Raw genomic sequence first — 57344 nt, 5'->3', positions numbered from 1 at the left:
GGGTGGCCACTGGCGTGCCGTCGTCGAGTGCGTGAGCACTTCCCAGAACGTCCGCGGCGAACACGGACAGCGGCCGTGCCGGTTCGACAGGAAGTTCCCGCAGTACGCGGACGGTCTGCTCCACCAGCTGACGCGCTGCGGCAGGCGTTCGGGCAAAACGGCGCACGAGGCCGTCATCACGAACACGCACAGCCCAAGCGGCATGATGCGGAAGGTCTTCGGCCAGCAGGGTGATAGGTGCACAGGCCTCCCTCCAGGCGTGATCCTCGCTCCGGCGGGCCTCTTCGAGGGGGACGACCCGCCCGGTGAGCGACGTCACGGCCGCCGCCAGGCCTTCGGGGCTGATACCCGATCTGACCAACACGGCCTCCACGGCGTCGAGCCGGACCGTCAGCGCCCTGCCCGCGCTTGGTGCCCGGCCGAGCAGCCGCTCGGCCGCTGCCCGCTCGGCCGGGGCCGGCATGGCCAGCGAGACCGCTCCGGTCAGTGGCTGCCCGCGCTCCAGCCGTCGGCGTACCCGCTCCACCAGCCACGCCAGGTCCGCGCCGCCGAGGAGTCGGCGCAGACGCGCCTCGTCCACCGGCGGTCCGCTCAGGCCCACAGCGGCTCCGGGTCTGCCGGATGCACCGGGTCCTCGCGGCGGGTGCGCGCCGTACCGTCCCATTCCCAGCGGGTGACCAGAACCGCTGCCACCTCGTCGACCCGGGAGAGCTGGGCGATGGCGATGCCCGGCACCTGCGGATAGCAGGCCCACTCCCGCTCGCTGGTCATGACCACATCCAGGTCGAAGGCGTGCAGGAGTCCGAGGCACTTGGCACGCGAGTCGTCGTCGACACCCGCGAAGGCCTCGTCCAGGGTCACCAGGCGTGGCGCGTACGGGCTGCCCGCGCTCGCGTAGTGCGAGGAGGCAGCCGCGAACAGGGGGACGGACACCGCCAGGACGCGTTCACCTCCGGAGGCGGGGCCTGTAGCGGGTACCCAGCGACCGTGCTGCTGGCGCTCCACGGCGAACTCGTGCCAGGAACGGTAGTCGAGAGCGGCAGTGAGGTGCTCCAGCCAGCTGCCCGCCGCGTCCTCGGTCTGCTGGCGGGCGATCTGCGTCTGCAGGAACTCGCCGACAGCGGCCCGGTCTTCGGCCGTCCAGGCATCCGCGGTCTGGAGCAGACGGCCACGGGCCTGGGCAAGGCCGACCGGGGCCTTGCGAGAAGGCCGCCACACCAGGCGCAGCCTCATGCCGGTGGAGGTGGGCCGTTCCTCGAGTTCGGCGTTCATGGCCAGCACCTGCCGTTCGGCGGCCGCGATCAACTCCTGCAGGGTGCCGGCCACCTCGGTGATGAGGTGGGTTTCGAGGATCTCACGCTCGTGTGCGGAGAGGATGCGGGTGAGTTCGCCCACCTCGACCGCAAGCGCCTCGGCGAGTTCGGGCACGGCTCGCTCACGGCCCTGGTAGACGACGTCGACGATCATGCCGTCCTCGACCATGCGGGCCGAGGCGGTGTTGCCGTGCCGCGACAGCGCGTCCTGGAGGGTCTTGAACTCCTCGCTCACGCGCCGCTGTACGCGTTCCCAGGCACCGTCCGAATCGTCCGTCGTCGACAGCTCCGATTCGAGGGCGCGGGCCAGGGCGATGGCCGGGGTGGCCGCCCACGGGCCGTCGTCCGCGGCCGGTACGGCAAGATCGGGAAGTGCGACGGCGATCAGCCCGCTGTCGGTGAAGCGCTGGAGCGCGGCGATGGCCTCGGAGCGGGCCGCAGCCGCTTCGGTGACGGCCTTCTCCAGCTGTTCGATGCGGCCCTCGGCCCGGCTGGCCCGCCGGTCGGCCCGCATGTGCTGTTCCTGGGAGCGCCGCTGGTCGGCAGCGCAGCCGCGCAGGGCTTCCGCGGTCTCCGCGAGCAGCCGCTCCAGCTCTGCCACGGCGGCACCGACGGTCGAACGCAGCGTGGCCAGCCGCTCGTCCGCGGCTGCCTCCTCGCGGGCGGCCTCCCCCGCCCGTGCGGCGAGTTCGGCGGTCCGCTCCCCCGCCCTGAGCACCTCTTCGCGTTCGTCTTCCGCCTGCCGGGACGCCTCGCTCCGCTCACGGAGTGCGGGCCAGAGTCCGGCCAGGACGACTTCGAGTGCGGCGAGGGCCCGCCGTACGACGGCCAGCTCCGGCCGGTCCGGTGGCAGCCCCAGATCGGCTGCGCTCGCTTGGAGTTCGGCGATGGCCGACTCGGTCCGCTCGGCGGCGGCCATCACCTCGGATGCCCGCTCGTCGCGCCGGGTCCGAGTCCGGCGCGTGGTGTCGGCAGCGGCCGCGGTGTCGGCGTGGGCCCGGATCAGGGGCGCGTCGTCGGGCACCGCGGCCAGCTCGGTGTCGAGCGTACGACGACGGGTCGCCAGAATCTGCGCCTGTGCGGCGACGGCGGCAGACTCCCGCTGAAGGAGTGAGAGTTCATCCCGCAGGGAGGCGATCCTCCCCCGCCGCGCGGCTTCCCGGGCGCCCTCTCCGATGTACTCGGCGGCGGGTTTGGCCCAACGGCCGGTGAGGATCCCGACACGGTGGCGTCCGTCCAGCGTGACCCGGGTGCCGTCCGCGGGCAGCATCTCCCCCCGGCCGATGCCCGGCACACCACCGGCCGGTGATGCGTCCCCCGAAGCCTCGCCGAGGCCGATCGCGTTCAGCAGCCGGGCCACCGCCTCCGCACCCACCTGGGCAGCCTGCGCGTCGCCGTGGTCCACGGCCGGGCGCAGTACGCCGGCGAGTGACGCGCCCGCGACCGGTCCGGCGTTCGGGGCCAGCAGTACGTCATGACCGTCTGCGGCGAAGGCCGCGCCGTCGGGGCGCACCCATGCGTCCAGCAGCCCGGACGCCTCCAGGGCGGCCTCCAGCCCGGCGCGGTCGTGTTCCGTGACCTCTTCCCGGAAGTCGATCAGCCGCCACAAAGGGGCACCGGGCGCCTGGTCTCGCACGCCGGGGGTCCGGGTGTACGGGGCCTGCGGCCCGCGCCGGCCGCCGGACTCCAGCCCGGCGAGTTCTTGTTCGGCGGCGCGGGCACGGGCGGCCAGGCCTGCCCGGCGTTGCGCTGATTCCGCCGCCTGGTCGGCGAGTACCGCTGCTGTGGCGCTGTGTGCCTCCGAGGCACGGCGGCGTGCGGGGTAAGGGCCGTCCTGGTGCCGGGTCCACTCCTGGAGCTCGTCCAGCAGCCCGAACGGGTCGTCGTACGCCAGCTCCTCGCACCGGCCCGCATGTTCGCGTACGGCATCGACCAGGGCCTGTCCGGCGGCCTGTGCCGTGTCCTCCGCCCGGTCCAGCGCCTGCGCGGCGTGCGCCAGCTCGGATTCCGTCTCGTCGAGCCGGAGTACGGCGGCCCGGCGTCCGGCCGCCGCCGCTTCGGCCTCGTCGGCGAGCGCCTCCACATGCGTGACGGTGCGTCGCCTGCGGTCGGTGGCTTCGGTCACCGCCGCTCGTAGGTCGGCAACCGTCTGTCCCTCGTCTCCGGGAAGGTCCATCCGCGCTGCCGCAGCCGTCTCCCGGGCCCGGAGCAGCGTGTCCCCGGACAGCTCCCGGGCGGCACGGAGCCGGTTCTCCGCGGCACCGAAGCGGCCGAGCGCCTTGGTGTGCTGGATCGAAGCCCTCTCCCGGTCGTCACGCGCGCGGAGGCAGTCGCTCTCCGCCCGGTTCAACGCCTGTGCAGCGCGCTCCAGTTCACGGGCGCTGCGCATCTCCGGGCCCTCGCGCAGCGCCGCGTCGGCGGCCTCCAGCCTCGTCCGGGTCTCGGTGAGTACGGCGACGTGTTCCTCTGCGGCCGCCCGGTCCTCCTCCGCCCCGGTCTTCTCGGCCTGAGCCTCGGCAAGGTCTCGCAGCAGGTGCTCGTACTTCGAGTGTTCGCTGCGCGGGAGGCGGGCGCGACGACGGGAGGCCGCGCGGGCATAGCGCCGGTAGTGGTCGAGAAACACGGAGGCCGCGCGTTCTGCGGCCCCGGCTGCCCGCAGCTCCTCCTTCTCCTCGTCCAAGGAGCGGAAGGCTTCTGCCACATCCGCGATGACGGCCTGATCCATCGGCGGAAGTGCCTCGGTGAGGGCGCGGGAGAGAGCGACCTCGTTGGGACGCTTGGACAGCTGGGGCTGGCGCAGCTGGATGAGCAGGTCCACGAGGGCCGCGTAGCGCTGCTCCCCGAGGCCGAACAGCGCCTCGTCGACAGCCCGGCGGTAGGCCTTGGCCTGGTCGTAGACCATCCCCCGTCCGGCGACCGCCTCGATGAGCCGGTCCCGGGACAGGACGGTGCCGGTGGCATCGAGCAGGCTCAGTGACCCGTCCGCGCGTACGCCGGCCGGTCCGTGGTCGATCCGCTGCCCGGTCACCGCCCACCAGTGCCGGGCGATGCCGCGCCCGCTGACGGCCTTGAGCCCGCACAGGAGCGTACGGAACTGCTCCTCACCGCTCACCTCGTCGCGGCGGCCGAACTCCACCCAGGTGTAGCCGAGACGTTCGGAGTGCGGGTGCTCACCGCCGAGCAGGAGGTTCCACTCCATCCGTTTGCCGGCGTCCCCGTCCGGTTCCACTCGGCGCGCGCTGAGGTCCCCGTCGAGGAGGAAGGGCAGGGTCAGGGCCAGCACCTTGGACTTGCCGGTGCCGTTGTTCCCCCGGAGCAGGAGTCGGCCGTCGCGGAAGTGGAACTCCTCCACGTCGTAGTGGAAGAGGTCCACGAGGCCGATCCGCAGGGGCTGCCAGCGGGGGCGCGCAGGGGCGGGGGATGCGGGGCGGGGGGTCAAGGCCGGTGCGCCTTTCGCTGTGCGGGCACCTGCGCGGTGCCGGCTGTACGGGGTTCGCGTACGACGGTCTCGCCGACCGCGTAGCGGGCGAGCGCCGGACGCGGCACGATACCGTCGGCGGTGCGGGAGACCAGGCCGAGGGCGGCGAGCCGGGCGACGGCCTGCTCGACCAGTCCCCCCTCGGCTCCCGGCTCACGGGCCGATTTGGACCAGAATCCGCTGTGCTCGGCTGCCAGTTCGACAACTCGGCGCTCAAGGACTGCCGTGGGGACGGCCAGGCCTCCGACCTCCGTCAGGTACTCGGCGAGCAGGAGGGTGACGTGGCCGCGGGTTCCTGATTCCGGCATGCGGGCGTCGGTGAGGTCGTCCTCGGGGTCGACCATGGCGATGCCTTCGGCGCGCACTTCGGCGACCAGTCCGGTCAGTTCATTGATGCGTGCGGTGAGGAAGCCGCGCTGGCGCGTGAGGTAGCCGAGTTCGGTGTCGGTCAGCTCGTCGTAGTAGAGGACGGGGTCGTCGAGCAGCCGCCGGGTCAGCGAGCGGCGCATGGCGCGGAAACGCAGTTCGTCGCTGTCGAGGGCCGTTTCCGCGGTGAGCTCGGTGAGCCGGTCCTCCAGCGTTTCGGCCCGGACGGTGGAGGGTCCCCGGCGGGTGGCGAGCAGACCTGCGAGTACCCGCCGTTCGACGTCGTAGAGGACATCGCCTGATCCACTGACGTACGCGTCCTCGTCGCCGGCGACGCGCCGCAGGACTCCGAGGTGGAGCAGGAGCCGTACGACGGCGGCCAGGTCGAGTCGCTCGTCACGGCGGTCCAGCGTGAACTGGATGCCCGCCTCGGCCAGATGAGGGTCCTTGGCGTCCAGGACGATCTGGTCGGCGAGGCGGCCCAGCGCGATCTGCGCCTCGCCGCGTTCGAGGGCGGCGAGGGCGAGGCAGAGCAGGACGTACCGGCGGCGGCTGAAGGGGGCGGCGCTACGGGTGACCTCGCGCGCTGGGTGGGTGGCGTCGGCCGGCACACCGGGGACCTTGCCCAGGCGCGCGGTCTCGGCGTCGACCTGGAGGGACCAGCCGGTGTTGCGGTCGAACCACTCGCGCAGCTCAGAGGCATGGCGCCGGACGAGGCGGAACTCGTCTGCGTACGCGCCGTGTGCGAGCAACAGGGGCTGCTTCAACAGGGCACGGGCGGCCTTACGCCGCTCGGCGGCGTGCTGCCCGTCCAGTACTTCGGCGAGCGGGGTCGTCATCGTGTTCCGTCCCCTCCTGCTTCTTCGGTGAGGTCGACGATCTCGATCGTGTGGTCGGGGCCGCGGAAGATCCCGTCGGGTGTGCGGACCTCGGCCGTGGCCCCGTCTGCCGGTGCCGTGAGCCGGATCTCCATGGAACCGTCGCCGCTGGTGGCCACGGCGTGCGTCATCCCGGGCCGCCACGTGGCCAGTGCGTCGCCGAGGAGCTGGAGGAAGAGCCGGAAGCTGAGGGGGTCGAGCTCACCGAGCCCGGACAGCCTGGTGATGCCGTGGGTGACGAGCCGGGCCCGGGCGGCGGCAGTCTCGGCGGCCTGCTTGGCGGCCGTCTCGGCGAGCAGTCGGCGTGCTTCCTGCCTGTCCTCGACCTTCCGGGGTTTGCCGCGCCGCTCGTAGCTGCCCGTGCGGCGCAGCTGTGGGCTGATCCGCAGCGGCTCGGCATCGGCCCACGCGGTGGCCGCAGGCTCGGGCCGGGCGTGGCGGGCTGCCAGCGTCTCGGCGTCCACGGTGAGGTGCCGGGCCGGATAGAGCCCGAAGGCGGTGCGCCACAGCTGGTGCCGGGCGTCGTCGTCGGGCGCTTCGGCGAACCAGCGCGCAAGGGTACGGAAGTCGGCGGAGCGGTCCGAACGTCCGGCCCGCCGCTCGTTCAGCGACCGTACGACGGCCAGCAGCTGAGGGATCGCGCCGAGCGCCCGGCCCCGCAGCAGCCGGGCCTGCGACTCCCGGCCGTCCCGGCTGAGGAACCAGGCCGCGAGGCCCGCCCAGCGGCCGGCCCACCGCTCGTACGCTGACTGCCCCGCGTACGCCGCCTCCTGCGGGGTGGCGTCGGCGGCCTCACGGGCGGCCGCGGCCCGCAACAGTATCTCGATACTCCCGCCCTCCTCCAGCTCCAGGATCAGCCGGGCGATGCGACCGCCGAGGGTGATCAGGTCCTGGATGAACCGCTCCAGGTACTGAATGAGCTGATCCTTGTAGGCGAGGAAGACCTCCTCCCCCACGTCGTGGAGGTCGATGGTCCGCTGGAGCGAGCTCATGAAGGCCCGCGCGTTGTCGGCAAGCGCGCCGAAACGACTCGCGAGCCCGTCAAGCGCCAGATGCGTCTTGGCCGGATCGGGCTCCTCCTCTGCCGCCAGCACGAGCAGAGCCCGCAGCTGCGTCACAATGTCGTGCAGCGCGACGGCCTGCAGCGCGCCCCGCCGCCCGAGCGCCTCGTCGTACGCGGACAGGGCCTCCTCCGCCGCCTCGCCCTCCCGCGTGAGCTGGTAGATGAACCGCTTGCGGTAGAAGTCCTCGACGGCGGTGACCCGCCCGGTGTCCGGGTCGGCCCGCAGATTGCCCCACCCGACCAGCTTGTCCAGTGCGCCGACGACAGCCTCCACCTCGCCGGGCCGTACGGCGGCGGCCAGCCCCGCGTACACGTCTTCGGGCCGCAGGTGCACGGCGAACCGCTCCTTGGCGAGGAGGAAGGCCCGCATCACCGCCCTGTAGAGCAGCACGTTCGGAGCGGTGAGATGTGCGAAGGGCCCGTACCCGTCGGGCGGGCCCTCCACCTGCGGAGAATTCATGTCCATTGCAGGCCATCCTGCCCGAGCGACACCCATGAGCGGCAGGAACGTGGGTACATGACTGATTCGTAACGCTCTTGATCACGTCACGTCACACGTGACGGCTGGTTCAGCGTGCGTCTGACGTCCGGACCAGAGCCCGTCTGGGCAAGGTCCACCAGCACGCCGGTCATATCCGTGTGTCCGAGGTGCGGTTCGTGGCGCGCGCCCGAGGGGCGGGTACGCGCTCGCAGAGGTGCGGGCACGGCCGGTGCAGAGCAAGGGCTGGACGTCACGCGTCCGGTGCATTTCCATGAGGGTCATGAGGAGCACACTGGACTTCGACGAGGGCGACCTGCGTCGGTTGGCGGGATCACGGTCGTTCGAGCGCAGTCTGGACTACTTGTCCTCCGTCTCCGCACTGGAGATCTCGGAGAGGACGATCACCGCGACCGTCGACGGCAACGACGTCTACGAAGTGGAACTGACCGGGCATGCGAAGAGTCTCGCCGGAAAATGCTCCTGCCCGTACGGGCAGGAGGGCAACTTCTGCAAGCACTGTGTGGCCGCGGGCCTGACCGTACTACGGCAGGCGGATTCGGTTCCCGGGCAGCGCGCCGCCGCCGCGTCCCGCGGCCGACAGCTCGATGCCTGGCTCGAGTCCCGCGGCCGCGACGAACTCCTCTCCCTGGTCCGGGAACAGCTCGCGGGCGACCGTGCCCTGCGCCGCCGGCTGGAACTGCGTGCGGCGGCCGCGGGGGACGATCTCGACGCCTTCCGCGAACGCGTCCTGGGGCAGCTCGACACCCGGCCCTTCGCCAGGTACGGCTACGTCGAGTACGCGGAGGCCAACGCGTACGGCCTCCAGGCCACCGAGGCCGTTTCCGCTCTGCGCACCCTGACGGAGTCCGGCCGGGCGGCGGAGGCGATGGAGGTGGCCCGGGAGGCCATGTCGGTCCTGGGCCGGACATACGGCGAGATCGACGACTCGGACGGCGCCGTCGGCGACGTGGCGGGGGCGCTCGCCGAGGTGCATCTGGATGCCTGCCGGGCGGCCCGCCCCGACCCGGCGCTGACCGCCGACTGGCTGGTGGACCATCTCCTGAGCGATCTGAACGACGTCACCGACATCGCACTGTCCGACTACGAGGACGTGCTGGGCGCGGTGGGTCTGGCGCGGGCGCACGAACGGGTGGTGCCCGCCTGGCGTGCCCACCCGAAGGGATGGGCGGAGAAGCACCTCATGGAACAGCTGACGAAGCTGGAAGGCGGCGTGGACACGCTGATCGCCGTCCACGCGGCGGACCTCGCCCCGTCAGGCGCCACCCACCTGGTGATCGCCCGGGAACTCGAGCGGGCGGGGCGCCCGGCCGATGCCCTGGAATGGGCCGAGCGCGGCCTGCGCGGGGCCGATCCCGACCGCGGACCGGACGCCCACCTGGTGGATTTCACCTGTGAGCGCTATGTTCTGGCCGACCGCCGAGCAGACATGATCACGGTCCGCCGCGACGTCCTACGGCGCCGCCCCTCCCTGGCCGCGTACCAGGATCTGCGTGCGGCAGCCCGCGCGGCCGACTGCTGGGACGCGCCGGAACGCTCACGAGCACTGGACGTGTTGCGTGCCGACGCCCGGCCCCACCAGGGCCTCGGCCACTCGGGCTCGGCCCTGGTCGACGCCCTGCTGGACGACGGCGACCACGACGCCGCCTGGGAGGCAGCCGCCGAAGGTTACGCCGACGGCCGCCAGTGTCTCACTCTCGCCGACCGCATTCGGGACCGCCGCCCCGCCGACGCCCTGACCGTGTACCTGCGCCTGATCACCCCTCTCCTCGCCCTGACGGGCGACGCCACCTACCAGCAGCTGACCGAGCTGCTGCTCAGCGCCCGCGCCTGCCACATCGCCCTGGGCACGCGGGACAGGTTCACCGCCTGCACGACCACCCTGCGCGCCGACCAGAAACGCAAGCGCAAGCTGATGGCCCTGCTCGACCGGCGCGGGCTGTGACGTCCGGGCCTTCCTACGGGGCGCCGTCGGCCGGGACGCGGCCCGGGAACGGGCGGCCGGTGGCCGTCACTCCGGGTCCGCCTCCTCGCCGGTCCCCTCTTGCCCGGATCGCCGCGCCACCGCCTTGCGCAGCGCCACCAGCCCGTAGCGGCGCCCGATGTCCACGGTGTCGCCGTAGTGGTGCTCCTCCAGGAGCGGAAGGATCTTGGTCCGCCAGGTCCGTTCCAGGCCCCGTCCCGGAAGACTCCCGGCTTCATCAGGCAGGACGGTCCGATCCGGAAGTCGGCGTCACGAGGTCGGAAGCCTTCGAAGAAGTCCTCGTACGCGTACGAGGGGTGGAACTGCACCAGCTTCACCTGTTCACGTCCGCCGCCGAGGTACTCGGCGAGCTCCTGCGCGAGGAAGGTCTTCCCGGTGCCCGGAGGGCCGTAGAAGATCAGCTGTCTCTCGTCGGCGAGAAGACTCCTGATCTCCCGCAGCCACTCCACGTGGTGCACGTGGAGCTTTTCGCGCAGTTCCTCGGTGGGCTCGGGCAGCTCCACCTCGCGGCGGACCGTGACGGCCAGGGGCTCGGCTCCGGATTCTCCCGCGCTGTCCCGGGCCTCCTCCACCAGTTCCTCGTCCCTGACACCCAGACCGTCGATGATGGTCTTGGAGGTGGTCAGGTCGACCACGTCGTGTTTCAGCGACAGTCGCTGGCGGAGTTCCTCGGGCAGTTTCTCCAGCGGGAAGCCTTATCTGCCCCACTCCACGGGACGCCGCAGATTGCTGCTGCCGTCCTCGGCGACTCTCTGTACGACGCTTCCGGTGATCTCGCCGATGTGGAGTCGGCCGTCGGAGACGGTGCACAGTGTGTCCCCTGGTCGCATCCGGGACATGAAGGCGTGCAGTTCTTCGACGAGCCGCGCCTTCTCGTCGAAGGTCGCGGCCGACTCGTAGTCCTCCTCGACGAAGGTACGGAGTTGCTCCTTGCTGACTGGACGACGCCCGGCCTCAGTCGGAGACCGCCGAGGGTCACCCGGCCTTCGGGAAGCCATACCCGCTGGACGAGGTCGGGTCCGGCTGGGTGAGCTCCCCTGACGAACCACGTGCGGCTGGGGCCCGACCAGACCTCTTCGAGGAAGTCGGCGCCAAGGACGGGGCCGCGACCCCTGCTTTCCGGCCGTGGATTGCCCCGGCCTGCGACGACCGTCCACGATCTACGGGGAGAGCACCGTCACGGCGAGGGGGGAACGGTGGGAAGCAGAACACCCCATGGCACGACCGGAGCGCGGCACCCGGACGAGTTGGCCGCCGCGGTCACGATCACCACCTCGCAACTGGCACAGCCGGTTGGCCGGTTCCACGGCGACAAGGCGGCCATGGTGCTGGCGGCGGTACGCACGCCCGAGCGCGTGCTCTCGGAACTCGACACTTGTGACGACGTGATCGACGAGGCCTCGGACGCCGGCCGGAACATCGCTGACCGTCTGAGCGAACTGCTCGCGGCTGAGGCTCTCTCGGACATCCCGGCGCAGCTGGACGCTTTGGAGGCCACCTCCATGGCTGTCCGGGACACAGCGACGACACGCACTCTGTTGAACCGCCTCCTTGCGCTGGAGGAGGAAGTCGGACTCCGGTGTCCGGAGGAGCGTAAGCGCGACCTCGGCTGACACGACCGCCCCCCACCCGTGGTCGCTTCCTCCCGGCGGGTACGAAACCCCCCTCCGGGTGGATACCGTGACGGTGTCCCCCGAAGACATCCGTCCTGTGGGCGTCGTTCCCGCGTCCGAGTGGACGGCAGCTCGTACACATCGCACCACGCAGTCCGCACGATCCCACCGAGCTGGGCGGCTACGAGCTGCTCGGCCGTATCGGCCACGGCGGTATGGGACAGGTGTACCTGGGCGAGTCCCCGGGCGGTGAGCCCGCCGCGGTGAAGGTGATCAAGCCCTCCGTGGTGGATTCGGAGACGCGGCAGCGCTTCGCCCAGGAAGTGGAGATCCTCAAGAAGATCTGGGGCGCCCGGATCGCCGCTCTCCTGGACGCCGATCCGGACGCGGACCGGCCGTGGCTGGCCACCGAGTACATCGAGGGACTCGACCTGAGTCGGCAGGTGGCGAGCCACGGCCCGCTCCCCTCCCTGCTCACGGCCTCACTCGGAGCGACTCTCGCCGAGGGGCTGGCGCCGTCCACAAGCAGGGGCTGCTGCACCGCACTTTGGTGTAGGAGGGCGACCCGCGAGCCAGTACCGGGCCATGCCGCTGGCTCACCCTGAACTGGCAACTGCGCCCGTGCCACCTCCTCCTTCATCTCCGTCAGGACACCGCCCGCGTCCAGCAGCTCATCCGCCTGGTCGATGAACCGTGGGGGCGGGCCCCGCCACCCCTGTTCATACGCGGCGATCGTGGAGACGGAGTAGCCCAACCGTTCCCCGAAGTCCCGGCGTTCCAGGCCGGCCCGCAGCCGGAAGCGTTTGAGCTGGCGGCCGAAGACCCGGAGCATCCCTGACCCCGCCTCCGGCTCGGGGCCGTGGCCGGGGTCCTCTTCAGCCGACTGCGTCGTTTCGCTCATGCCCGGCGTCACCTCCACCGGCGAACGCCGCTCCGCGTCCGCCGTCACGCACCGCACCGCCTACACCCGCGCACCGGTCGCCTACCGCTACCGCCCGTAAGCGCTCTGTCTCTGTCAACGGTACGGGCACGGCGGAAGCGTGTACCCCGTGAACAGCGAAACCTCCCCCGCGCAAGCACCCGCCGAGACCTACGAGTTCTCAATGCGCTTCACCTCCTCGCCCCGGGGCGCCCGTCTCGCCCGGCGGCTCGTGTCCCACTGCTGCGCGTTTCGCGCCAATTGACCAGCAGGTTTCGGATAGTCCAGGGTCTACCGCCCCTCCTCCGCCGTAGCCTCGTCGGTCCGTGTGTACACCGCACGGGGAACCAAGGGGGAACGAGAACGTGAGCGCCATCCACGCGGGCCCGGCCGGCTACCGCATCTCCATCGTCGACGAGGACCCGCTGCGCGCCCGGCGCGAGGCACGCGAGCTGCTCGCCGCAATCGTCTGCACCGATCCGGAGGCCGCTCTCGACGTCCCCCGCGCGCGGGAAGCCCAGGACAGCACCGACAAGGGTGGGCCCGTCACCGACCTGATCGGGCTGGTGTTCAGCGGTGGTTCCCTGGTCGCGGCCGGTGTCCAGCTCTGGCTGGCGCGTGTCCCGCAGCGGACCGTCGTCGTCACCCGGCCCGACGGTGCGACTCTCCGTATCTCCGGCAAGGAGGCGCAGGCCGACGAGGAGCGGATCGAGCGGTTCCTCGCCGGTGGCACGGGGGACCGTCGTCCGGGGAACGGCGACGCGGAGGACGGCGACACGGACGGGCCGACCGACGCGTGAGTGACAACGACCGGTACGCCATGCTCATCGGCGTATCCACGTACGACAGCGAGGGCTACCACGACCTCCCCGCCGTCCGAGCCGACCTGCACTACATGCGCTCGGTGCTGGAGAGCACCGAGATCGGCATGTACAACGACTGCGCGATGGTCGCCGAGCCGACCCGCGCCGAGATGCTGCACGCGATCGAGACGTTCCTGGAGGAGCGGCAGTCCAACGAGACCGCGCTTCTCTACTTCAGCGGCCACGGCGAGTTCTGCGAGGCCGACAACCAGCTGTACTTCCTCACCCGGGACGCCGACCCGGACGACCTGCCCGGCACCGCGGTGCCCGCCGAGTTCCTGGAGCGGATGCTCCAGTCCTGCCGGGCGTCCTCGAAGGTCGTGCTGCTGGACTGCTGCTCCAGCGGTTCGGTCGTCCAGGGGTGGACCGCCAAGGGCGCGGCGGGCAGCGACACCCGGCCCGCGCCGAGCACCCTCCTGCGGCCGACCGGCGTGTACTTCATCACCGCCTCCGACGCCCTCCAGGCCGCCTCGGCGATGGCGCCGACCGGGTCCTCCCTCGGCACGTCCCGGTTCACCGGTGAGATCGTGGAAGGCCTGCGCGCCGGGCTGATCAAGGACAGCGGCTGGATCACTCCGGACGACCTGTTCGAGTACCTGACGACGCAGATGGTGCGCAACGGCGTGCCCGAGGAGCAGCGGCCGACCAAGTCCACCTTCCGGGCGACACACTCCCTGCCCCTGGCCCGTTCCGTGGCCCGGTCCGTGCACCTCCCCGCCCCGCCCAGCGACGCCGCCCAGGCGGCCCAGGCCTCCCCCGCGCTGCTCAAGGCCCGGGAACTCGCCGGGCTCGACGCCCGCGACGGCATCGACCGGCAGCAGCTGCTGCGCTACTACGCGCACTGCCTGGGCGCGCAGGAGGCGTCGGGCATGCTGCCCGACCGGGACAGCGGGCGGGGCTCCGCCTACTTCCTGCTGGGAAAGGGATCGGAGACGATCCAGTCCGGGCTCGGGCACGACCTCCCGGCCCCCTCGCAGTTGCCGAAGCCGAAGAACACGCGTGCCCAGTCCGACAACGCCGGGCTGCAGGAGTACTGGTACGGCTATCCCGCTGTGACGCTCCCCGAGCGCGGCGGCAGCGGCCGCCGCCGTGCCGCCGTGCAGATCGCGCCGTTGTTGATCCAGTCGATGGAGCTCGCCCCCGACGAGGACGGCCGCGACCGGCTGCGCCCGAGCGGGGTGCCGTCCCTGCATACGAAGCTGATCACGGAACTTCTGGAGGACGACGCCGCCGCCGACCTCCTCGCCCGCTGGCAGCCGACCTGGCAGGAGGGCAACAGCGCGCAGATGGTGCGGGCCGTGCGGGAACTCCTGACGCTGCTGGACGTCCCGGAGCTGGAGCCCTTCGATCTGTCGGCGCTCAGCGAGCGGTCCGTGATGGACTCGCTGCGGCCCGGTGCGCACAACGCCGCGGTCCTCCTCGCACCCTCGGGTCTGGAGCGGATCGCGACCGAGGCCCTCGTCGACAACCTGCTCCAGATGTCGACCCGCACTGCGCAGATTTCCGGCACTGCTCTGGACGCACTCCTGACGGTCGGTGGCGGCGGGGACGCGAGCGGCGTGGCGCCGGCCGTCGTCGCCCCGGGGCCCTGCAACGAGAGCCAGGAGCAGGTGATCCGGTCAGCGATGACCCGGCCACTGACCGTCGCCACCGGGCCGCCCGGTACAGGGAAGAGCGAGGTCGTGACCGCTGTCGTCGCGACCGCTGTCGCCGCCGGACAGACCGTGCTCGTCGCGTCCACGAACAACGAGGCCGTGGACGTGGTGGCCGAGCGCTGTGACGCGATCTCTCCCGGGCTGCTGATGCGGACGGGGAACGCCGACGCGTTGGAACGCGAGGCCGCGAAACTGGAAACGCTGCTCGAACGGCCCGTGGATCTCCCGGGCCGCGGTGCGGCGACGGTGGCCGGCGATCTGCGCAACCGGCACGCCCGGTCTGCCGCGCAACAGGCGCAAGCGGCGCGGCTGGTGGGTGACGAGATGCGCCTGCTGGAACTGTTGCGGGAGCGGTCCCGCCGCACGGACGAGCTGACACTGCCGGTGGAGCTGCTGGAGGAAGCCTGGGCGGAGAGCGAGGTGGCCATGCTCTCCCGTTGGGAGGAGCGGGCGCGGAAGACCGCCGCAGCCGGTTGGTTCACGCTCGGCCGCCGGCGGAGAGGGCGAGCGCTGTCCGCGTTCGTCGCCGCGGCCGGTGTGGATCCAGTCGGACCATGGCCGTCGTGGGCCTCGGCACGGCCTGTGCCGCCCGAGCTTCTCGTCGCCGTGGCGGACGCCGTGGCGGTGGAGAGTGCCCTGCGGGAGCTCGTACCGGAGCTGCTCAGCCGCGACGAGGACGAGCTGAAGCGGGTACGGCTGGAGAGCGCCGCGGGGCTGTCGGAGACATCCGGTGAGCTCGCCCGCGCCCTGGCGGCCGAGGCCATGAGCCGGGGGCGCTCGCTCATGGGGCAGCGGCTCCAGGCGCTGCGCCGACGCTCGGGCTTCCAGAAGAGCCAGCGGAACCTGATGACCCACCTCAAGGGGTGGGCCATCAGCACCCACTCGGTACGCCAGCTGGAACTCGTCCCGAAACTCTTCGACCTCGTGGTGATCGACGAGGCGAGCCAGTGCTCGATCCCGGCGGTGCTTCCCCTGCTGTTCCGTGCCGAGCGGGCGCTGATCATCGGCGATCCCATGCAGCTCGGGCACATTCCCGGCATCACACCGCAGCAGGAGCGGCAGGCACGAGTACGGACCGGGCTGAGCGCGGCGCTGCTGGAGGACCATCGGCTCGCCTACCACGTGTACGCCTCGTACCACTCGGCCGCGCAGCACGGTGAGGAAGCACTGCTGCTGGACGAGCACTACCGCTGCCATCCGGCAATCGCGGACGTCGTCAACGGCTACTGCTACGCGGGGCAGTTGCAGGTCCTGACCGACGTCCGGAAGCAGGTGCCGGCGGCCGACCCGTTCGGCACGGCCGACCCGGCGCCGGTACTGGGCTGGGTGGACGTACCGCACGGCGAGTCCGCGCGGGGCGGCGGCGGCCGGTCCTGGCGCAACGCGGCGGAGGCGGAACGGGTGCGGGAGACAGTGGACGAGCTGCTGCTGCGCCTGCCCGAGTACGCGACGGTCGGGGTGGTGACTCCGTTCCGGGCCCAGAAGGAGGTACTGGCCCGTGTCTGGGCGGACGACGAGCGGGTCCGCGTGGGCACGGTCCACGCCTTCCAGGGCGGGCAGCGGGACGTCATGGTGCTGAGCCCGGTGGCGGCCGGCAACACCCCGCCACCGACGACGCACTGGGTGGCGAGCCAGGTCAACCTCTGGAACGTGGCGGTCACCCGGGCCAAGTCGCAGCTGATCACCGTGGGCGGTCACGCCTTCTGGCAGGGGCAGTCGGGACTACCGGCACTCCTCGCGGAACGGTCGACGCCGCTGCGCGGCGGGGCATACGCCACCCCGGACACGACCGTCGGGGCCGCGGCGGCCTCCGGGTTCCGTGAGGAGCTGGCCGACCGGCTCCAGGAGTACCTGGGAGCCCGCGGCATCACCGACCTGGAGCGCGCCGCGGTGGTCGGCGGACACACCGTGGACCTGCTCTTCACCGTGGACGGGGCGAACACGGCGGTGCTGATCGACCCCGGCCCCCGGCCCGATCAGGATCCGGCGCGGCACCTGCGGCTGACGCACGCGCGCGGCGACCTGCTGACGGGGCTCCCGTCCGGCGGCGCGGGGGCGAAGTCGGGGGCGGTGGACCGTACGGTCCGGGTGCCCGCATGGCGGATCCTGGCCGGCGGGGCAGCGCTGGAACCGCTGTTCGCCTGAGCGCCGGCAGAGGTCGAGAGGGATCGGCAGGCATCGACAGGAGTCGGCAGGGAGCGGCAGGAAACAGCGACCCGCGGAGGAGCAGGTCGGTCAGCCCCGCAGGCTCCGCACGACGAACGTCATGTGCTGGACGTTGCCGACACGGAGCCAGGCCGTGGCGTTGCCGGTGCCTGTCGCACCGAACGACCCGCGTGGCAGGCACGCATGACAATGCGTCTGCCGTGGCTCGCCCCTGTCGAACCGGCCCTGCCGCGCCCGGCCGCTCCCTGATTGGGCACAAGGCTTGAACCACCGGCTACTCGGACTGACTCCGGAACTTCCGCGCGCTGACCGACACGAAGCTGCCGCTGGGTCCCCTTACCGTCATGGTGGGACCCAATGCGGCTGGCAAGTCCAACGTCCTTCACGCCCTGGAGTTCCTGGGTGATGTGGCTCGGCAGGGGATCGAGCCCGCGCTCGACGAACGGGGCGGCTTCGACGGTACTGGCCTTCCGGGCGGGCGCCGACCGGTGTCCCGTATCCCGGTCGGAGTACAGGGAATCTGGTCGGAGTTCTCTTCGGAGGAGGAGCCCGACCGCTTCGAGCTGAGCGTGTCCTGTCGGAAGCGCCCGGATTCCCCGGGGCGCGGCAGAAGAGTCTTCTTCCGCCAGGAACGGTTCACCCAGCATCCAGCGGCAGGGACGACGACCTCGGTCGGACTGGCAAGCGACCGGTTGACCGCCAGCCACTCTCCCTGGAGCGACCGCGTCGAGCGCATTGCATCCGGTCTGCACCACCCGATGGGGCTTCCGGCCTCCGACCCCTCCACGGCTGCCATTGGACGCGTTGACTCACCACCTCACAGACAGATCCGGGTCTTCGACCCCGATGTACGCGCCGCCCGGAAACCCTGGGGATCAGCGAACTGGGCTACCGCCACCTCGCGAACGACGCCTCCAACCTCTCCGGCTTCCTCAAGGGCCTCCAGGACCACGGAGATGCCTGGGAGAGAGATCCGGAGCCACCGCTCCTGACGTGAGCGTCGAGGAGATCGACCAAGGCATCCATTCGCATGCCTTGAGTCTGCTCGTCGGCCGACTCCGCGAGGCCAGCACCCGCAGCCAGTTCCTGGTGACCACGCATTCCCTCGTCGTTCTGAACGACCTGGAGCCCGAGGAGCTCGTCGTCCGCGAGCGGCGCGACAGCGGTGCGTCCGTCATCCCCGCACGCCGCCCCAAGGACATCCAGCGGATCGTGGAGAAGTCCGAGTACGAACCCATGGGGGACCTGTGGCACTCGGGCGCTCTGGGCGGTGGCCTGTGAGCCCCAAAAGTGCACCGTCCCGTCGACGCTCGGTCATCGTCGTGGCGGGGAGAAGGCGACTACGACCGCAACGTCCTGAAGCACCTGATTCCCGCCCTGCACCCGGGACGGTGTCCTGAGGTGCGGATGATGAAGAAGCCCATTCGCCTGGCTCGCGCTCAGTCGAAGCTCTCGCCCCGCCTCCGGGAGATAAAGAAGTACGCAGAGGCTCTCGCCGACACGGCAGAGCTCGCCGGAATCGTCATACACGCCGATCTCGACGCGGTCGCCAACGAAGTTACGAAGAGCTCCGCCGCCGGATCAGCGAGGAGATGCACGGCGTGTTCAGGGCACACCTGCCGCACTCGCCCTCGCCGCCTATGAGATCGAAGCGTGGCTCATGCTGTTCCCCGACGCCTTTCCGAAGGTAAGGCCGAACTGGCAGATGCGTGAGGCGGACTGCCGACGCGACCTGGCCGAATTGGAGAAGGCCAAGGAGCATCTCGTGAAACCCTGCGTGGTCCCGCCCGGCCTACACTCGTGACCACCGGTACCGGCTCCGGCAAGACCGAATCGTTCCTCATCCCGGTTCTCGACCACTGCCGCCGCCTGCGGGCCCAGGGCCACTGTGGCATCAAGGCGGTCCTGCTGCACCCGATGAACGCGCTCGCCACCGACCAGGCGGGGCGCATCGGCGACTACCTGAGCCGGCCCGAGCTCGCGCAGGTCACGGCCGGCCTCTACATCGGCGACCGGCCGGACACAGACTTCCGCCGGGTCATGACCCGGCGCGAGGAGATGCGCGTCACCCCGCCCGACGTGCTGTTCACTAACTACAAGATGCCCGACCTGCTCCTCCAGCGCGGAGAGCACCGGTCGCTGTGGGAGGGCGCCGACCTCGCGTACGTCGTGCTCGACGAGTTCCACACCTACGACGGGGCCCAGGGCACCGACGTGGCCATGCTGCTGCGCCGCCTGGCCGCCGCGACCGGAGCGTCCCGTCCCAGCCGACCGCTCGGGTCCATCTGCCCGGTGGCGACATCGGCCACCCTCGGCGAGGGCACGGCGGGCAAGGACGCCGACGGAACTCTGGACGTCGCCGCGCGGGTGTTCGAGATGCCGTCCCCGGCCGACGCGGTCGTCGGGGAGGAGCGGATGTCGGCCGAGGGGTTCACCGGCGCCGTCGACTACGAGCTTCCGGAACCGCTGATGCCTCAAGAAGTCATCACGGCGGCGGCACGCGACCCCGACTCCGACGAACGCGGGCCTCGGCCGGTCCTGCACATCGATGCCCACCTGTAGGTCCGGCCGGTCACCCGCGTACTGCGCGGCGTGGGACCGTCCCCGGAGTTCCGCTGGTACGAGGACGACCGCACCGCCGCCCGCCGCGCCGCGCTCAACGCCGCTCCCCTCGCCGACAAGGATCCTGACGGTTCCTCGGGAGACTGGCCGTCGGCGAACCGTCCCCAGCCGCTTCCCGGCGCGGACACGGCCGTCCGCCCGGCCGAGGTACACCTGCCCGCCGTGTACTGCCGCAACTGCGGACGCTCCGGCTGGGCAGCCCTGTCCCCCGAGACCGACCCACAGCGGCTGGTCATGGCACAGGACCGGATCTGGCGGGCTGCCGTGGGCCGGGACAAACGGCGGAGTCGATCCCCTGTCCGTGATGGTGCTGGACGACGGTCAGGGCACCTACCAGCTGCCGAAGTCCTCGGACTCCACCGAACTGATCGACGCCTGGTTCACGCTGGCCCTGCTCGACAAGAAGACGGCCGACCGGGCCGTGAAGGACGACCGCTGCCCGGCCTGCCACACCGACAACAGCATCCGCTTTCTGGGCACCGCGCGGGCGGCTCTCGCATCGGCGACGGTCATGCAGCTGTTCACCGGAGGCGACATCGCGCTCGTTCCCGAGGAGCGCAAGACACTGCTCTTGTCGATCAGCTGGCGCTGCGCACGGTGCGCGAGGCCGAACCCGGCAGCAGCAAGCAGACCATGGACGACAGTCAGGCCGTGCGTGAGTGGCGTGCGCTCCTCGACGAGTTGGGCGAGGACGGCTGGGACCCGGAGTTCCTGCACGACGAATGGACCCAGGTGATCCTCGGTCAGGCCGTCGCCAATCGTGCCGACTACTCCCGTGCCCGTCGCGCAGGGCGCGGCCGAAGCATCACCCGGGGCGAGCGAACCGAGATCTGGCAGCTCTCCGAGCGCTCCACACAGCGGCTCGACCGCCTCGGACGGCAGACCTGGGACCAGGTGGCGGAACGGACCGCGCGGCTGGAGATCGGGCGGGAGCAGTGCATCCTCTCCATCGCGCGTCAGCGGGAGGAGGCGGGAGGGCTCGACAACATCCATCTCCAGGGCGGTTCGGGGGGACGGCTCCGCTACCGGTACCGGCACATCGTCGTGGACGAGGCGCAGGATCTACGCCCCGCGCATTGGAAGATGCTGCGCGCGATGGCCCCCTCACGAAGCCGACGATCTCTTCCTCGTCGGCGACACCCATCAGCGCATCTATAAGAATCAGGTGACGCTGGGAAGCCTGGGAATCAACATTCGCGGCCGGTCCTCGAAACTGAGCCTGAGCTACCGCACCACACGTCAGATCCTGCGCTCGGCCCTCGACGTGCTGGGCGAGACAGAGCACGACGACCTCGACGGCAGCGAGGAGACGCTGGCGGGCTACCGGTCCGTGCTCAGCGGTAGGCCCCCGGCTGGGCACTCGTTCCCGGACTGGGCCCAGGAGCGCGAAGGCATCGCAGCCCTGATCAAGGCGTGGGACAACAACCCGGAACTGAGCATCCCGCACGAAAGGATCGCGATCTGTGTGCCGACGAACCAGATGGCGGCCGAGGTCGGTCACACGCTCGGACTGCATGGCATCCCCGTACGGTCGATCGCCGCGGCGCACGGAGTACCGGTGCCGGCCATGGCCATCGCCTGAGTGCTGGCCTGGCCGGGCATCACAGGGGCCATCGTCGGCGCCCGCAGGCCGGGCCAGCTCGACGATCTGCCGGCAGCGGACGGACTGAGGATCCCGGAGGCAGATCTGCGCCAAATCGCGGCGACCATCGAGGAGTTCGGCGTGGGTCCGGTGCGGCCGCCGATCGGTTGAGGGATGTCCCCCGCAGCCGGGCCCGGGGGCTTTCACTGCCGCTGCCTCCGGAGCACACCCGCCGTCGCCTACGGACGGCCCGGCTGCCTGTCGCTACCGGCAAAACGCCGATGCTAATCTGCCGGTCGTGCCTATCCTGTTCCTCATCTGCGGTCTCCCTGGTTCCGGCAAGACGACGTTGGCCAATCGTCTGGAACAGGGAATGGTCAGCTCTTCGACTGACCGCTGACGAATGGCTGTTCGAGCTGTTTCCGGCCTACTCCGACGAGGAACTGGACGCCACGCGCGCACCGGTGGAGCGGTTGCAGTGGCGTACCGCCCTGCGGATTCTGGAAACCGGCGGGAATGTGGTGCTCGACTGGGGGCTGTACGCCCAGGGAGAGCGCGATCAGTACCGGAGCGAGGCGCAGGCGCTGGGCACGCGGGTAGTGCTGTGCTTTCTCGACCTGCCGATGGACGAGCTGCGTGCTCGTCTCGCCAAGCGCAACGCGGATCTCCCGCCAGGCACGTATCTCATTACGGATTCCGTGCTCGATACGGCGCTCCACTACTTCCAACCGCCGACCGCCGACGAGCTGTCCGCGTTCGATCCGTTCCCCAGCGCTCCGACTCAGCAGGCCCCTTACAGCGGCTACTGAGGTTTAACTCGTGGTGTCGTCATGCGGATGTGACGGTCAGGCCGGTTTCGGTGAGGCAGCCGTCAATGAGGTTGCTGTGGTACTGGATGTGCCGTAGGCCGCTTCCGACGGTGCGGATGAGGTGCTCTGGCGTGGAGAAGGCGACGTTGGAGAGCCAGCCGCGACGTAGCAGGGACCAGATGCCTTCGACGGGGTTGAGGTCGGGGGCGCAGGGCGGCAGGTAGTGGATGGTCAGCCAGTCACGGGAGTCGGCGAACTCCCGTAGTCCTGCGGCTTTGTGGACGTTGAGGTTGTCCCGGATGAGGACGATCGTCGCCGCCGGGCTGTTGGTGGGCTGCGATCAGAAGGTCCCGGTAGTCGTGCCAGGAGAAGCTCTTGCGCCCGTCACGCCGGCCGTCGTCCCGTCGCGGCCGGTAGATCGGCCGGGACCGGTGCCCGGGTTTGTAGCAGGTCAGAGCGGCGATCGATATACGTCTGCGGGAGCGGCCGCGGACTCGCACCACCGGGGTCCGGCCGCGCTGGGACCAGGTCTTGGCGTGCGACGGCGTCATGGAGAACCCGGCTTCGTCCTCGAAGACAAGCCAGGCCCCACGGGCCGCCGCCAGTCTTCCGCGCGGGGCCACACCTCCTTGACCCACCCGGCCACCGCGTTGTCGTCCCGCTCCATGGCACGACGGGCCGGAACCTGGCAGGACCAGCCGTTGCGCACCAGCAGCTTGCGTACGCCCTGGGTCGTGCAAGTGAGGTGGAAGCGCCGTCCGATCACCGTCTTCACACGGCTCAGAGTCCAGCGTTGGTCCTCCCAGCCGTGCGCGGCCGGCCTCTTTGCCAGCTCCGCCTCCAGCTGAGCGAACTGCTTCTCGCTCAGTCGCGGCAGCGATGCGGGCCCCTGCGACCGCAGGGATCGGGGGCCGCCCTCGGCCCAAGCCTGACGCCATCGCTGCACCGACCGGACACTGACCCGCAGATCCCTGGCGATCGCTGAACTGCCCTCGCCCCGGGCAAACCCCTCAGCCGCCTGGAGCCGCAACTCCTCGCGCTTGCACTGTCGTTCAGCGGTCAGCCCGCCGCTCTGTGGACACCTCATCCTCCGGTGATACCGCAGGCAGGCACCAACCGTCAGCCCCTATGACTTCACGAGTTCAATCTCAGTAACACAATGAGAGGATGTCTCACGTGGCGATGATGTCGTGCGGCATCGCGGGCGCTTGTGGGTGCCGATCTGTCGCAGCGGCTGATTCCTGACGGGCTGTGGGAACTGGTCGCTCCGTTGCCGCCGTCGTTCAACCCCCCGTCCGCAGGGTGACGGGACCGCTGCGTGTGATGAGCGGGCGGTGTTCACCACGGTCGTGTATTTACTGACCAGCGGATGCGCCTGGCGGCACCTGCCCCTGACGTTCGGGGGGTCGCCCGCGACAGCACATCGCCGGTTGACCGCACGGACCAGGACCGGCCTGTGGCGTCGGTTGCACCGCGCGATCCTGGACGAGCTCGGCGCGCACGGAGAGTTGGACTGGGCCTCGGCCATCGTCGAGCCCGCATCCGTGCGGGCCAAAGAAGGGGGGCTCGCCGACCGGCCCGAATCCGGTCGATCGCGGCATGAGGGGCAGCAAACTGCATGCGCTGTCCGAAGCCCAGGGCATCCCGATCGTGGTCGCGGTGTCCGTCGCGAGCAGGCACGGCAGCCAGGCACTCAAGCCGTTGATCCGCGGCATACCCGCCATCCGTTCCCGACGCGGCCCGCGTCGCCGTCGGCCTGTCAAACTCCGTGCGGACAAGGCGCACTTCTCCGCCGACCATCTCGCCCGGCTGCGCGAGCGAGGAGTCATCCCGCGGATCGCCCGCCCAGGGATCGAATCGGGCGAACGGCTCGGCCTACACCGCTGGAAGATCGAGCGGTCGATCTCCTGGCTGTTCGGCTACCGCCGCCTCACCGTCCAATGCTGTTCACGATGGTCATGGACGAAGCCCGCATCCAGTACGCCGATGCGTACCGCGTCGTACACCTCGCAGTACGTCAGCCGGCTCCGCCTCCCTCCGGGGAGGACCAAAGGTGCTGGGGAGCCTGTGGAGAGAATCGGCGTACAGCTCAGCACAATCCTGAAAGACGCCGATGGTCGCCGAAGGTCGCATACACGCAGGCAAGAGGCTGCCGCTGCCAAGATCTACTTGTCGAAATCAAAAAGAATATGGCCATCGTCCAGGTACTTGATGTCGACCTCACATCCTTTCTGCACCTTCGACGAATGAAAGGCAGAAATAGTATCCCTGCCCTCCGCATACCTGATGACACCGTCCTCGTGCCACGAAAGCCGGAATTTTATGGTGGCGGCCCCGCTGTCATTCGTGCTGACAAGACGAACGTCCTCCACCCGGACCCGAATATCCCGCCCCTGCGACCGAATCTTATGGTCGCGGCGAAAAAGATGAACGATATAGGCAGTACTGCCCACGACGATGACGGCGGAAATAATAAAAGCGAACTCCACGGATGCGCCCCTCATGTAAAACTGTCAGGCCGCAAAACCAAAGGCCGTTCCATCGACTCTGCGAAACCACTTCCGTTCCGCCCATTTCCAGAACTGCAGTGTACCGCCGCCCTCCGGAGCCGGCACTGTCGCACCGGAGCGGTCGTGCATCGGATTCCTCACCCCTGATGGCGACTGGCCTCGACCGCCGATGCGGCAGCGGCCCTCGCGCGGAACGGTCCGCCCATGGGCCGCTCCCCCGGACAGGTGCGGATGACCGGAGACCAGAAGCATCACGTACGGGGGGTGCCAGAACCGACTGGCCGGACTCACCCCGCGGGAGCGCAGCGACCCGATGCGGGACCCTCCCCGTGCCCCCCGGGCCATGCGCGTACCGGCGCTTCCGCACGACGCCCGCCTCACGCCGCCGGTCGTCATCGCGCTCCGGAACGGCTGACGCCGATCAGGGCGGAGGGGCCCTCGGCGCGCTCACACGGGTGCGCTCACAGCGGCGCGGCCGCACTCCGCCGCCCGCTCTTCCAGCAGGCGATCGTGTCGTCGGCGGTGACGACGGTGGCGACCAGCGCGAGGGTGTTGCGGATCATCGCGGAGGTGTACTCCACGGGTACTCCGGCGATGGCGTCCGACGGGACGACCGCCGTGTAGCCGAGGTTCACGGCGTCGAAGACGGCATTGGGAACGGCGACATTGGCCGACACCCCGGTGACGACCAGTGTCCGGCAGCCCATGTTGCGGAGCAGGGCGTCCACTTCGGTACCGGCGAGCGGGGACAGACCGTGCAGCCGCCGTACGACGAGGTCCTCGTCGGCCACGTCGATGGGCTCGGCGACCCGTACCGCCGTACTGCCGGTGTGCTGCTGGACCGGCAGCCGGGCGGCGGCCCGGAAGAGCCGGGCGTTGTGGCTCGCGCCGCGGCCGTCGGGGCGGCGTTCGGCGACCGCGTGCACCACCTGGACCCCGGCTTCATGGGCCGCGTCGACCAGCCGGGCCACATTGCCGAGGGCCCCGGAGGACCGGGCCGCGTGGGCGAGTTCGGGCAGGGCGCTGTCATGGCCCACCACTCCCTGCTGGCACTCGACGGTCAGCAGCACGGTGGTGGCGGGGTCGAGCAGAGCGGCGAGCCGCTCCGGTGATTCCTTGGACGGCACAGTGCCTCTCCTCCTGGCTGTCGCCCGGCCCCGCGAAGGGCACGGACTTCCGCGGACGGACCGGGCGCGCGAGGCTAACGGCCATTGCGCGACGAGGGAAGAGCAACCATGATTCCTGACACATAGTCAGACATCGGGAGGGGCACTCCATGGCCGACACTCAGCGAAGAGGCCGCCGGATCATGATGACGGACGGCGAACGGGACGCCTATCTGACCGGACAGCGCACCTGCCGGGTCGCCACCCTCGGCGCGGACGGGCGGCCGCACATCGGCGCCCTCTGGTTCGTCTGGGACGGCACCTCGCTCTGGCTGTACTCCCTCACCCGCAGTCTGCGCTGGGCCCAGCTGCGTCAGGACCCGAGGATCGCCGTGGTGGTCGACGACGGCGTGGAGTACGGGGATCTGCGCGGCGTGGAGCTGTCCGGCGAGGCGGAGTTCATCGGCGAGGCGCCGCGGACCGGCGAGCCCCACGCCGAACTGGAGGTGCCGGAACGGCTGTTCCCGCCGAAGTACTTCGGGATGGAGACCATGCCGCACGACGGGCGGCACGCCTGGCTGCGACTCACCCCGGAAACGGTCACATCCTGGGACTTCCGCAAGCTGGCCGGTCTCACCTGAGGTCCGCCCCGGCAGCCGCCACCGCGCGGCCCGCGCCGCGCAGCGCCTCGACCGCCGCCCTGACGGAGGGGCGCCGGTCGGCGTCGGTCCGCCACATCGCGTGGACATGCCGGCGCATCGTCTGTCGCACGGGTACCAGCCGCACGCCGTCAGGCACCGGCCCGCGTCCCAGGCGCGGCGCCACACAGACACCGAAACCCGCTGCCACCAGGGCGAGTTGGGTGTGATGCTCTCCTGCCAGATGGGAGATGCGTGGCTCGATGCCTTCGGACCGCAGGGTGAACATCAGCCACTCGTAACAGAATTCGCCCGCAGGCCAGGACACCCATTCGTCCTCGGCGAAGTCGGCCAGGGCCACCTCCGTACGGTCCGCGAGCGGGTGGGCCGCGGGCATGGCGATGTCCGGTGCGTCGTCGAGGAGTTCGGACCGGGTCAGACCTCCGGGCACGGGCAGCCGCTTGTTGCTCCATTCGAGTACGACGGCCAGGTCGACATCGCCGCGCAGCACCGCCAGAACGCCCTGCTCGGGCTCCAGTTCCCGCGTACGGACCTTCAGTTCGGGATGGTCCGTACGCAGGAAGCCCAGCGCCGCGGGAAACAGTCCGCGCGCCGCGGTCGGGAAGGCGGCGATCTCGACCTCACCCACCACCTCGCCCCGCTGGGCCTCGATGTCGGACTGGGCCAGCTCCACCTGGGACAGAATCCGCGCGGCGTGATCCGCGAGCAGCCGCCCCGCGTCGGTGAGCCGGACGCCGCGGCCGTTCCTGGCGAGGAGCTGCTGCCCCACCTCGCGTTCCAGCTTGGCCATCTGCTGGGAGACCGCCGAGGTGGTGACATGCAGGCCACCGGCCGCCCCGCTCACCGAGCCGTGCCGCGCGAGGGCGTCCAGCGTACGAAGGCGCTCCAGGTTCAACATGTAAGCGATGCTACGGGAACAGCACCAGTAATTCTCACTTGTCCTACGTGGTTGATTTCGTCATCGTTGCCCTCATGAGCGCCCCCTCCGAACCGGCGGCCCGATCGGCCACGCCCCGGGCACCGCGCACCGGCGCCCCGGTGTCCGCACCTCCGACCGCACCTCCGACCGCGCCCCCGCCCCCACCCGCACCGTCGCCCGCTCTCCCCCGGCGGCCGGCGGCGGACTGGCGGATCCGGTTCGGGGCACTCTCGCTCATCTGGGGCTTCAGCTTCCTGCTCATCAAGGTGGGGACCGACGCCTTCGCCCCGTTCCAGGTCACCTTCGGCCGTCTGCTGTCCGGCACGGCGGTGCTCGCCGTCGCCATGGCGGTGCGCCGCGAGCGGGTGCCGCGCTCGGCGCGGACCTGGGGGCATCTCACCGTCGCCGCCTTCTTCCTCAACGCCCTGCCGTTCTCGCTCTTCGCCTACGCCGAGACGACCATTCCGTCCACGCTCGCCGGAATCTGCAACGCGACCTCTCCGCTGTGGGGCATGGCGCTCTCCATCGTCGCGCTGTCCGAGGACCGGCCCACCCGCCGCCGTGTCGCGGGCCTCGGCCTCGGCTTCCTCGGCGTCCTGACCGTGCTCGGCGCCTGGCAGGGATTCTCCGGGCTGGACCTCAGCGGTACGGCGATGGCGCTGCTGGCCTCCCTCAGCTACCCCATCGGCTGGATCTACGTCCGCCGGACGCTGGCCGGGACGGGTTCCTCCACGCTGGCGCTGACCGGCAGTCAGCTCTTCCTCGGCACGCTGCAACTGGCCCTGGTGACGCCTCTGTTCACCTCCGCGCCGGACGCCTTCCCCCTTCTGCCGACACTCGCCGTCGTCGCGCTGGGGGCGCTGGGGACGGGCCTCGCGGTGCTGCTCCAGTACGGCCTGGTGGAGGAAATCGGCCCGACGACCGCCCAGATGGTCACGTACTTCATCCCGGTCATCGCCACGGCGGCCGGGGTCGCCCTGCTCGGCGAGCAGTTGAGCTGGAACACTCCGGCGGGCGCGGTGATCGTCCTCGCCGGGGCGTTCCTCACCCAGAGCCGGACCGTACCGGCCGCTCCCCCGCCGGCGCACCGACCGTGACCGGCCGCGCGCCGCCCATGACCGGCCGCTCCACCCGCCCCGGACCGCCGGGCCGCATCCGGGCGGTCCGGCGGCCCGTACGCCCGGCAGGCCGCTCTCCTCACCCGTAGCTGATCGGCCGCGCAGGCCCGGCCGCCTCCGCCACCGCGTCCGCCAGCGGCTCGATGTCCGCGGCGGACAGTGCCGACACGGTGAGCCGCACTCCCTGCGGTGCGGCCATCCTGAACCGCGCCCCCGGAGCCACCGCCCACCCCGCGCCCAGCAGCCGGGTCACAGCCCCGGTCTCGTCGCTCACCGGCACCCACACGTTCATCCCGCTGCGGCCGTGCGCCACCACGCCCCGCGCCTCCAGCGCCTTCACGAGCGCGCCGCGCCGTTCCGCGTACGACCTGGCGACCGCCGCCTGGTCGACGGCGCCCGAGGTCCACAGGTGCAGGACGGCCCGCTGGAGCAGCCTGCTGACCCAGCCGGGTCCCAGCCCGAGCCGCCCCACCACCCGGTCGACCGTCACCGTGTCTCCGGTGAGCACGGCGACCCGCAGATCCGGCCCGTACGCCTTCGCCGTGGACCGCACGAAGGCCCAGTGGTCGGTGACACCGGCGAGCGGGTGCAGCGGCTGTTCGACGATGGCGTGCCCGTGGTCGTCCTCGATCAGCAGGACCCCCCGGTGGCGGGCGAGTACGGCGCGCAGCTCGCGGGCGCGCTGGGCGGTCAGCGCTGCCCCCATCGGGTTCTGCGCCCGGTCGGTGACGATGAGCGCGCGGGCACCCGCCCGCAGGGCGCGTTCCACGTCCGCGGGCAGCGGCCCCTCGTCGTCGACGCCCACCGGGACCGCGCGCATCCCGAGTGCCGGCACGAGATCGAGCAGGCTCCCCCACCCCGGGTCCTCGACCGCGACCGTGTCGCCCGCCCGCAGATGCGCGGACAGCACCCGTTCGATCGCGTCCAGGGCCCCGGAGGTGACGGCCAGGGGCCCCGCCGGTACCCCGTCGGCGTCCATCGCCCCCCGCGCGAACGCGGCGAACTCCGCGACCACCGGCGCCTCCCCGTACAGACCGGGCCGCCGCGCGTGGGCGGTCACGGCCGCGGCGAACGCGTCCCCGAGATCCGGCAACAAGGCCGTGTCGGGGTTGCCCTCACCCAGGTCCGTGACACCGGGCGGCGCCTCGATCCGCAGCGAGCCCCGCGCCGTACTGGCGGGGCGGGCCCGCACCCGGCTCCCCCGGCGCCCCGCCGTCTCGATCACCCCACGCTCGCGCAGCGTCCGGTAGGCGGCCGCAACGGTGTTCGGGTTCACCTCCAGCGTCGCCGCCAGCTCCCTCATGGGGGGCAGCACCTGGCCGGGCGCGAGGTCACCCGAGCCGACCCCACGCTCCACACTCGCGGCGATTTCCGATGCACGCCGCCCACTGATCCGATACTCTCCTAGCACAAATCCCATTATGCACTAGTGCAATGGAGACGCACGCCATGCCGGACACTCTGACGCCCGACAGTACGGGGCCGGACCCCGTCGCCCCCTATACGCCCACCGAGCGCACTCTTCCCACCCGGAGCAGGGGCCGCGCCTCCTACGACCGGGATCTGGTCCACTCGATACTCGACGCGGCGTACCTCTGCCACCTGGGCTTCGTACGCGACGGGGCGCCGGTCGTACTGCCGACCCTGTTCGGGCGGGTCGGCGAACGTCTCTACATCCACGGCTCGACCGGCTCCCGGCCGCTGCGGGCGGCCGACGCGTCGGACCCGGGCCTGCCGGTCTGCCTCACCGTCACCCATGTCGACGCGCTGGTGCTGGCCCGGTCCGCCTTCCACCACTCGGTGAACTACCGCTCCGTGGTGGTGCACGGGGTGGCGGTCACGGTGACCGACCCCGAGGAGCGGCGCCTCGCGCTGGACGCCATCGTCGAACAGGCCGTCCCGGGCAGGTCCTCCGACGCGCGGCCCGCCGACGCCAAGGAACTGGCCGCGACGGCGGTGATCCGGCTCGATCTGGACGAGGTCTCGGCGAAGATCCGCACCGGCGGTCCCAACGACGAACCGGCCGATGTCGGGCTGCCCCACTGGGCGGGCGTCGTCCCGCTCACCCGCGGGTACGGCGCACCGGTCCCGGCGGACGACCTCGACCCGGCCGTCGCGGTACCGGACTACCTGTCCGCACACTGACGGGCCGCACCGACACACCGGACGCGCCCCGGGGCGCACCGGCGCCCCGCCCGCGCGAGCGGCGCGCTACGGCGACATGCGCTCCACCGGCAGCTCCTCCCCGGCCGCGACGCCACGCGGGACCGCTCCCGAGGCCACCGGCCCCGAGGGTGGCTTCGGAGCCGAGGACTGCGCGATGAACGCGCCGAGCAGGACGACGGAGCCGCCGATGAGCTGCGGCGCGGAGAGATGCTCACCGAGCAGCACCCAGGCGAGGACGGTCGCGATGACCGCCTCCAGGCAGGCGACGACGCCCGCCACCTGGGGGGAGAGCAGCCGCACCGAGATCACCCCGGTGACATAGGCGAACACGGTGGCGAGCAGCACGATCCAGCCGAGCAGCAGCCAGGCGGGAACGGAGTTGCCGTTCATCGCGGCGCTCCGGCCGAGAATCGCCCAGTCCATGCCCCAGGGCCGGGCGACCACGGTGAGGACGGCGGCACCGGTCAGCAGCCCGTACGAGATGACCCCGACCGGATCCGGGGCCGGGGCGCCCTCCTCGCCACTACCCCCGGAGTCCTTACCGCTCGGGTCCGACAGGACGAAGTAGCCGACCTGGCAGCAGGCCGCACCGAGCGCGAGCAGCAGCCCCACGGCATCGAAGCTGAGCCCGGACCACACCTCGACGACACAGGCCAGCCCGCCGACCGCGAGGACCACACCGAGCGCGGCGGCCCGGGTGACCGGCCTGCGCCGTACGAAACGGACCCAGCCGAGCACCAGCGCGGGAGCCAGGTATTCGACCAGGAGCGCCACACCGACGGGGATACGGGAGATCGCTGCGAAGTAGAAGGCCTGCACACCGGCGACGGCGAACAGCCCGAACCCGGCCAGCAGCGCGGGACGTTCACGCACCAGGTTCCGGTGCCGCCAGGCGACCGGCAGCATGATGAGCGCGGCGCCCGCCACGCGCAGCCAGACCACGTGCAGCGGATCGAGACCCGCCTCGATCAGCGGCTTGGCCGCCACCCCTGAACCACCGAAAGCGAAAGCCGAGACGAGGGCCAGTCCCAGGCCGGCGCTTCTCCCCTGAGACGCGTGCATCGGCACATCATGACAGCTGCGATCAGCACCGTCACCCCTGTCACACCTGTCGGGACGTCGGGTTCACACCCGTCGGGACATCCCGGCTCACCCCTGCGGTGACGACTCGGCGGTCAGCTCCGCGGTGCGGTCCGCCAGCCAGGCGGCGTCCACGCCCGCGCGGGCCAGCACCTCCACGGCACGGCACTCCTTGTCGGCGGCCAGGGCGGCGAGGAGGTCGAGGCCGCCTGGCAGAGGCTCACCGCGTTGCGCGGCGCGCCGCCCGGCCTCCTCCATGGCGGTCACGGCCGAGGGCGACCAGCCCTCCGCCGGCGTGTCCCGGACCATCGGGACCGCGCCGGAGTCCTCGACCGAGCCCTGCCAGCGGAGCCCGTAACCGATGCTGCGCTGGACGAGGTAGCCGAGCACCTTGGCCAGCCGCGGCCCTCCGTCGAAGGCGTCACGGACCGCGGGGTCCGACTCGATGAGGGAGTGCAGGAGATGGGCCGTGTCGATCTGATGGTCACCGTCGCGCAGGGCCCGTCTGCGCGCGCCGGTCACCACCGAGGCCAGTTCCACGGAGAATCTGGCGTCGAGGTCGGCACGGTTCGGTGCGGGCTGTTCGGGTATCCGCGGCGTCCGGTTTTGCACACCTCTTACCCCATCAGTACCGGAGTGCGGGAGCATCCCCGGAGGGGCCCATTTAGACATCCCACCCAAGTTGGGCACACCGGATCAGGCCCTCATCCTTGCGGATGAGATGTCCCACTGCGCGCAACCGATCCGAAAGGGGCGCACTCCCGGTCCGCGGAACCGGAGCAGCGCCGACCCGCGCGCCCCGGGCAACCGGGGGGCCCTTCCCGTACGTCCCTCACGCAACAGCAAGTTCACAGCATCCGGAAGGAGTACGTCGGAGGTGTTCTGGATGGTCGCTCTGCCGGCAGTGGACGGACTGGAGTACGTGTACCGGGTGTACGCACCGGACGACGCGCTGCCCGCCGACATCTTCTGGGCCGCGTTCCACTGCCACGACGAGGGCCCGCATCCGCGCGCTTCGGACCGGTTCGACTCGGCGGCCATCTGGCGGAACCGGCAGACCCAACAGATCTGACAGTTCATCAGTATTGAATGTTCCCGCCACTGCCGCTACGTTCCGCGACACCGCAACCCGACGATCCAGGGGTGACCGCATGGCCGAAGTCAGCGCCGAGGCGCGTATCGAAGCACCCGCCGAAAAGGTCTGGGCACAGCTCACGGACTTCACCACGTACGGCGAGTGGAACGCCACCCACACCAGCTTCCCCAAGGGCGGCCCCGCCGTACTGGAACTCGCGGCCACCTACGAGGAGAACATGAAGCTCATGGGCTTCCCCGCCGAGGTGACCTGGACGGTGGCCGCACTGGAGTCCGGCCGGCTGCTGACCACCACGGGCAAGGGCCCGATGGGCGTCAACCTGTCCATGCGCTACTCCCTGACCGCGGACGGGAACGCCACCACGATGCGCATCGACGGCGAGTTCACCGGGGCCGCGGTCTCACTGATGGCGGGCAAGCTCAAGGACTCGGCGACGGCGGCACTGCACGAGTCGCTGCGCAAACTCGGCGACCTCGTCACGGCGTAGGCCCCGCGGCCCACCGCCACGCCCGCACCCCTCAACCCAGCGACTCGCCGACTCGCCGACTCGCCGACTCGCCGAAGCATCGGCCGCGGCAGCCGGAAGGGCCTCGCGGACCGGCCGCGGGGCCCTTCGTACGGGACACCTCTCAGCTCGCCGAGGGCGATGACCGCCGGCCTCAGTGCTCGTCGGCAAGGATCAGATAGAGCTTCTTGCGGGCGTCGTTGATGACGGACAGCGCCTTCTGCCGCTGGTCGGCCGAACCGGTCTTCCAGACCTGCCCGAACGCCTCCATCAGGCCGAAGCCGGCCTGCCGGATCTCGTTCACGCTCTCCCAGTCGACGCCGCGCCCGGCCTCCTCCCACGGCGCTTCGGGGCCGGTTTCGGCCTCACCGCGCCCGGAATCGGTGAGCGTGAACAGCTTCTTGCCGCCCTCGCTCGCGCTGACGATCAGACCCTCGTCCTCCAGCAACTGGAGGGTCGGGTAGACCGAACCCGGGCTGGGCCGCCAGGCCCCGCCGCTGCGCTCGCCGATCTCCTGGATCATCTCGTACCCGTGCATCGGCCGGTCCTTCAGCAGGGCCAGGATCGACGCGCGTACGTCACCGCGCCTCGCCCGGCCCCTGCCGCCACCCCGGCCGCGTCCGCCCCCGAAGGGGCCACCGCCGAAGGGACCGCCGCCGAACGGCGGCCCGAACTGCCCGAAGGCCGCCCGCCGCCCCTCGAAGTCGCCCCGACCCTGATGACCGGGCCCGCAGTGCCCATGTCCGTGCTCATGCTCGTATCCATGTGAACGCATCGCTACGCTCCTTCCATCGTTGATCTGTCGCGATGCGTCAACGATATATCGGAAGCTATCGCCTGGCAAACATCTGCCACCCCGCTCCGGTTGACCTGTGGCAGCGGTCGTTGATCGATTGCCAGGGAGAGTTGGCCAAAGCTGGTTTGTGCCAGTGAAGGGTGACCACATGGCTATCTGTGCCGGCGCAGGCTGACCGTCTTGATCGTCGCCTTGCTGCGCGTCCGTCCGATCAGGGGATTCCGGTCGATCATGGCCGTCACACTTGGGACTGCCCGGCCGAGCTGCAGGGAAGTGGCGCAGGGCCGGGCGGTTCTGCGCGGCGGTCAGGCGGGAACGCCGGCCCGGTTCAGGACGGCGGCCATCTCGTCTTCGGGGAGCGCCGGGTTGGCGCCCGTGCTGGAGGCCAGTTCGGGGACGTGGAGGGCCTCGCGGAGCCGGTGGAGCGGGAGACGCGGGTCACCGGCCGCCGCCTGACGCGTCCAGACCTCGGGGTCATGGCTGAGCCGTTCGATGAGTGCGGGCGTGGCGGCCGGGTCCCGGACAGCCAGCCGACGGTAGTTCCCGTCCGCGTGGTCCGCGTAGCGGGCGGCGAGCCCCTCGCGGGGAAAGCGAGGGTGCGTCTCCGCCATCCAGGCGGAGAACGTCCCGCCGAGCCGCGCGAACACACGCATCAGGACCTCCTCCGGGGTGTCGGGGTGGTGAATACCCAGGCGGTTCTCCACCACCGGGTCCTCGACGCGTGCGAGCAGGCGCAGCAGGTCGGGCGGCAGGTGGGGGCTCAGGACGGCGGCGCGCCGGAGCAGAGGGTGTGCGGAGACCGCGGCTCGACGAAGCACTTTGGGGTCGGTCAGCCCGTCTCGTACCCACTGCACGCCGTCGCCCCTGTCGAAGTCGCCGGCCGTGAAGTCGATCGCCATGCGCCGTTCCTCGTCCAGCTCGGGCCTGAGGGAGACCGCGAGCCGTACGGCCTCGTCGGGGTCGACGGCGAGCCGCTCCACGAGGTCGGCGGGCAGCGACGGGTTCCCGGCGAGGGCCGCCAGGTGCGTCCGCTCGGCGACGCACCGCTCGGCGTCGGCGCGGACGAGGAGCCCTCGGCGCAGCGCCTCGGCGGCGGACTTCGGATCGCGGATGAGTTCGGCGGTGACGCGTGCGTCCCGTCGGCACTCCCGGAGTGCGGCGGCCCGCCGCACTCCGGGATCAGGGTCGGCCAGCAGTGCCGACCGCTCGCCCGGCGGCAGGATCTCCCATTCGCGCACCGCTTCCCGGCGCGCTGCCGAGCTGTGATGAGTAGCCATCGAGGCCACGAACGACGCCGCCAGATGGGGTGAGTCCAGCAGGGCCGTCCGGACAGAAGGGGCGGGGTCGTCGAGCAGGCGGACGCACACGGCGTTCGGGAGCGGTGCGACCTTCGTGCGCGGGTCGTAGACCTCGGGTCCGTACGCAAGAGCTGCCCGCACCTTGGGAGAAGGATCGTCCGCGAGCCGGGCCCGCTGTGCGGGCTCCGCCCTGGCACTCAGGGCGAAATCGATCCGAACACCCGGATCCGGGTGGGCCAGGATCGCCCTGACGGCCGACTCGGAAAGCCCGGCCCGCTGCAGCGCACCACGGGGCGGACTGCGGTCACCGCCCCCGTCGAAGGCGAGCAGGCGCAGCAGCAGCGGTGTCGGCAGCGCCGGATTACGGGCGACGCCGTCCAGCGCGGACGCGTGGAACGCGACCATGATTCCCCCACCCCTGTGTCTCCGTCGGCTGGTTCACGACCATGGTCTCCCGCCCGGCAGCCCGCCCGGCAGCCCGTCCGGCGGGCGGGCAGGCCGTCATGGTCGGCCGGACAGTGCCCAGTCGCTCGGCTGCTCGGCCTTCTTTGGCTGCTCAGGCCAGCCACGGGACAACCGGTAGCACTCGCGCGAGCACCAGCGTCGGGTCCAGCCGTCCTTGCGGCGGTCGATCGGTTTCTGGCAGCGGCCGCGGGACACCGGCTTCAAGAAGATCGATGGGGCAGCGCCCCCGGACGACCATGTGCGACAGCGCCGGTTGCACCAGCGGCGAGGGGGAGCGGCGAGCGACTTCGCTTCTATCGGGATGCCGCAGAACACGCATGTCCTGGAAGGCAGGGGAAGCCCGTCCCCTCTCGATCAGCCGGTCCCACCGGGAGACCTGCAGTTCGCATGTCTCCGAGCAGGTGCGCTTGTCGGCGCTTTGAGGGTGCGGCGGCGTGGAGCCTTCGCAGGCGGCGCAATCGCGGAAGGGCTGCCGGTCAGCGGCGTCCTCCTCGCGGGAACGACGTTCGATGCAGGCCACTCTGCGGCAGGCAGAGGAACAGAGCCGGTGACGTTTTGACGGAAAAGGCCAGGTCAAAGGCTGCAAGGGCAAGTTCTTCGAACACACCGACAGGTGCCCCCACCACGTCCCCCACGCACCTGCACATCGAATGATCAACCTGCGGTGGCACAAACGTGCGTTGATCATCCTTCAGTGGCAATCGATCAGCGATCACTGGCACAGGTCACCCGCTGTCCCGTCTCAGCGAAGATTCACCGGTCTCGCGGAAGGTTGACGACGGGCCCGTTCGTATCAAGGAAGGTTGACTGGCACCGCTTGGTGGTCGCTTCGGATGTGGCCGATCGGTTCCGCGTTCGAAACCGGTTGCCGTTGCCTCCCGGCGTTCGGTGATACTCCTGCATGAGCAGGATTGCGCAGGTCATTGTGTTCGCGTCGTACGCGGACGAGGTCATGGAGCCGCTCAGCCGGCCTGACGAGTCACGCAGCTGGAAGGGTGAGTTCAAACCGCTCGGCCTATTCGTCGGGGGCTGGGTCATCGAGTTCCACAGGCAGTGGACGCGCTCGGGTCTGCTGAAGCACTTGGAGTCACTCCCGTGGCCCCGCCCCGAGCAGGTGCAGGTGCTGATCCATGACGAGGAGGACGACTGCTTCGGCCTGTGGATGATGTACGACGGCGCTCTGGTCGAGGTGTCGCTCCCCCGTGTGCAGCGGTTCCACGCCCCGGCACCGCTGACAGATGAGTTCTCGCCGAGCCCGGGATATCTCTGGCGGACGGACGGACCGGTCGAGATACCCGCAGGCCTCTCGACCGAACGTCAAGATCTGCGACCGGCCTGGTAGCGACGGGACCGAACCCTGGCCAGCGCCGGCATGCACCGCGGGTGAAGCCCCGACCAACACCGGGAGCCGGTCAAAGTTCGGTGAGACTGACCAAGGTTCAGTGAGACCGGGCACCCGCTCCGGTGTCCTGTGACAGCGAAACTCGTTCGACTGCCACCGAACTCTGACCACCGGCACGTTCCTGACACCGGACTTCGACCAGTGCGGTTCGAGGGCAGGGCGGGGGTACAGGCGCGTCTCTACGGCGACTCCGCGTTGTCGGCCTTCGAGCTGGAGTGTTGCGGTCCCGCAGGTCGCCTTCGCCTCCCGTCGGGAGACGCCGGGAAGTTTGCTTCGAGGAAGCCAAGCCGGTTCGGCAGTTCCCGCTGGCCGCGGGGCGGCGACTCCTTGACGCCGAAGGGGCGTACGAGTGACCCCCGCACGCCCCTTCAACATCCGCCACCGCCCGACGCCTGCCACCGCCCGACCGACGTCCGCCACCGGGCGACCGCCGCCTGCGCCTGCCGCCCCACGACCCGCGCACGCCTCGCGCCGGCCGACCCCCTTCACGGAGTGGGCAGCCAGTCCACCTTCCCCGCGAGCAGCGCGTATCCGACGAACGCGCCGATGTCGAGCAGTGTGTGCGCGACGACCAGCGGCCCGACCCGCCCCCAGCGCCGGTACAGCAGCACGAAGACGACGCCCATCACCATGTTGCCGAGGAAGCCGCCGATGCCCTGGTACAGGTGGTACGAGCCACGCAGCACCGAACTCGCCACCAGCGCGGCCATCGGCGTCCAGCCCAACTGCCCCAGTCTGCGGAGCAGATACCCGACGACGATCACTTCCTCCAGTACGGAGTTCTGCACCGCGGAGAGGATCAGTACGGGGAACTTCCACCAGACGTCGGGCAGTGACTCCGGCACCACCGTGAGATTGAACCCGGTGGCCCGCGCCACGAGGTAGAAGGCCAGCCCGGCGCTGCCGATGCCCGCCGCGACCAGAGTGCCGCGCCCGAGGTCGCGCCCGGGGCTGGTCCGGTCGAATCCGATGGCCCGCAGCCCCGTGCCCTCCCTGATCAACAGATGCGCCACGAGGGCGACCGGCACCAGGGCCGTTGCGATTCCGAACATTTGCCATGCCAGATCCAGCCATGGCCGCCCAGGAGCGTACGAACTGTTGAGCGTCGCGGCCTGATCCTTCAAACCCCCTGGTTTCGTCAACGATCCGACAAAACTGATCAGGGCAGACACCCCGCTGGCGCCCAGCGAGAGAGCCAGCACCAGCACCGTCTCGGACCGCAGGATCCGTTGCGAAACAGCATCTTGGGGAAAAGAATCAGCCACGCGCCCCACCTCCACCTGTGCACCCGCCTTTAGTTGTGCAATCGCGTCTCATCCCGCCCGTCGTCCCGCTAGGGTCTCGAATGCAGGTACGAAGATCATGCGCGACAGGCCGGGGGACAACCACCAACGCGGGTGGTGCGGTCCCCCTTTTCCTTGTTCATCCTCAAGGAGGGGCACCACCGACATGGGACGTCATAGCTTGCCTGACGACTTCGCGACGGAAGAGCACCGGGGTAGTCCTCCCCCACGCCGCCGCCGCACCGTTGCCATCGCCACCATGCTCGTACTCGCTGTGGCGGCGGGAACGGCTGTCGCGGTCCAGGGCGGCCTGTTGTCGTTCTCCGATTCCTGCGAGGACTCCAGCGTGAAGCTGTCGATGGCGGCCTCGCCCGACATCGCCCCCGCCATGCGGGCCATCGCAGACAAGGCCCGTGAGGACGAGGTGAGATCCGACGGCCGCTGCCTGGACGTGAAGGTGGTGGCACGCGACTCCTACAAGGTGGCCGACGCACTCGCCACCGGCAGCGAGTCCCTCGACTTCCAGGTCTGGCTGCCCGACTCCGATCTCTGGCTGGACCGGGCCAAGGGGGTCGGTGAGAGCATCCCGATCACCCCGTCCGACTCCGTGGCCTCCTCCCCCGTGGCCCTGGCCATGGTCCCGCCGGCCGCCGAGAAGCTGGGCTGGCCCCGGAAGACCTACTCCTGGGCGGATCTGGTCGCCTCGGCCATGGAGTCGGACAAGGTGCGCCTCGGCGCGGCCGACCCGGCCCGCAGCGCCACCGGTCTGCTGGCCCTCACCAGCATCGGGGCCTCGTCCGACGCACAGGGCGGCGACAGCGACACCCGGGTGGCCGAGACCGCGAAGGTGCTGGCACAGCGGATGTCCGACGGCGACACCCAGGTGCTGGAAACCCTGGCGCGCGACGGTTCGGGGACCGAGGAGGGCAACCCGAAGCGCAATCAGGCGGTGCTGCTCTCCGAGCAGGCGGCGTTCGCCCACAACGCGGAGGCGACCGGAGGGGGCAAGGTCGATCTCTTCTACCCGAAGGACGGCACCCCCCTGCTCAACTACCCGTACACCCTGGTCGACGAACCGAAGCTGAGCACCGAGGAAGCGCGGGCGGCCCTGCGCTTCATGACCCTGCTGAACGACCGCGGTTCGCGGGCCATCCTGACCCGGCACGGGTTCCGGTCCGTGGACGGGACCGCGGGGGAAGCGGTCGTCACGGCGGCGGGCGGCAGGACGCCCCAGCCGTACGTCACCGCCGCCGCCGACGCGCCCACCGCTCAGGCGCTCCAGGAGACGCTCGGCATGTGGACCATCACGGTGCAGAGCGCGCGGCTGACGACGGTGGTCGACGCGTCCGGCTCCATGGCCACTCCGGTGCCGGGCCGCAACCAGTCCCGGATGGATGTCACGAAGGAGTCCCTGATCCAGGCTCTCGGCCAGTTCACGCCGGAGGACGAGATCGGGCTCTGGGAGTTCGCGACGACGCTGGACGGCGAGAAGGACTACCGCAAGCTGATGCCCACCCGCAGGCTGGGCGACCCCGTGAAGGGCGGCGGCACCTACCGGGACAAACTGTCGGCGGCGTTCGCGGGCCTCGAACCGGTGCCGGGCGGGGCGACCGGCCTGTACGACACCACGCTGGCCTCGTACGAGGCGGCTCAGTCGTCCTATGTGAAGGGCAAGTTCAACGCCCTGGTCATCCTCACCGACGGCTCCAACGAGGACGCCCGCGGCATCTCCCGCAGTGCGCTCATCGACCGGCTGAAGCAGCTCGCCGACCCGCAGCGGCCGGTTCCGATCATCGCCATCGCGGTGGGACCCGACGCCGATCGCGAAGAGGTCTCGGCGATAGCGGAGGTGACCGGCGGCGGCGGGTACGAGGTGAGCGACCCGGCGGAGATCCAGGCGGTGATCCTCCAGGCCATCATGACGGCCGGGCAGAACGGACGCGCCGCGCAGGAGTAGCCCGCGCATTCGTCTCCCGGCCCGCCCGGCCCACCTGCCACCCGGTCCCTCTTCCGGTCTCTCTCCCGGTCCCGGTCCTGCCCCGCCCGCGCCGCCCCGGTTCCGGTCCCGGTCCGGTCCTGGTCAGGGCGCCGGGAATCCCACCGGCCAGGTGTGCACCGGCTCGCCCATCTGCGCCAGCTCGATGTAGCGCCGGGTGGTGGCGGCGAGAGCCGCGTCACGCTCCAGCCCGGCCTCCAGCGCCCGGTGGTACGTGGCGACCTGCCAGGACGCCCCGTTGACGCGTCGCCTGCACCGCTCCTCGATGATGCCCAGGTAGCGGTCGCGGTCCGCGGGCTCGATGTTCCACGCGTCGAGCCCGGCGGCCGCCAGCGGCAGGAGCTCGTCGCGTACGAGCCTGACCGCCGGCACCTTGGCGAGCCCGCCGGAACGGCCCGGGAGGGGCCAGAGCAGTTCGGCCTCGATGCCATGGCGGCAGGCCGCGTCGAAGTTCTCCGCGGCGGCCTCGAAGGGCAGCTTGCTCCAGACCGGCCGGGACTCCTCGGCCAGGGCCCGTACCAGCCCGTAGTAGAACGCGGCGTTCGCGATCACGTCCGGCACGGTGGGCCCGGCCGGCAGGACACGGTTCTCCACCCGCAGATGGGGAACGCCGTCGGCCAGTCCGTACACCGGCCGGTTCCAGCGGTAGACCGTGCCGTTGTGCAGCACGAGCTCGGCCAGCGTGGGCACTCCTCCCTCGTCGAGCACCCTCAGAGGTTCCTCGTCGTCGCGGATCGGCAGCAGCGGCGGGAAGTAGCGCAGGTTCTCCTCGAAGAGCTCGTACGCGGAACTGATCCAGCGCTCCCCGAACCAGGTCCTCGGCCGCACGCCCTGGTTCTGGAGCTCGGGCGGCCGTACGTCGGTGGCCTGCTGGAACAGCGGGGGCCTCGACTCCCGCCACAGCTCCTTGCCGAACAGGAAGGGCGAGTTGGCGCCGAGTGCGATCTGCACGGAGGTGACGGCCTGCGCGGCGTTCCAGACGTCCGCGAAACGCGTGGGTGTCACCTGGAGGTGGAATTGCACGGAGGTGCAGGCCGATTCGGGAGCGATCGAGGGCGAGGTGCAGACCAGCCGCTCCACGCCCTCGATATCGAGCGCGAAATCCTCCCCCCGGGCCGCCGCCATTTGATCGTTGAGCAGCGTGTAGCGTTCCGCTTCCGAGAGGTTCGCGGACACCACGTCCCGCTGGCCGAGTGTCGGCAGGATTCCGATCATCACGATCCCCGCGTCCACCTCGGCGGCCTTGCGGTGGGCATAGGCGAGACCCGTGCGCAGCTCCTCCGCGAGCTGATCGAGAACCCGGCCGCTCAGGCGGTGCGGAACAATATTCACTTCCAGATTGAACATGCCCAGTTCGGTCTGGAAATCTCGACTCGCGATGCGCTGGAGAACCTGCGCATTCCGCATCCTCGGCATGCCGTCGGAGCCCGCCAGATTCAGTTCGATCTCCAGCCCCAGGAGATTCTTGGGGCGATCGAACCTCCGCTCCGCCAGCAGCCTCTCCAAACCCTCCAGGCACTGACTGAGCTTTCTGCGGTACGTCTGCCGGTCCGACAGGTCAAAGGCTCGCGCCACGACCTTCTCCCCCATCGAAGGGTCCCTCCTCCAGTGGGCGGCCCGCGGCCCAGGCCACTCGTATCACGATCGATAATGCCCATTCGAGCTGATCCATAACGTCCCGCGGGTGCCGTGGACCCGCTAGTCTTCGACGGAATCGGCGGGCACATTCCGTCGGCATACGGCAATCCGGGGTTTCGGCCGTGGGGCGCGTGACGGAAAACACCATCGAGTTTCGGCCTACCGCGGCATCGGAAAAACCCCTGGCGAAGGATGACCGGAACAGCAGGAATCATCAGAAACTCCACAATTCAAAGACCTGATGTCGCCTTGCGGTTCGCATTCGCGCCCGGTAGTGGAAGCACCTTGTGAACACTTTTCGTATAAACTCCGCCCACGAGGCAGAGAGTTGACGCAACCGGCCCGGTCCCGGCCCCTCTGGCCCCGCCCGCCGACAGCGCCGTCTGCACCCACCACGCATCACCGTGTCTCCAAGTGAGAGGCGACCCACTATGCCGCTGCATGTCCCTCCGGCTCCCGCGCCCGCACTGCGCAGCGTTCTCGCGGCACTCGGATCCCCCACCGCCGTCCGAGAAGCCCGCACTCCCGCGCTCCGGTCGGCCCAGGGCCCCCTGAGCCCCGAACTCCCGTTGCCCGTCCATGTACTGGACCGGATCGTGCCGAATGGCCCAGCGCCCCGTACCCGTCTGGCCGCCTGGCGATTCCTGATCCGCAGCGAGGGGCGCGCCGTCGCGGCGGCGGACACCATGCTCACTCCGGACGGCTGGGCCTTCTCGCACTTCTTCGAGGGGCCCTACCTCGCCTCGACCGAGCTGGCCGTCAAGCAGGCGGAAGCGTCGGTCGCCCCCTGCCAGGCGCGGCTGCTCTCCATCCCGGAGCTGTACATGCTCACGCTGTGGCTGCACGGGGACACCGGCGCCGATGCCGCCGCCTCGGCGCTCGACCCCACCGATGTGCTGGTTCCCCTGGCGCCGGCCCCGCCGGGGATAGCGGCGCACCACCCGCGCCGCGTCGCCGATCTGCTCCCGGTGATGACCCTTCGTGTCACCCCGGGTCCGCTGCTCAGTTCCGCCTGACCCGACCCGCCTCCGCATGCCCCCGCGGCGCCCCGTTCCGCCCTTACCACGCACCTGGCGGGCAGGGATACCGCGGGGGCTCATTCGTACCCGTCCGGACTAGCCCGGTCCGGCCACCCCGAACCACCCAAAGGGACAGTGCAGTTGCGCTGAACCGTCCGGCCGGGTGATGCGTCATGGGAGGAGAAGAAGCGCTGCGGCGAAATCCCTGCGGAATGTCGCCCGCAGGGCAACACTGGGACCGGACCGACTGATACGGGGGCGGCAAATGAACACGTCATCCAGCCGCAGGACATTCGAATCGACGCAGCGAAAGAACCCATCCATGTGCCAGCACCAGCCACCCTGCCCGACCGCCGACTCCGCCGACCGGGAAGCCGCCCGCCTGACGGCACACCACCCGGAACAGGGCTGGAGCCTGCTGTGCAACGGCGTCCTGCTCTTCGAGGACACCGGCGAGCTGCTCCCGGACGGGCAGATCATCGCCCCGCACCGGCCGCTGGCGGCCGGCCGGGTGGTGAAGGCCGCCTGACCCCAGACGTACGAAGGGGGCCGGCCCGGAGAGATCTCCGCACCGGCCCCGACGCATGTCGCAACGCGCCTACGCCTTCGGTCAGTTGTCGTACTCGTCCAGCGGCGGGCAGGAGCAGACCAGGTTGCGGTCGCCGAACGCTCCGTCGATCCGGCGCACCGGCGGCCAGTACTTGTCCGTGGCCGAGACTCCGGCCGGGAACACGGCCTCCTCACGGCTGTAGGCGTGATCCCATGCTCCACCGAGCGCCGCCGCCGTGTGCGGGGCGTTGCTCAGCGGGTTGTCGTCCGCGCCCCACTCACCGGAGGCGACCTTCTCGATCTCGCCGCGGATGGCGATCATGGTGTCGCAGAAACGGTCGAGCTCGGCGAGGTTCTCGCTCTCGGTCGGCTCGATCATCAGCGTCCCGGCCACCGGGAACGACATGGTCGGCGAGTGGAAGCCGTAGTCGATCAGGCGCTTGGCGACATCGTCGATGCTGACGCCGGTCGCCTTGGAGATCGGCCGCAGATCCACGATGCACTCGTGCGCGACCAGTCCGGCCGGGCCGTTGTACAGGATCGGGAAGTGCGGCTCCAGGCGCTTGGCGATGTAGTTGGCCGCGAGCACGGCGACCTGTGTCGCGCGCTTCAGACCCTCGCCGCCCATCAGCCGGACGTACGCCCACGAGATCGGCAGAATGCCGGCCGAGCCCCACGGGGCGGCCGAGATCGGGCCCACACCGGTCTCCGGGCCCGCGGCGGGCTGGAGCGGGTGGTTGGGGAGGTAGGGCGCGAGGTGCGCGCGGACGCCGACCGGGCCGACGCCGGGGCCACCGCCACCGTGCGGGATGCAGAAGGTCTTGTGCAGGTTCAGGTGCGAGACGTCGCCGCCGAACTTGCCGGGCTTCGCGAGACCGACCAGCGCGTTGAGGTTGGCGCCGTCGACGTAGACCTGGCCGCCCGCGTCGTGCACCTCACCGCAGATGGCGGCGACGTGCTCCTCGAACACACCGTGGGTCGAGGGGTACGTGATCATGAGCACGGCGAGCTCGTCGCGGTACTGCTCGATCTTGGCGCGCAGGTCCTCGATGTCGACCTCGCCGTCGTCGGCGGTCTTCACGACGACGACCTTCATGCCCGCCATGACGGCGCTCGCGGCATTGGTGCCGTGGGCCGAGGACGGGATCAGACAGACGGTACGTCCCTCGTCGCCATTGGCCCGGTGGTACGCCCGGACGGCCAGCAGACCGGCGAACTCGCCCTGCGAACCCGCGTTCGGCTGGATCGACACGGCGTCGTAGCCGGTGACCTCGGCGAGCCGCTCCTCCAGCTCACGGATGAGGGTGAGGAAGCCCTGCGCCTGCTCGGCGGGCGCGAAGGGGTGCAGCGCCCCGAACTCGGGCCAGGTGATCGACTCCATCTCGGCGGTCGCGTTCAGCTTCATGGTGCAGGAGCCGAGCGGGATCATGCCGCGGTCCAGCGCGTAGTCCCGGTCGGCGAGCTTGCGCAGGTAGCGCAGCATCGCGGTCTCGGAGCGGTGTTGGTGGAAGACCGGGTGCGTGAGGATCTCGTCGTCGCGCAGCAGCCCCTCGGGCAGCGTGTCGGCGGCCACCGCGTCCAGCGCCTCGACGTCGCCCTCGGCGCCGAAGGCCGCCCATACGGCGGCGACCTGGCTGCGGGTCGTGGTCTCGTCACAGGCCAGGGAGACCAGGTCTGCGTCGACGAGGCGCAGGTTGACCCCGCGCTCCCGGGCGCCCGCGACCACGGCGGCGGCCCCGCCGGGAACCCGCACGGTCAGCGTGTCGAAGAACGCGCCGTGCACGACGTCGGCTCCGCCCCGCCGCAGGCCCTCGGCCAGGATCGCGGCGTAGCGGTGGGTGCGCCGGGCGATCGTCCGCAGGCCCTCGGGGCCGTGGTAGACGGCGTACATCCCGGCCATGACGGCGAGCAGCACCTGGGCGGTGCAGATGTTGCTGGTGGCCTTCTCGCGGCGGATGTGCTGCTCGCGGGTCTGGAGGGCCAGGCGGTAGGCCTTGTTGCCGTCGGCGTCGACGGAGACGCCGACGAGCCGGCCGGGGAGGCTGCGGGCGAACTTCTCGCGCACGGCCATGAAGCCGGCGTGCGGTCCGCCGAAGCCCATCGGTACGCCGAAGCGCTGGGTGGTGCCGACGGCGATGTCCGCGCCGAGCTCGCCGGGCGAGGTGAGCAGGGTCAGGGCGAGCAGGTCGGCGGCCACGGTGACGATCGCGCCGAGGTCGTGGGCCTGCCCGATGACGGGCTTGAGGTCCCGTACGGCTCCGGAGGCGCCCGGGTACTGGAGCAGCACGCCGAAGACGCCGCGCTCGGCGAGATCCGCCGGGATGCCGTCGGTGAGGTCGGCGACGACCACCTCGACGCCGGTCGGCTCCGCGCGGGTCTCGATCACCGCGACGGTCTGCGGCAGGGTGTCGGCGTCGACCAGGAAGACACCGTTCTTCACCTTGCCGACGCGGCGGGACAGGGCCATGGCCTCGGCGGCCGCGGTGCCCTCGTCGAGCAGGGAGGCGCCGGAGGTGGGCAGCCCGGTCAGCTCGGCGACCATCGTCTGGAAGTTGAGGAGCGCTTCGAGCCGCCCCTGGGAGATCTCCGGCTGGTACGGCGTGTACGCCGTGTACCAGGCGGGATTCTCCATGACGTTGCGCAGGATCACCGGCGGGGTGAACGTGCCGTAGTAGCCGAGCCCGATCATCGGCGCGAGCACCTGGTTACGGTCGGCGAGCGAACGCAGCTCGGCCAGCACCTCGGCCTCGGTACGGGCCGACGGAAGCTTGAGAGCCTCCGTGCTCTTGATCACGTCGGGCACCGCGGCGGCGGTGAGCTCGTCGAGCGAGCCGTAGCCGACCTGGGCGAGCATCTTCGCCTGGGCCTCACCATCGGGCCCTATGTGGCGCTGCTCGAACGGAATGCCCTGCTCCAGCTGGGAGAGCGGAGTGCGACGGGGGGTCATGATGGAGGCCTCCTGGTCTGTCACGACCTGCGAGGGGCACCGCGGCGTGGGTGCCCGAACGGCCTCCCCCTCTGTCATCTCAACCTGAGAGCTTCACCGGCCCGCCTCACGGCGCGCCGGCTTTCACCGTCGGTGAGGGTGGGATCCGTCCCGGCACACATGCCCGCACGGAACCCGCCCTGCTTTCCAGAGTGACCTCGTCCGTGCGGTACGGGGGCCTGAGAGATTCCGGGGAGGATTTGCTCCTTCGGCGCCTCCGGATTCTGCACCGGAGGACTCTCCCGCACGGGGTCAGCAGCCATATGCCAGCCTACCAGCGGGGTTCCCGCCGGATTGCTCAAGTGGCCGACACCCGGGATCTGCACTTTTGTAGTGCTTGTGGAGTAGTCACCACCACCCAGGCAGTTGCGACCAGTGGGAGGCACCGTGCAGACCGACATCGATCCGCGCAGCCTGATCGGCCGCAAGGCGTTCGACCGCAGGGGCACCAAGATCGGAACGGTGGACGAGGTCTATCTCGACGATGCGACGGGTGTCCCGGAGTGGGCGGCCGTACGCACCGGGCTCTTCAGCCGGGACGCTTTCGTCCCCCTCGAACCGAGCGAATTCGTCGAGGATTCGCTGCGGATCCCGTTCGACCGCGCGTTGATCAAGGACGCGCCGGACTTCGGCGTCGGCCGCCACCTCAGCCCGGAGCAGGAACTGCAGCTCTACCGCCACTACGGGCTGGACTCCGCGCCTCCGGGCGGGACCGGGCCGGACCGGGACTTCGGCAGGCTGGCGGGCCAGGACGAGTAGTCCACGGGGTCGCGCACCAGGGGCAGCGGGTCGGCCGGCCCCAGCTCCGGGTCATCGACACGGAACGTACGCACCCGGCCCGGTGTGCCGCCCGGCTCCTCGAAGCGAACCGTCACCCGGCCCACCCCGCTGCCCTGCACCCAGCCGTGACCGTGGGTCCCATGGCGCACGTCATGGCCGGCGGGCCATCGCCTGGCGGCGAGGAGCTCGGCGCTCTCCCCCTCCGCTTCCCCGGCCGGGACGGCGCCGGGTGCGTCCCCGTCCGCCGCGGGGCCGGGCGGGACCTCCGGTCCGGCCTCCGCCCCGGCCTCGGCCTCCGCTTGCGCCGCGGCCGCCTGCCGGGCATCGGCCGCCTGGGCGAAGAGGTCCTCCTGGGTGTAGTCGGCGAGCCCCGTCACGCCCACTCCCAGCAGCCGTACGCCCCCGGTGGTGTCCACTGCCTCCAGGAGCCTCGCCGCGGCCTCCCGGACCACTGTGGGGTCGTCCGTGGGCCCTCTGAGGGTCTCCGAGCGGGTCAGGGTGGAGAAGTCGTACCGGCGCACCTTGAGGACCACCGTGCGCCCGGAACGCTCCGCGGCCCGCAGCCGCTCCACGCACCGGTCCGCCAGCCGCTCCACCTCCGCACGCACCCGTACCCGGTCGTGCAGGTCGACATCGAAGGTGTCCTCGACCGATACGGACTTGGCGTCCCGCTCGGCCACGACGGGGCGATCGTCCAGGCCCAGTGCCATCCGGTGCAGCGAGACGCCGTGCGCCTTGCCCACCAGCCGTACGAGCTCCGCCTCCCCGGCCTCGGCCAGGTCATGGACGGTGGTCATCCCGGCCCGGCGGAGGTGGTCACCGGTGGCGGGGCCGACGCCCGGCAGGATCCGCACGGGCATGGGTGCCAGCAGCTCCCGCTCGCTGCCCGGCTCGATGAGCAGGAGCCCGTCCGGCTTGGCCTCCTCCGAGGCGATCTTGGCCAGCATCTTGGAGCCGGCGAGCCCCACCGATCCGCTGAGCCCGGTCACCGCGTGGATGGCCGCCCGCAGCTGCTCGCCCATGGCGCGGGCCGACGCCGAGTCGGCGGCGACGCCGCCCGCCTCCAGATCGACGAAGGCCTCGTCCAGGCTGAGCGGCTCCACCAGCGGCGACAGCCTGCCGAGCAGCTCCATCACCTGGTCGCTCACCGTCCGGTACAGCGAGAAGCGCGGCACGAGATACGCGGCGTTCGGTGCCAGCCGCCGGGCCTGGGCCGTCGGCATCGCCGAGTGCACGCCCAGGCGCCGGGCCTCGTACGACGCGGTGGCGACCACTCCTCGCGGCCCCAGCCCGCCCACGACCACCGGCTTGCCGCGCAGACTCGGCTTGGACGCCTGCTCCGCCGAGGCGTAGAAGGCATCCATGTCCAGATGGAGGATGGTGGGCGCGGCTCTCACATCTCCGATGCTGCCCTACGGCACTGACAACGCGACTGCCCGGCACCCCTCGGGGGCCGGGCAGTCATCACCGCTGTCGCCGATGCCGTCAGCCGGTCATCCGGCTCGGTTGCGCCGCCGCGCGAGTTCGTCGGTGGGGTTGTTGCCGACCAGCGTCTCGCCGGTGTCGACCCGCTCTCCGTGCAGCTGGGACAGTGCCGCGTCCACGTCCCGCCACACGACGCCGACAGCGATCCCGAAGACCCCCTGCCCGCCCTGGAGCAGCGCCACGACCTCGGCGGGCGAGGAACACTCGTACACCGTCGCACCGTCACTCATGAGCGTCATCCGCTCAAGGTCCTGGAACCCCCGGGCCCGCAGATGCTGGACCGTGGTGCGGATGTTCTGCAGGGCGACCCCGGTGTCCAGGAACCGCTTGACGATCTTGAGGAGGACCACGTCCCGGAAACTGTAGAGACGCTGGGTGCCCGACCCGTAGGCAGGACGCACGCTCGGCTCCACCAGCCCCGTACGCGCCCAGTAGTCGAGCTGGCGGTAGGTGATCCCCGCCGCCGCGCATGCCGTCGGTCCGCGATAGCCGATGTCATTCGCTGCTGCCACGCCGTCCGCCGCCACCGCAGCCGGCTGAACCGGTTGCCTGATGGTGTGGTCGGCCGCATTGCCGTGCTGCGGATACGGCCCACCCGCTGCCGTACCGTCGCCGCTGATTCTCACGCCGACCTCCGTCCTTGACCTGCCCACTCGAAGGTAGGCAGTCACTTGGGGTGCGTCAACGATCGCCACACTCGGCACGCCGAGTGATAATCACCCTGAGGGTGGTTTCCCGTGCCTCACTATCGGGAAAGGCTTGTCGGATGCGCTGACGACACCCCTGCGGGACGGTCACTGACTGTTGGTGCCGAAGTCCTCCGGAGAGATCTGGTCGAGGAACTCGCGGAACTTCTCCACCTCGTCCTCCTGCTCGTCGGGGATGGCGATCCCGGCGTCGTCCAGCACGCCGTCACTGCCATAGATCGGCGTTCCGGTCCGCAGGGCGAGCGCTATGGCGTCGGACGGCCGGGCACTCACCTCGACCCCGCTGGCGAAGACGAGCTCCGCGTAGAACACACCTTCACGAAGGTCCGTGATGCGGACCTCGGTGAGCTCCTGGCCGACGGCTTCGAGCACATCCTTGAAAAGATCATGGGTCAGCGGCCTGGCGGGAGCCATGCCCTGCTGGGCGAAGGCGATCGCGGTCGCCTCCCCAGGACCGATCCAAATGGGGAGGTACCGGTCGCCTCCCACTTCACGCAGGAGAACGATCGGCTGGTTTGAGGGCATTTCCACCCGGACACCGACAACGTCGAGCTCGTTCACACAGCAACCCTAGGACGTGCCCGCCATGTTTGGGTAGTCGGGCGCCTCCGAGGTCAGTGCAGCCGGACCCGCAGAGCCGTCTGGACAAAGGCCGCGTGCAGCCGCACGGAAAGCTCCGCGAGCTCCTTCGCGGTGGCCTCCGCATGGGCTCTGGTCTGCGGATTCCGGTGCCGGCGCAAGGGCGCGACCACCTGTTCGATCAGCCCGGCCTCACGGTCCGCGGCGGCCCGCATGGCCCGCAGGTGCCGAGGTTCCAGACCGAATCGGCCCAGATCCGCCACAAGTTTCGCCACGGTGACCGTCTCGGCGTCGTAGCCGCCTTCCGGCATGGCCACGATCAGCCCGTACGACTCCCACTCGTCGAGCTGCTCCTCGCCCACCTCGGCCGCCGCGAGCAGCTCGGAGCGTCCGATGCGCGCCGCGGTCGCGGCGCCGGGGCCGGAGTCCCAGAATCCGTCGGAGAGGTCCCGCTGGCCACCGCCGGGGGTGGGCAGCACGGGCTGCTCCCCCCGGGCCAGGGCGTCGAGATGCCCCCGGATGACCTTCAGCGGAAGATAGTGGTCCCGCTGCATACGGAGCACCTGAGCGAGGCGCTCGACATCGCCGGTACTGAACTTCCGGTATCCGGAAGGCGTCCGCTGCGGCTCGATGAGGCCCTCGGCCTCCAGGAAACGAATCTTGGAGATGGTGACTTCGGGAAACTCGTCGCGCAACTGGAGAAGCACCGTGCCGATGCTCATCGCTCGGGCGTCCGCTGTGGCGGTGCCGTGACCGGCACCGCCTGTGGGTGTTCGCAGCATGGGCCTTCCTGAGGGTCCCCCGGACCGGGTCCGGGGGAGGGTCATACGCCCCGCTGGCTCGCGTAGAAGACCAGCCGGTACTTACCGATCTGGACTTCGTCGCCGTTGGACAGCGCGACGGAATCGATGCGCTCACGGTTGACATAGGTGCCGTTGAGACTGCCGACATCACCCACGGTGAAGCTGCCGTCCGGGCTCCTGCGGAACTCCACATGACGCCGCGACACGGTCACGTCGTCGAGGAAGATGTCGCTCTGCGGGTGCCGTCCGGCCGTGGTGAGGTCACCGTCCAGCAGGAAGCGGCTGCCCGAATTCGGCCCGCGCCGCACCACGAGCAGCGCGGAACCGCCCGGCAGGGCGTCCACGGCCGCCTGCGCCTCGGGCGAGAGGGAAGGCAGCGCGGTCTGCCCCGTCGCCTCCGCCTCGTACGCCTCAAGACCGGAGATCGAGATCGTCGACGTCGTCTCCGAGGCACGCTCGGGGACACCGCCCCGCAGCGGCGTACCGCAGTTGGAGCAGAAACGGCTGGCTTCGGCGTTGCGGTGCCCGCACCTCGTACAAACCGGCATGGCCGAACCCTCCGGGGCGGAGCTGAACCCTCCACCCGTACTTGAGGTTGATGGTTCGCCGAAACCTATGCGTCCGGCACCGGCATGGTCAACAGACGACACGCCGGACCCACCCTGAGGGTCACCGGCGGAACCGGAGACCTCGTCGCGGAAGAGCGGGCGCTCCCCGCCCTGCTCCTCGTCCTGACCATGGCGCGGTGCACGGTGCCGGGCAGCGCTGTTGCTGTCCTCGCGTGCACTCTTTCCGAACAACTTCGCAAACAACTTCACGGGCGATTCCCCTTGACCGACATAGACCCGCCCGTGGGGCAGGACGAACCCTGAATGAACACACCTGCCGACCCGGACATCTTCACAACGTCCGTATCCACCCGACAGTTTCCACCACGCGCCACCAATCCGTTGCGCCGACCCCCCGCAACCTCCGGCCCGCGTCCTTCCGCCTTCGTACGCCCACGGCTCACTGTGACGACGACCGAGCGTAGTCAGGCTGCTTCGCCGGTCGCAAGGCATCCACGACGATGTCGTCCGACCTTTCCACGACCGCGGAGGCCTGCTCCTTCTCCAGCGTCTGCACCACGCCGCCGGGAATGTTGAGCGCCGGCTCCAGGTCCTGCGGTTTGCCGATCACCTTGAACTCATAAGGCGCTTGGATCCTCTTGCCGTCGACCTGGATGTCACCGCCGTCACCGGCGAAGTACGTATTGGCCACCACCCGCACCCCGTTGACCTCGATCGCCTCGGCACCGGCCGCACGCAGCTCCTGGATGGCGTCCAGCAGCATGTCGGCCGCGACGCCGCCGCCCGGGTCGTTGATCGTCAGCGTGATGCCGGGGCCGTGGGCAGCCACGGTGCCCGCGAGGATACCGAGCTGCCGTTCCTTCTCCAACGTCTGTTTCCGGGCCTCCTCGGCCTGGTCGGAGCTGTTCTCCAGCTCCGTACGCTGATCGTCGAGGCGCTGCTTCTCGTCCTCCAGACGCTGGGTCCGGTCGTCGACCTCGTCGAGGATCCGGACCAGGTCCTCCTGCCGTGCGCCGCGCAGGGCGCTGTCCTCGCTGTTGGAGCGGACCTGGATGGCCAGCCCCAGACCGAGGCCGAACAGCAGGAGCGCGACGACGAGTTGGGCACGGCTCACACGGGGCGGCCACAGACCGGCCAGCAGCCGCCGACGTCCGTCGAGCGGTGCGGGCGGGGGCGCGGGGGCGCCGGCCGGCTCGTCGCCGGTGCGCTCCTCGCTGCGGGGGGATTCTTCGTTACTCATCGGCCTCAAGCCCGGAAGACGTGCCGGCGGATGGCGGCGGCGTTGGAGAAGATCCGGATGCCGAGCACCACCACCACACCAGTGGAGAGCTGGGCACCCACACCCAGTTTGTCGCCGAGGAACACGATCAGTGCGGCCACGACGACATTGGACAGGAACGACACCACGAAGACCTTGTCGACGAAGATGCCGTCGAGCATCGCCCGCAGACCTCCGAAGACGGCGTCGAGCGCGGCCACCACGGCAATCGGCAGGTAGGGCTCGACCACCGCCGGTACCTCGGGCCGGACCAACAGTCCGACCACGACTCCCACGACGAGGCCCAGTACGGCGATCACGATGTGCCCTTCCCTGATTCTGCCGTGCCACTGCCGGTGCCAGCGGTTTTCGGCTCTGCTGTACGGACGATCAGGCTCGGCGCGGCCGGAAGCCGTACCTTCTCCTGACCGGAAATGCTGGTCCTGATGTCGAAGTTCTCCTGCAGCGCGTGCAGATACATCCCGTCGGCACTGTCGCGGAACGCGGTGGCGAGCTTCTTCCCGTCCCCCACCGCGAGCACCGTGTAGGGCGGTACGAGCGGCCGGTTGTCGACCAGTATGGCGTCGCCCGCCGCGCGGATCGCCGACAGTGCTGTCAGCCGTTGGCCGTTGATGGCGATGGCCTCCGCGCCGGACTCCCAGAGTCCGTTGACAACGCGCTGCATGTCCCGGTCGCGCACCCGTCCGGTGTCGGCGAAGCCGGTCGACTCGCGCGGCCCGCCGCCGCCCTGGTCGGTGTCCTTGGCGTCGTCCACGACGAGCTTCACACCGGGCCCCTCGACCGGAGTGGCCCCGGACAGCAGTGCCACGAGCTCGCCCTGGTCCCCGCCGTGCTGTTCGAGCGCCTTGCGCTGGCGCTCGCTCACATCGGAACGCAGCTCCTCGACGTCCGACTCCAGCATGTCCGCCGCGGTGGTCTCCGCGTCGATACGGTCGATGAGCTCCTCGCGCTCCTTGGCCACGACCGGCGCCGAGACCCTCGCCTCGGCGGCGCCGAGGGTGACCACGAGAGCCGCGATCACCAGCCCGGCCGCCAGGCCGAGCTTCGACTTGAGCGTACGGGGCAGTCCGGCGCTCCCGTCGGCCTTGCGGCGGGCCGTGGCCTCGGCGTATCCGTCATCGAGGCTGTGGTCCATCACATTGGTCAGCAGCGACATGGAGGCGTCGGGGCGGGCTGGCTTCGGGGCGGTACTCCGTTCGGGGGGCTGCTGCGACATGCCGCACATCGTCGCACGTCACCACGGCTACCGCCGAATGGCCCCACCGGTGCACCGGGAGCCCTGGCACGGCAACTCCCGGCACACCGCTGTCACATCAGCTGCCCGCGCTGTCCACGACGGCCGACCACTCGTCGAGCAGGGCCTGCGCGGACGCGTCGTCGGGCCCCTCGGCCCACAGATGGGTGACGGCCTCGGCCCGGTCCGGCAGCACCATCACCCACCGCCCGTCGGCCTCGACCACCCGGACACCGTCCGTGGTGTCCACGCTGCGGTCCCCGGCCGCCTCGACCACACGCCGCATGACGAGTCCCTTGACCGCCCAGGGGGTCGCCAGGTCACGGCGGAGCACATGGGCACGCGGAATGCGGGCGTCGATCTGGCTCAGCGTGAGCTGCGTACGGGCGACGAGCCCGATGAGCTGGACAAAGGCGGCCGCTCCGTCGAAGACGCTGCTGAATTCGGGAACGATGAAGCCGCCGCGCCCGTCTCCTCCGAAGATGGTGGAGTCCTCACGGCCCACCCGGGTCAGGTCGTCCGGCGACGTGGTCGTCCATTCCACCTGGGTGCCGTGGTAGGCCGCCACCTGCTCGGCCACGCGCGTGGTCGTCACGGGCAGGGCGACGCGCCCGCTGCGCCGCTCGGCCGCGACCAGGTCGAGCATCACGAGCAGGGCCCGGTCGTCCTCGATGATCCGGCCGCGCTCGTCGACCAGCGACAGACGTTCACCCACGGGGTCGAAGCGCACACCGAAGGCGGCACGGGCCGAGGACACGATCTCGCCGAGCCGCACGAGCCCGGCCCTGCGGGACTCGGCCGACTCGGTCGGCCGTGACTCGTCGAGCCCCGGGTTGATGGTCAGCGACTCCACGCCGAGCCGCCCGAGCAGGCTGGGCAGGACGAGCCCGGCACTGCCGTTGGAGGCATCGACGACGACCTTGAGCCCGGCCTCGGCGATACCGGTGGTGTCGACGTTGCGGAGCAGGGAGCCGGTGTACGAGTCGAAGACGCTGGAGGGGAAGTACAGGTCCCCGATCTCACCGGGGAAGGCCCTCCGGTACTCCTGGCGCGCATAGACCCGGTCCAGTTTCCGCTGCAGCGCCTGGGAGAGATCGGCGCCGCGTTCGTCGAAGAACATGATGTCCACGGAGTCGGGCACCCCGGGCGACGTACGGATCATGATGCCGCCCGCACTGCCCCTGGCCGTCTGCTGACGGGCCACGGGCAGCGGCACGTTCTCCAGGTCCCTGACGTCGATGGCGCTGGCCTGGAGGGCGGAAATGACCGCTCTCTTCAGCGCACGGGCACCACGGGAGTGATCACGCGCCGTGGTGACCGTCGATCCCTTCTTCAGCGTCGTGGCATAGGCACCGGCCAGCCGCACCGCCAGTTCGGGGGTGATCTCGACGTTCAGGATTCCGGAGACACCACGGGCGCCGAACAGATGGGCCTGCCCGCGGGACTCCCAGATCACCGAGGTGTTGACGAACGCGCCGGCCTCGATGGTCTTGAACGGGTACACCCGAACATTGCCCTGAATGATCGACTCCTCGCCGACCAGACACTCATCACCGATGACGGCGCCGTCCTCGATGCGGGCCGCGCGCATGATGTCGGTGTTCTTGCCGATCACACAGCCGCGCAGATTGCTGTGCTGGCCGATGTACACGTTGTCGTGCACCACGGCCCTGTGCAGGAAGGCGCCCGTCTTCACGACGACGTTGGAGCCCACGACCGTGTGCTCACGGATCTCGACATCCGCCTCGATCTTGGCGTAGTCACCGATGTAGAGCGGCCCCCGGAGCACGGCGTCCGGGTGGACGTCCGCGCCCTCGGCGACCCACACGCCGGGCGAGATCTCGAAGCCGTCCAGCTCGACGTCGACCTTGCGCTCCAGTACATCGGCCTGGGCCTTCACATAGCTCTCGTGGGTGCCCACGTCCTCCCAGTAGCCCTCGGCGATATAGCCGTAGATCGGCTTGCCTTCCTTCATGAGCTGCGGGAAGACATCACCCGACCAGTCCACGGAGGTGTCGGCCTGGACGTAGTCGAAGACCTCGGGCTCCATGACGTAGATGCCCGTATTGACGGTGTCGGAGAAGACCTGGCCCCATGTGGGCTTCTCCAGGAAACGCTCGACCTGGCCTTCCTCGTCCACGATCGTGATCCCGAATTCCAGTGGATTGGGGACCCTCGTGAGACACACCGTGACCAGTCCGCCCTTCCGCTTGTGGAAGGCGATGAGATCGGTCAGGTCGAAGTCCGTGAGCGCGTCACCGGAAATAACGAGGAACGTGTCGTCCTTGAGCGCCTCCTCGGCGTTCTTGACACTCCCCGCGGTGCCGAGCGGCTTCTCCTCGTTGGCGTAGGTGAGCTCCATCCCGAGTTCTTCGCCGTCACCGAAGTAATTCTTGACGAGGGAGGCGAGGAACTGGACGGTCACGACGGTCTCGCTGAGCCCATGCCGCTTGAGCAGCCGCAGCACATGCTCCATGATCGGCCGATTGGCTACGGGCAGGAGCGGCTTGGGCATGCTTGAGGTCATGGGGCGAAGGCGAGTGCCTTCACCACCAGCCATCACGACGGCCTTCATGTCGGAAACGTCCTCCTAGAAGAGACGACGGCTAGCCGACTATGCCCGCCGGGGCAGTATCCAAGACATCAGCCGCGGGCCGGCCACACTGCGCGGCACCGCATCAACGAGCTCAATCGGCTACTGCATCCGCCTCGACGAGCCGGCGGACCTGAACCACGTAGAGGATCCCTGCCCACCAATAGAGCGTTGTACCCCATCCTGCGAACGCCCATCCGAAAATGGCGGCCAGCGTTGCCAGCCAACCACTTCCATCGCTGAGCAGCAACAAGGGGAACGCATACATCAGGTTGAATGTTGCAGCTTTCCCGAGGAAGTTCACCTGGGGCGGCGGATAGCCGTGCCTTCGCAGGATTCCGACCATCACGAGCAACATCAGCTCTCGGGCGAGAAGCGCGGCGGTCAGCCACAGTGGCAGGATCTCGCGCCAGGTGAGCCCGACAAGGGTGGAAAGGATGTAGAGCCGGTCGGCGGCCGGGTCCAGGAGCCGCCCGAGGCTGCTGATCTGGTTCCACCGGCGCGCGAGCTTTCCGTCGAGGTAGTCGCTGATACCGCTGAGCATGAGCACCAGCAACGCCCAGCCGTCGCTGCTCGGCCCGCCGAACACGGGGCGGAGGATCAGCCACAGGAAGAGCGGTACGCCGACGAGGCGAGCCATGCTGAGGATGTTGGGGATGGTGAGGACCCGGTCCGTCTGAACCCGAGTCTCCTGGACCTCCACCCGGGGGCCTCCTGTGAAGAATGTGCCAATGATGCCCCCTGACCCTACCCGCAGCGGCCGCCGACGGGTGCACAGGGGTGGCGAGAGAGCACGGCTCCATAATCCTGAGACGTTCAGAACGCAGAAAAGCCCCGTACCTTGCGGTACGGGGCTTTCCCGGAAAAATTGTTCGGCGGCGTCCTACTCTCCCACAGGGTCCCCCCTGCAGTAC

General features: G+C 70.2%; 48 protein-coding genes, 7 pseudogenes and 1 riboswitch (1 of these 56 running past the window's edge). Of the genes and pseudogenes, 24 read left to right on the top strand and 31 right to left on the bottom strand.

The window, feature by feature from the left end; genetic code table 11:
* The 4 genes in view from ACIGJO_RS24480 to ACIGJO_RS24465 are tightly spaced (at most 11 nt apart) and all read right to left on the bottom strand, a layout consistent with a single transcriptional unit that may run on beyond the window.
* Positions 1-580, bottom strand: partial view of a TIGR02679 family protein gene (locus ACIGJO_RS24480; protein ID WP_399961378.1) — the start only. 641 nt of this gene lie to the left of the window's left edge; 580 of the gene's 1221 nt are visible here — the first part of the coding sequence; its start codon is at positions 578-580; the stop codon falls past the left edge of the window.
* Between the two features lie 11 nt (positions 581-591).
* Complete coding sequence (locus ACIGJO_RS24475) at positions 592-4752, bottom strand: TIGR02680 family protein (RefSeq protein WP_399961376.1); 4161 nt, start codon at positions 4750-4752, stop codon at positions 592-594.
* Positions 4749-5996 carry a TIGR02678 family protein gene (locus tag ACIGJO_RS24470; protein WP_399961374.1) on the bottom strand — a complete coding sequence of 416 codons (1248 nt, stop codon included), beginning with the start codon at positions 5994-5996 and terminating at the stop codon, positions 4749-4751. The genes ACIGJO_RS24475 and ACIGJO_RS24470 overlap by 4 nt, the downstream gene beginning before the upstream one ends.
* The gene (locus ACIGJO_RS24465) at positions 5993-7564 is read right to left on the bottom strand and encodes a TIGR02677 family protein (protein ID WP_399961372.1); all 1572 of its coding nucleotides are present in this window, start codon (positions 7562-7564) and stop codon (positions 5993-5995) included. The genes ACIGJO_RS24470 and ACIGJO_RS24465 overlap by 4 nt, the downstream gene beginning before the upstream one ends.
* 295 nt (positions 7565-7859) lie before the next feature.
* Between ACIGJO_RS24465 and ACIGJO_RS24460 the strand changes: the two genes are divergently transcribed.
* Positions 7860-9542, top strand: a complete 1683-nt coding sequence (locus ACIGJO_RS24460; protein WP_399961370.1) for an SWIM zinc finger domain-containing protein — start codon at positions 7860-7862, stop codon at positions 9540-9542.
* A 311-nt stretch (positions 9543-9853) separates the two neighbouring features.
* On the opposite strand, the pseudogene ACIGJO_RS24455 reads toward ACIGJO_RS24460, so the two are convergent.
* Both ACIGJO_RS24455 and ACIGJO_RS24450 read right to left on the bottom strand, forming a co-directional pair.
* A pseudogene (locus ACIGJO_RS24455) lies at positions 9854-10030 on the bottom strand (AAA family ATPase); the annotation flags it as partial.
* Positions 10031-10276: 246 nt separating this feature from the next.
* A complete protein-coding gene (locus ACIGJO_RS24450) occupies positions 10277-10579 on the bottom strand; it encodes a hypothetical protein (RefSeq protein WP_399961367.1) in 303 nt (100 codons plus the stop codon).
* Between the two features lie 198 nt (positions 10580-10777).
* Between ACIGJO_RS24450 and ACIGJO_RS24445 the strand changes: the two genes are divergently transcribed.
* Positions 10778-11194 (top strand): hypothetical protein, encoded by a 417-nt coding sequence (locus ACIGJO_RS24445; protein ID WP_399961365.1) that lies wholly within the window; start codon positions 10778-10780, stop codon positions 11192-11194.
* Between the two features lie 215 nt (positions 11195-11409).
* Positions 11410-11799, top strand: coding sequence for a hypothetical protein (locus tag ACIGJO_RS24440; RefSeq protein WP_399961363.1), 390 nt, complete (start codon positions 11410-11412; stop codon positions 11797-11799).
* On the opposite strand, the pseudogene ACIGJO_RS24435 reads toward ACIGJO_RS24440, so the two are convergent.
* Positions 11781-12095 (bottom strand): annotated as a pseudogene (locus ACIGJO_RS24435) (helix-turn-helix domain-containing protein); the annotation flags it as partial. The gene ACIGJO_RS24440 and the pseudogene ACIGJO_RS24435 sit on opposite strands and share 19 nt — an antisense overlap.
* Positions 12096-12234: 139 nt before the next feature.
* Here ACIGJO_RS24435 and ACIGJO_RS24430 point away from each other — a divergent pair.
* From ACIGJO_RS24430 to ACIGJO_RS24390, 9 genes and pseudogenes are all read left to right on the top strand, one after another.
* Positions 12235-12354: pseudogene (locus ACIGJO_RS24430) on the top strand (ATP-binding protein); the annotation flags it as partial.
* A 124-nt stretch (positions 12355-12478) separates the two neighbouring features.
* Positions 12479-12913, top strand: a complete 435-nt coding sequence (locus ACIGJO_RS24425; RefSeq protein WP_399961361.1) for a hypothetical protein — start codon at positions 12479-12481, stop codon at positions 12911-12913.
* Positions 12910-16776, top strand: a complete 3867-nt coding sequence (locus ACIGJO_RS24420) for an AAA domain-containing protein (RefSeq protein ID WP_399961359.1) — start codon at positions 12910-12912, stop codon at positions 16774-16776. Before ACIGJO_RS24425 ends, ACIGJO_RS24420 begins: the two co-directional genes overlap by 4 nt.
* A gap of 326 nt (positions 16777-17102) precedes the next feature.
* Entirely contained in the window at positions 17103-17789 is a 687-nt protein-coding gene (locus tag ACIGJO_RS24415; protein WP_399961727.1) for an AAA family ATPase, read from the top strand.
* A 1-nt stretch (position 17790) separates the two neighbouring features.
* A complete protein-coding gene (locus ACIGJO_RS24410) occupies positions 17791-18078 on the top strand; it encodes an AAA family ATPase (protein ID WP_399961356.1) in 288 nt (95 codons plus the stop codon).
* A gap of 519 nt (positions 18079-18597) precedes the next feature.
* Positions 18598-19359: a DEAD/DEAH box helicase gene (locus ACIGJO_RS24405; RefSeq protein WP_399961353.1), complete on the top strand. Its 762-nt coding sequence runs from the start codon at positions 18598-18600 to the stop codon at positions 19357-19359.
* Between the two features lie 630 nt (positions 19360-19989).
* Positions 19990-20941 (top strand): annotated as a pseudogene (locus tag ACIGJO_RS24400) (UvrD-helicase domain-containing protein); the annotation flags it as partial.
* A gap of 60 nt (positions 20942-21001) precedes the next feature.
* On the top strand, positions 21002-21172 hold the full coding sequence (locus ACIGJO_RS24395; protein ID WP_399961351.1) for a hypothetical protein: 171 nt from the start codon (positions 21002-21004) through the stop codon (positions 21170-21172).
* Positions 21173-21282: 110 nt separating this feature from the next.
* Positions 21283-21810, top strand: coding sequence for an AAA family ATPase (locus ACIGJO_RS24390; protein WP_399961349.1), 528 nt, complete (start codon positions 21283-21285; stop codon positions 21808-21810).
* Between the two features lie 19 nt (positions 21811-21829).
* Here ACIGJO_RS24390 and ACIGJO_RS24385 read toward each other — a convergent pair.
* Both ACIGJO_RS24385 and ACIGJO_RS24380 read right to left on the bottom strand, forming a co-directional pair.
* Positions 21830-22361 (bottom strand): annotated as a pseudogene (locus ACIGJO_RS24385) (transposase).
* On the bottom strand, positions 22358-22897 hold the full coding sequence (locus ACIGJO_RS24380) for a winged helix-turn-helix domain-containing protein (protein WP_399961347.1): 540 nt from the start codon (positions 22895-22897) through the stop codon (positions 22358-22360). The pseudogene ACIGJO_RS24385 and the gene ACIGJO_RS24380 overlap by 4 nt, the downstream one beginning before the upstream one ends.
* Before the next feature lie 154 nt (positions 22898-23051).
* Here ACIGJO_RS24380 and ACIGJO_RS24375 point away from each other — a divergent pair.
* Together ACIGJO_RS24375 and ACIGJO_RS24370 are read left to right on the top strand one after the other, a co-directional pair.
* Positions 23052-23270: pseudogene (locus tag ACIGJO_RS24375) on the top strand (transposase); the annotation flags it as partial.
* A 121-nt stretch (positions 23271-23391) separates the two neighbouring features.
* Positions 23392-24060, top strand: a pseudogene (locus ACIGJO_RS24370) (transposase); the annotation flags it as partial.
* Here the strand turns inward: ACIGJO_RS24370 and ACIGJO_RS24365 are convergent.
* Entirely contained in the window at positions 23976-24299 is a 324-nt protein-coding gene (locus ACIGJO_RS24365; protein ID WP_399961345.1) for a hypothetical protein, read from the bottom strand. The pseudogene ACIGJO_RS24370 and the gene ACIGJO_RS24365 overlap by 85 nt on opposite strands.
* A 482-nt stretch (positions 24300-24781) precedes the next feature.
* Positions 24782-25447, bottom strand: a complete 666-nt coding sequence (locus ACIGJO_RS24360; protein ID WP_399961343.1) for a cysteine hydrolase — start codon at positions 25445-25447, stop codon at positions 24782-24784.
* A gap of 149 nt (positions 25448-25596) precedes the next feature.
* Between ACIGJO_RS24360 and ACIGJO_RS24355 the strand changes: the two genes are divergently transcribed.
* Entirely contained in the window at positions 25597-26067 is a 471-nt protein-coding gene (locus ACIGJO_RS24355; protein WP_399961341.1) for a pyridoxamine 5'-phosphate oxidase family protein, read from the top strand.
* Here the strand turns inward: ACIGJO_RS24355 and ACIGJO_RS24350 are convergent.
* The gene (locus tag ACIGJO_RS24350; protein WP_399961339.1) at positions 26060-26983 is read right to left on the bottom strand and encodes a LysR family transcriptional regulator; all 924 of its coding nucleotides are present in this window, start codon (positions 26981-26983) and stop codon (positions 26060-26062) included. The genes ACIGJO_RS24355 and ACIGJO_RS24350 overlap by 8 nt on opposite strands.
* 74 nt (positions 26984-27057) lie before the next feature.
* Between ACIGJO_RS24350 and ACIGJO_RS24345 the strand changes: the two genes are divergently transcribed.
* Positions 27058-28101 (top strand): DMT family transporter, encoded by a 1044-nt coding sequence (locus ACIGJO_RS24345; protein ID WP_399961337.1) that lies wholly within the window; start codon positions 27058-27060, stop codon positions 28099-28101.
* Positions 28102-28201: 100 nt separating this feature from the next.
* On the opposite strand, the gene ACIGJO_RS24340 is transcribed toward ACIGJO_RS24345, so the two are convergent.
* Entirely contained in the window at positions 28202-29533 is a 1332-nt protein-coding gene (locus ACIGJO_RS24340; RefSeq protein WP_399961335.1) for an aminotransferase class I/II-fold pyridoxal phosphate-dependent enzyme, read from the bottom strand.
* A gap of 38 nt (positions 29534-29571) precedes the next feature.
* Here ACIGJO_RS24340 and ACIGJO_RS24335 point away from each other — a divergent pair, with 38 nt between their 5' ends.
* Entirely contained in the window at positions 29572-30267 is a 696-nt protein-coding gene (locus ACIGJO_RS24335; protein WP_399961332.1) for a pyridoxamine 5'-phosphate oxidase family protein, read from the top strand.
* Between the two features lie 66 nt (positions 30268-30333).
* Here the strand turns inward: ACIGJO_RS24335 and ACIGJO_RS24330 are convergent, their stop codons facing one another.
* Entirely contained in the window at positions 30334-31350 is a 1017-nt protein-coding gene (locus ACIGJO_RS24330) for an EamA family transporter (protein WP_399961330.1), read from the bottom strand.
* Between the two features lie 87 nt (positions 31351-31437).
* Positions 31438-31980 (bottom strand): Clp protease N-terminal domain-containing protein, encoded by a 543-nt coding sequence (locus ACIGJO_RS24325; protein WP_399961328.1) that lies wholly within the window; start codon positions 31978-31980, stop codon positions 31438-31440.
* A gap of 265 nt (positions 31981-32245) precedes the next feature.
* On the opposite strand from ACIGJO_RS24325, the gene ACIGJO_RS24320 reads away from it, so the two are divergent.
* On the top strand, positions 32246-32440 hold the full coding sequence (locus tag ACIGJO_RS24320; protein WP_399961326.1) for a hypothetical protein: 195 nt from the start codon (positions 32246-32248) through the stop codon (positions 32438-32440).
* 79 nt (positions 32441-32519) lie between these two features.
* Positions 32520-32951 (top strand): SRPBCC family protein, encoded by a 432-nt coding sequence (locus tag ACIGJO_RS24315; protein WP_399961324.1) that lies wholly within the window; start codon positions 32520-32522, stop codon positions 32949-32951.
* 172 nt (positions 32952-33123) lie between these two features.
* Here the strand turns inward: ACIGJO_RS24315 and ACIGJO_RS24310 are convergent, their stop codons facing one another.
* The 3 genes from ACIGJO_RS24310 to ACIGJO_RS24300 form a co-directional block, all read right to left on the bottom strand.
* Positions 33124-33744, bottom strand: a complete 621-nt coding sequence (locus tag ACIGJO_RS24310) for a PadR family transcriptional regulator (protein ID WP_399961322.1) — start codon at positions 33742-33744, stop codon at positions 33124-33126.
* 326 nt (positions 33745-34070) lie between these two features.
* Positions 34071-35468 (bottom strand): Mucin-2, encoded by a 1398-nt coding sequence (locus ACIGJO_RS24305; RefSeq protein ID WP_399961320.1) that lies wholly within the window; start codon positions 35466-35468, stop codon positions 34071-34073.
* 151 nt (positions 35469-35619) lie between these two features.
* Positions 35620-36048, bottom strand: coding sequence for a hypothetical protein (locus ACIGJO_RS24300; RefSeq protein WP_399961318.1), 429 nt, complete (start codon positions 36046-36048; stop codon positions 35620-35622).
* Positions 36049-36429: 381 nt separating this feature from the next.
* Here ACIGJO_RS24300 and ACIGJO_RS24295 point away from each other — a divergent pair, with 381 nt between their 5' ends.
* Positions 36430-36870: a hypothetical protein gene (locus ACIGJO_RS24295; RefSeq protein ID WP_399961316.1), complete on the top strand. Its 441-nt coding sequence runs from the start codon at positions 36430-36432 to the stop codon at positions 36868-36870.
* 545 nt (positions 36871-37415) lie between these two features.
* Here ACIGJO_RS24295 and ACIGJO_RS24290 read toward each other — a convergent pair.
* Positions 37416-38195, bottom strand: a complete 780-nt coding sequence (locus tag ACIGJO_RS24290) for a CPBP family intramembrane glutamic endopeptidase (protein ID WP_399961314.1) — start codon at positions 38193-38195, stop codon at positions 37416-37418.
* Between the two features lie 184 nt (positions 38196-38379).
* On the opposite strand from ACIGJO_RS24290, the gene ACIGJO_RS24285 reads away from it, so the two are divergent.
* Complete coding sequence (locus tag ACIGJO_RS24285; RefSeq protein WP_399961312.1) at positions 38380-40170, top strand: substrate-binding and VWA domain-containing protein; 1791 nt, start codon at positions 38380-38382, stop codon at positions 40168-40170.
* Between the two features lie 123 nt (positions 40171-40293).
* Here ACIGJO_RS24285 and ACIGJO_RS24280 read toward each other — a convergent pair whose 3' ends face one another.
* Positions 40294-41799: a glutamate-cysteine ligase family protein gene (locus ACIGJO_RS24280; protein WP_399961310.1), complete on the bottom strand. Its 1506-nt coding sequence runs from the start codon at positions 41797-41799 to the stop codon at positions 40294-40296.
* 479 nt (positions 41800-42278) lie between these two features.
* Between ACIGJO_RS24280 and ACIGJO_RS24275 the strand changes: the two genes are divergently transcribed.
* Positions 42279-42863, top strand: a complete 585-nt coding sequence (locus tag ACIGJO_RS24275; RefSeq protein ID WP_399961308.1) for a hypothetical protein — start codon at positions 42279-42281, stop codon at positions 42861-42863.
* Between the two features lie 325 nt (positions 42864-43188).
* Complete coding sequence (locus tag ACIGJO_RS24270; protein ID WP_356756776.1) at positions 43189-43395, top strand: DUF5999 family protein; 207 nt, start codon at positions 43189-43191, stop codon at positions 43393-43395.
* A gap of 81 nt (positions 43396-43476) precedes the next feature.
* On the opposite strand, the gene gcvP is transcribed toward ACIGJO_RS24270, so the two are convergent.
* The gene (gene gcvP, locus ACIGJO_RS24265; RefSeq protein ID WP_399961305.1) at positions 43477-46362 is read right to left on the bottom strand and encodes an aminomethyl-transferring glycine dehydrogenase; all 2886 of its coding nucleotides are present in this window, start codon (positions 46360-46362) and stop codon (positions 43477-43479) included.
* Between the two features lie 196 nt (positions 46363-46558).
* Positions 46559-46656, bottom strand: a riboswitch (glycine riboswitch).
* A gap of 132 nt (positions 46657-46788) precedes the next feature.
* Here gcvP and ACIGJO_RS24260 point away from each other — a divergent pair.
* Positions 46789-47160, top strand: coding sequence for a PRC-barrel domain-containing protein (locus ACIGJO_RS24260; protein WP_399961303.1), 372 nt, complete (start codon positions 46789-46791; stop codon positions 47158-47160).
* On the opposite strand, the gene ACIGJO_RS24255 is transcribed toward ACIGJO_RS24260, so the two are convergent.
* The 10 genes from ACIGJO_RS24255 to ACIGJO_RS24210 form a co-directional block, all read right to left on the bottom strand.
* Entirely contained in the window at positions 47082-48578 is a 1497-nt protein-coding gene (locus ACIGJO_RS24255; protein ID WP_399961301.1) for a DNA polymerase IV, read from the bottom strand. The genes ACIGJO_RS24260 and ACIGJO_RS24255 overlap by 79 nt on opposite strands.
* 96 nt (positions 48579-48674) lie before the next feature.
* Entirely contained in the window at positions 48675-49292 is a 618-nt protein-coding gene (locus ACIGJO_RS24250) for a MerR family transcriptional regulator (protein WP_399961299.1), read from the bottom strand.
* A gap of 168 nt (positions 49293-49460) precedes the next feature.
* Complete coding sequence (locus ACIGJO_RS24245; RefSeq protein WP_006123076.1) at positions 49461-49934, bottom strand: bifunctional nuclease family protein; 474 nt, start codon at positions 49932-49934, stop codon at positions 49461-49463.
* Positions 49935-49987: 53 nt separating this feature from the next.
* The gene (locus tag ACIGJO_RS24240; protein ID WP_399961297.1) at positions 49988-50734 is read right to left on the bottom strand and encodes a MerR family transcriptional regulator; all 747 of its coding nucleotides are present in this window, start codon (positions 50732-50734) and stop codon (positions 49988-49990) included.
* A gap of 41 nt (positions 50735-50775) precedes the next feature.
* Positions 50776-51573 carry an FHA domain-containing protein gene (locus ACIGJO_RS24235; RefSeq protein WP_399961295.1) on the bottom strand — a complete coding sequence of 266 codons (798 nt, stop codon included), beginning with the start codon at positions 51571-51573 and terminating at the stop codon, positions 50776-50778.
* 190 nt (positions 51574-51763) lie between these two features.
* Entirely contained in the window at positions 51764-52564 is an 801-nt protein-coding gene (locus ACIGJO_RS24230; protein WP_399961293.1) for a DUF881 domain-containing protein, read from the bottom strand.
* 5 nt (positions 52565-52569) lie between these two features.
* Positions 52570-52902 carry a small basic family protein gene (locus ACIGJO_RS24225; protein ID WP_003970459.1) on the bottom strand — a complete coding sequence of 111 codons (333 nt, stop codon included), beginning with the start codon at positions 52900-52902 and terminating at the stop codon, positions 52570-52572.
* Positions 52899-53819, bottom strand: a complete 921-nt coding sequence (locus ACIGJO_RS24220) for a DUF881 domain-containing protein (RefSeq protein WP_399961291.1) — start codon at positions 53817-53819, stop codon at positions 52899-52901. Before ACIGJO_RS24220 ends, ACIGJO_RS24225 begins: the two co-directional genes overlap by 4 nt.
* Before the next feature lie 97 nt (positions 53820-53916).
* The gene (locus ACIGJO_RS24215; protein ID WP_399961289.1) at positions 53917-56412 is read right to left on the bottom strand and encodes a sugar phosphate nucleotidyltransferase; all 2496 of its coding nucleotides are present in this window, start codon (positions 56410-56412) and stop codon (positions 53917-53919) included.
* Positions 56413-56524: 112 nt separating this feature from the next.
* A complete protein-coding gene (locus ACIGJO_RS24210) occupies positions 56525-57133 on the bottom strand; it encodes a CDP-alcohol phosphatidyltransferase family protein (RefSeq protein WP_399961287.1) in 609 nt (202 codons plus the stop codon).
* Positions 57134-57344: the final 211 nt, after the last annotated feature.

Origin of the sequence: Streptomyces sp. NPDC079020, from assembly GCF_044542225.1 — a bacterium.
GTDB lineage: Bacteria > Actinomycetota > Actinomycetes > Streptomycetales > Streptomycetaceae > Streptomyces.
Note: the sequence above shows the minus strand (reverse complement) of the source record. Positions and strands in the feature narration are given on the sequence as shown.

Excerpts from the sequence above, each read along its gene's own strand:
- ACIGJO_RS24470 (WP_399961374.1), bottom strand. The coding sequence starts at position 5,996 with ATGACGACCCCGCTCGCCGAAGTACTGGACGGGCAGCACGCCGCCGAG.
- ACIGJO_RS24465 (WP_399961372.1), bottom strand. The coding sequence starts at position 7,564 with ATGGACATGAATTCTCCGCAGGTGGAGGGCCCGCCCGACGGGTACGGG.
- ACIGJO_RS24460 (WP_399961370.1), top strand. The coding sequence starts at position 7,860 with ATGAGGAGCACACTGGACTTCGACGAGGGCGACCTGCGTCGGTTGGCG.
- ACIGJO_RS24450 (WP_399961367.1), bottom strand. The coding sequence starts at position 10,579 with ATGGCTTCCCGAAGGCCGGGTGACCCTCGGCGGTCTCCGACTGAGGCC.
- ACIGJO_RS24440 (WP_399961363.1), top strand. The coding sequence starts at position 11,410 with ATGGGACAGGTGTACCTGGGCGAGTCCCCGGGCGGTGAGCCCGCCGCG.
- ACIGJO_RS24390 (WP_399961349.1), top strand. The coding sequence starts at position 21,283 with ATGCTAATCTGCCGGTCGTGCCTATCCTGTTCCTCATCTGCGGTCTCC.
- ACIGJO_RS24380 (WP_399961347.1), bottom strand. The coding sequence starts at position 22,897 with ATGAGGTGTCCACAGAGCGGCGGGCTGACCGCTGAACGACAGTGCAAG.
- ACIGJO_RS24355 (WP_399961341.1), top strand. The coding sequence starts at position 25,597 with ATGGCCGACACTCAGCGAAGAGGCCGCCGGATCATGATGACGGACGGC.
- ACIGJO_RS24350 (WP_399961339.1), bottom strand. The coding sequence starts at position 26,983 with ATGTTGAACCTGGAGCGCCTTCGTACGCTGGACGCCCTCGCGCGGCAC.
- ACIGJO_RS24345 (WP_399961337.1), top strand. The coding sequence starts at position 27,058 with ATGAGCGCCCCCTCCGAACCGGCGGCCCGATCGGCCACGCCCCGGGCA.
- ACIGJO_RS24335 (WP_399961332.1), top strand. The coding sequence starts at position 29,572 with ATGCCGGACACTCTGACGCCCGACAGTACGGGGCCGGACCCCGTCGCC.
- ACIGJO_RS24330 (WP_399961330.1), bottom strand. The coding sequence starts at position 31,350 with ATGCACGCGTCTCAGGGGAGAAGCGCCGGCCTGGGACTGGCCCTCGTC.
- ACIGJO_RS24315 (WP_399961324.1), top strand. The coding sequence starts at position 32,520 with ATGGCCGAAGTCAGCGCCGAGGCGCGTATCGAAGCACCCGCCGAAAAG.
- ACIGJO_RS24310 (WP_399961322.1), bottom strand. The coding sequence starts at position 33,744 with ATGCGTTCACATGGATACGAGCATGAGCACGGACATGGGCACTGCGGG.
- ACIGJO_RS24305 (WP_399961320.1), bottom strand. The coding sequence starts at position 35,468 with ATGGTCGCGTTCCACGCGTCCGCGCTGGACGGCGTCGCCCGTAATCCG.
- ACIGJO_RS24295 (WP_399961316.1), top strand. The coding sequence starts at position 36,430 with ATGAGCAGGATTGCGCAGGTCATTGTGTTCGCGTCGTACGCGGACGAG.
- ACIGJO_RS24285 (WP_399961312.1), top strand. The coding sequence starts at position 38,380 with ATGGGACGTCATAGCTTGCCTGACGACTTCGCGACGGAAGAGCACCGG.
- ACIGJO_RS24280 (WP_399961310.1), bottom strand. The coding sequence starts at position 41,799 with ATGGGGGAGAAGGTCGTGGCGCGAGCCTTTGACCTGTCGGACCGGCAG.
- ACIGJO_RS24275 (WP_399961308.1), top strand. The coding sequence starts at position 42,279 with ATGCCGCTGCATGTCCCTCCGGCTCCCGCGCCCGCACTGCGCAGCGTT.
- ACIGJO_RS24270 (WP_356756776.1), top strand. The coding sequence starts at position 43,189 with ATGTGCCAGCACCAGCCACCCTGCCCGACCGCCGACTCCGCCGACCGG.
- gcvP (WP_399961305.1), bottom strand. The coding sequence starts at position 46,362 with ATGACCCCCCGTCGCACTCCGCTCTCCCAGCTGGAGCAGGGCATTCCG.
- ACIGJO_RS24240 (WP_399961297.1), bottom strand. The coding sequence starts at position 50,734 with ATGCTGCGAACACCCACAGGCGGTGCCGGTCACGGCACCGCCACAGCG.
- ACIGJO_RS24230 (WP_399961293.1), bottom strand. The coding sequence starts at position 52,564 with ATGAGTAACGAAGAATCCCCCCGCAGCGAGGAGCGCACCGGCGACGAG.
- ACIGJO_RS24220 (WP_399961291.1), bottom strand. The coding sequence starts at position 53,819 with ATGTCGCAGCAGCCCCCCGAACGGAGTACCGCCCCGAAGCCAGCCCGC.
- ACIGJO_RS24215 (WP_399961289.1), bottom strand. The coding sequence starts at position 56,412 with ATGAAGGCCGTCGTGATGGCTGGTGGTGAAGGCACTCGCCTTCGCCCC.